This window comes from Arthrobacter sp. B3I9 (assembly GCF_030816935.1).
GTDB lineage: Bacteria > Actinomycetota > Actinomycetes > Actinomycetales > Micrococcaceae > Arthrobacter.
Genome location: NZ_JAUSYO010000001.1, coordinates 1993147 through 2049962 on the forward strand (window position 1 = coordinate 1993147; position 56816 = coordinate 2049962).

The window sequence follows — 56816 nt, forward strand, 5'->3', positions numbered from 1 at the left end:
TACCTTGGCAGGTGGCCAAGGTGGCCTTTCTTTTTGTGGGGACGGCAGTCTTCGGCATCTGGGCTACTCGCTTTTCGTTGTGGCAGCGCGATGAATACTGGCGGGAACGCGGCAGAGACCCAAGCATCCCGAACGACTGTCGGGCACCCCCGCTGATTGAACCGGAACATCGGCCGATGCCCTCCGCTTCAGCTGTGCGTGCGGCGGCCAGGGGCAACAGAGCGTGAATTCGCCACCGACAACAAGTCCGTCGACTTCGTCCGGGCCCAGTCCGCCTTCGTCAAGAACGGCGCGAGCAACCTCTCCGTGACGCTCGACGGCCGATCACCGCAACCGAACACGATCCGCTTCGAGCAATCCTCCGTCTTCAGCTTGAACCTGCCTGCCGACAACCTCTTTGCTGCGCCGGCAGGATTCCTGAACCCCTGCGCGGACTCCGGATACTTTGCGCTCGTCAAGAACCTGCTCCCCGGCTCCCACGTTCTGAAATTCAGTGGCACCCTGACGCAGCCCGGCCAAGCGCCGTCAACCATCACGGCAACGTACTACCTCACGGTCACCAAGTAGCTACCTGCGCCCGACGGGTGGTCGCAATGCACTTCCGCTCGTACAACAGCAGCCAGCCCAAAGCCAGAGGAGTTCAAGCCTTTTCTGATGATTCAGGGAGGGCAGACGTCTCTGCCGAAAGCCGGCACCTTCCCCGCTTCCTTCCGGTGCGCCAGCCCGGCACAGCTTCCTGAACAGCGGTCTTCCTGGCTTCCACGCGGCGGTGCCTGCCTCTACCGCAGGGGCTCAGGTAGTGTCAGTCAGCCAGGGGGATACCCGGTGCCGACACCGGAACTGTCGAGATCTCCGACCCGGCTAGTGTGCCGTTCCCGGACGCAGAAAACCCCGCCCGCGGCAGCGGGTGCCGAGGGCGGGGCTTTGGTCGGTCCTAGCCTTTGCGGCCGGGCAAAACGAGGAGTGCGTCCCCCACCGGGCGTTCAGCGGTCGCGTCGGACGGTGAATTCACGACCTGGCCGCCCTGGACCATGGTCGTTGATCCTCCGCCGTCGAGGTTGATCGCGTTGACCATACCCAGTGAGCGGGCCACGTCCGCAGCTTCTTTGATGCTCAGTCCGAGCGACGTCGTCTGGCGCCCGTCGGCTGTGACCAGGAGGGTGCGGCCCTGGGCGTCAACGCCTGCAAAGGTGCGGGGGTTGCGCTTGTGCACCCACCCGTAGAAGAAGGAGTTGCTGTCGCCGGCGCGGACCATGCCGTCGCGCTTGGCCGTCACGTTGAGTTCCCCGTTTTGGACGAGGGTCGGTCCGCCGTTGACGACGTCCGTGGTGGCGCTGGTCTTGAGGGGTTTTCCGCCCTCGTTGAGGAGGTCTGTGTCGATCTTCAGCTTGGAGCCGGGTTTCGCCAGGGCCGCGAGCTTGTCGACGTCGGTTCCGATTGCCTGCAGGGTGTGGCCGCCGGCCGGGACGGCGGTGCCCCGGGTGCTGTTGACGGCGGTGACCGTGCCGTGGGCGTCGAGGACGGCTTCGAGTCCGGGACCTGACGGTGTCGAGGCGCCGAACTCGGGGGTGAAGGTGACGATCTCGTTCGCGTCGGTGCAGGTGAAGTCGTGCAGCGGCAGGTTCGTCGGGGTGTCGTCGGTGCCGCCGCAGTTGCGGATGAGGCCGGGCACGCGGTTCAAGCCGTCCAGAGGGAGCGCTGCTGTGTTGCCGGGGGCGGTGACCGTGCCGTGCCAGTGCAGGCGCTGGATGGAGGTCTCGTTCTTGGCTCCGATGACGAGGGAGGGCCGGTCCCCAACGGGCTCGCTGAGGACCTTGCCGTCGTGCACTGCCGCGCCGGCGGGATCGCCCTCGGCCCCGGCGCCGGGGTCCATAACGAAGTAGCCGCCGTTGGTGGCAGCGAGGGCGCCCGAGCCCGCCGCAAGCTGGCTGGTCTTTTCCCGGTCCTCAAGGTTGGGGCCGAAGGAGGAGGTTAGGTCACCGCGGAATTCTTTGGGGTCGATCGTGAGGACTTCCAGCTTCCACGGGCCGTGATCGTTCTCGCTGGAGCCTTCGTCACCGTCCCATCCCGTGTAGATCACCGAGGATTTGTAACCGGCCGCCTGGATTTGGGCGACGGTCGTTCCCCCATCGGCTTTGGCCGTGAAGTGTCCGGCACGCACGCGGTAGCCGAGATCCCCTCCGGCGTCGGCCAGCTGCGGCGACTGGACATGTTCGACGCGGGCAACAACGCCTGCGGCGTTGAGCTTGTCGGCGACCTTCTGTGCCTGTGCCTGGGGGGACAGGGCTGACGCCGGCGCGTCCGGATCGGGCGATGTGGACGGAACGGCAACCTCAGCGGTCCAGAAGAAGTCCTGGTTGGGGGTTCCCCGGGTGATGGATGTCCGGGTCAGGCCGGGGGCCAACGTGGTGACGGTGCGGGACTCCGGGAGGTCGGGAGAGCCCAGGTCGAGTTTGGCTGACGGGTCCGGGGTGACGGCAGCAGCCTGGAGTGCAGTGTCCGGTGCCGCCGAGGCGCCGGCGGGGGCAAGGAAGGCAACAGGCAGGGCAACGGCCAGGGCGGTGATGGAAGCCCTGGGGAAACGATGATTGGGTGTGATCATGACCGCGACGCTACGGCGCCCGGGGAAGCGGGTCCCAACCCACACGCCGCAGTTCACAGTGTCTTCGCTATATGTTCACCGCAGGTCCACGCTTGCTCCTGTGTCGTTCGTGCACCCGCACCATCGGTGCCTCACAGACTCTAGCTTGATAAGGAACTTCCCCGAGGGCCTGTTTTGCAAAGGCCGCGTCCTCGAGGAACTCTCACCGTAGCAATACAAGACAGACCACAAGAAGGGCAGTTGCACGGACAGATTCAAAGTCGGTGCAACTGCCCTATGTAGGTTGGTGACACGCTGGGACCGGCACCCATCGCCTGTCTGGCCACACCGCGCTCATGTGGTTCGACCACGCCCATAGAATCACGGCGATCTCTGCCCAGTCATCTCCCGCCGATCTTGAACAGTGCGTAGTCCACGACATGACGAGAACTGGACGGGCACCAAGCCGCATTGATCAGGGTCGCCGTATCCAGGTATTCCGCATAGGCGCTCGAAGGCCAGCGTCCGGACACGGGTGGCCAGCCCAGTGCTTTGGCCACCCCGGCGTCAAGAATAAGCGGAGGGCACCGGTCGTACTGTTCCGGGTCGTCGTAGGCGGCGAAGTAGAGCCACTTGGTGAAAAAGGCGGGCCCGAGGCCCTTCATGCACCCACGATGCGCGGCTCACGTTGCAGGTTCAGTCCTGCACGATTTCCGTCGGGCGGTCCACAGGTCCGACGGCGGCATGCGGCCATCATTATCTGTTATCAGGCACCCGCAAGGTGCCTGAAGGAAGAAGGCCTGTAAGCGAGCGTTGTTGGGCTGGCGGCGCCAGTTATGAGCGGGTCTGGAGGTAGTGCAGAATCTCCCGGGCGGTTTCCTCCGGGGCGCTGACGTGGGGGCAGTGTCCGGTGGCCCGAAGCTGCACCAGGGTGCTGTGTTCCAGATTCTTGTGCAGGTAGGCGCCCACTACCGGCGGGGCAAGCCGATCGTCGGAACACTGCAGAATCAGGCAGCTGGTGCGCACCTTTTTCAGTTCAGGGCGGGTGTCGGAAAAGAAAGTTACCCCGGCGAAGTGCCGCGCGATGGACGGATTTGTCCGGCAGAAGCTGAGGCGCAGGTCCTCCGCCAATTCCGGCTCCTGCGGGTTGCCCATAACCACGGGCGCCAAGGCCGCGGCCCAGGCGAAATAGTTGCTGTCCAGAGATACCAGCAGGGCCTCGATGTCTTCCCGCGAAAACCCGCCCACATAGCCGTCGTACGGGTCATCCGTATGACGGGGTGTAGGAGCAAGCAGGACCAGGTGGGAGAAACGGTCGGGGTCCCGCACTGCCGCGATCACGGCGATCATCGTGCTGACACTGTGGCCCACCAGGATGACGTCCTCAAGTTCAAGGGCGGCACAAATCTCCAGCAGGTCGGACGCATACCCATCCAGGGACCCGTACTTGTCCCAATCGTAGGCGCTGATATCGGAGAGTCCTGCACCAACATGATCAAAAAGCACCAGCCGGTAGTCATCAACGAAATAGGGCAGCAGCTTCCGCCACATGGCCTGGTCGCAGCCAAAACCGTGGGCAAACATCACCACCTGTCCATCATCCCGGCCAGAGATGGTGACATTGTTCCGACGGATAACCGCCGCAACTGCCTCACTTGATGCTTTGACCATACCCTCACTGTTCCCCTTGACGTAGGGTCGCGTCCCGTCCCAGATACTATTATCGCAAAATAGAGAATCCCAGACCGTCGGTGATCCTCAGAAACCTCCCCGCAGCCGCTTCAGCCGCACACTCCGTCGAGGCGAAGAACTTCAGGACGGCTTTGGCATCGCGTCGCAGTTCCAGCGGTACGCCCAACGTGCTCCGGCAGCCTGCGGCGGCAAGGCTGCCGCTGTACTGTGGCGCCGCAGGGGGTGCGTGACCGACTACGCGACCCGCCGCAGCGCGACGACCGTGATGTCATCGTCCTGTTCACCCGTCTGCGCCAGGGCCCGGAAGGCGCTCGTCAGTGCCGAGGGTGCGGGATGTCGGCTGACCAGTTCCGCTACCTCATCGAGTGCTTTCAAGGTGCCGTCGTAGAGGTCGAGGACCCCGTCGGTGAAGGAAACCAGCACGTCTCCCTGGTTGAGGGTGGTCGCGCCTGTCTGCCAGCTGCCCGGTCCGCCCAGACCGAGGGGCAGGCCTTTTGCCCGCAACTGGCGGTAGCTGCCGTCGGGTGCCACCACCAAGGTCAGGCCGTGTCCAGCGTCGGCGTAGAGCAACTCTCCGGTTTGTAGGTCCAGTTGCGCCTGGAAGGCCGTGGCGAAGATTCCCGTGACATTCAAGTCGTGCTCCAGGTCCCGGGCCACCTGATCGAAGGCTGCAGCCGGCTCCCTGCTGCCCGCGGAATGAACCGCTGCCCGGACAGTGGCGGCCATCAGTGCCGCTGCTGTCCCTTTGCCCATGACGTCGGCCAGGGTCAAGTCAAGGGTCCCGCTGCTTTCTTTCCAGGTGTAGAAGTCGCCGCCCACCCTCCGGGCCGGAAGGCAGAGACCTGCGACTTCATACGAGGGAGCTCCGGGGCTGGATGCCGGCAGGAGGGCCTGCTGGACGTCATGGGCGCGGTCCAGATCCATGGAATCGCGAAGCTCCCCCTCCGCCCAGGCCCCGAGCTCATCAAGCATCCGCCGGTCGTCGAGGCTAAGCTCGCGTGTCTTCGTGTCGAAGAGACAAAGAGTCCCCACGAGGTGCCCGCCACTGATACTCAAGGGGCGCCCGGCGTAGAAGCGCACGCCTTTGCCGCCGCTGACATCCGGTTTGGACGCGAAGCGGGGGTCAGCGGCGGCGTCCTCGACGACGAGCAGGTCCGGGCTGGATATTGCGACGTCGCAGAACGTGTCGGACCGCTTCATGGTCCTCGAGCCGGGGCCGGTACGCGACTTGATGAACAGCTCTTCCTCGTCAAGAAGGTTAACTGCAGCGACCGGGACGTCGAACAGTTCGCGCGCGATCCGGGTAATCCTGTCGAACCGCTCTTCCGGAGCGGTACCCATCAGCTCCAGGGAGTGCAGTGCACGAACTCGAGCCCGCTCCCCGTCGGCTTCTGCTGTCGATACGTCCTTCATGTTCCTGGTCCTCGTCTAATAGACCCTGCTGCTGCGATGCCCCGTACCGGGGTCACCGTGTTCAACGGGCACACGGGTCTGTTGCCCCACCAATAGGAAGTTGCCTGATCATCGTATGTGCGCGAGACCGCAACCGCTGAAGACGCAGTCGAAGTGAGGAGCTGGGGAAGAATAGCAGGGGGCGTCAGGTACGGTGTTCGGGCTGGTTGTGGCGGCGGTCTTCTCGTCTGTGGCGTGGGCGAGGGGGCCCTGTTTCGTGGGGATGGTGGCCGGCTGTCGCAAGTGCTCTCCAAAATGAAGCGTTGCCGGGGCCCTATCTACGACACTCTTCCCGGCCGAAGGGGAGCCGGTTATCAGGTCCGCCCGCTGGTGGTAGTCAGTTGCCGGGTGCGCAGGCCTGGGATGGCCCGTAGTGCAGCCAGTTTGGCATGGCACTTTTGAAGGCCTCACGGACGGCTGGCGTGTTGGTGACCGTCCAGTCCACCCTTCCCTTAACCTCCGCTTCGTTTTTGTCCCACTCGAACCAGTTGATCATCTTGAGTTGTGGAAACCGTGTGGCCGTTGCGGGGTCGAAGAGTTGGCTCCACCAGACCTGCTTCATCGCCAGTTCACTTTCACCACCGGCGTCGGGGGCGAAAAGAGCGGCGGTTTCCGGGATTGCAACGGGTTTGTTGTGTGTCTCACCGTAGATTTGATAGAAGTCCGGGAGCAGGCTGTCGTTCCCATTGGCGCCGACGTAGTTGCCCGTGAGTTGATTGGCGAACTTGCCCTGCTCGGGCAGTTCGTTGTCGCCCCAGGGGTATTTTGAGCCCCAGTGGTAGAGGGACATTCCTACCCAGTCCACCGCGTCATCTCTTGGGTAGTAAGGAGCGTAAGGGTCATCGTTCATGGTCAGGGCGCCGTCCGCGTCCGTGTCTAAAAGGGTGAACTCGGGGGAGCCGGGTTTAGCTTCGTACTGGCCGCCCGCAAATGGGTATCCGCCCCCGTAGTTTGGCGCCCACATCGTTGCCGAGCCGGGCGCTCGGGTGTGTATTGCATCGGCTATGGTCCGGAAGGAACTGATGTAAAGCTCTGGTTGCTGCGACCAGGGGTACCAGGAGCCGTTCATTTCGTGTGCGAACCGGACTATTACGGGGACGCCGTCGGCGTTGAACTTTGAAAGATCTGTTGCAAGGTCGGCGGCGGATTGGGCAGTAACGGATGTCAGGCCGTTGGTCGGCTCCAAGGTCAGCAGCATGATCAGTCCGCTGGTCCGGATCTGCTCTACGGCCCTTTGGAGGTCGGTTTTTTCTTGGTCCGTGTAGGGGAAACTGGTGAAAGAAACGGTGACCGCGGGTTTGTGTCCCAGATCCGCAGCGTAGGCAGCAAGGGGTTTATTGTGCCAGTCAAGGTTCACCCCGAACAAGGCACCGCTTGCTGGCACGAGTTCACTCCTGTCGGGCAGGTGGCAGGCAGGAGCAGGCGATGCGGTTTGGGCTGCTGCGCTCTTTTGATCTCGCGCGCGCTTCGAGAGGTCCGAGTAAATTCCGCCGCCGCCAATCCCGGCCGCAACTAAAGCGGCAACTGCCGCAAGAACGATAGCGTTACGGGCCTCCGGATCAATTTTCCGCTGAATGTTGCTGCTCCCCATACGTTTTTCCCCTGACATACGCCCACTGACTTATTTGATCTATTGCTGCAGCAATCCTAATTCTCAAATCGGTGCCGCATTTCATCCTCTGACGGCGCCTCCCTCCTGAAGGGGTTGGTCTATGGGCAGCAATCATCAACGACGGACATCGGCAGACCGCCGTTGTGTATCGAAGGTGTGATGCTGTCCAGCTGCCAGCCCTGCGCGGCTGCCTTGAAGGTCGCGGTCTGCGGCAACGAGTAGCTCTCCGGGACGTCGCTGGGTCCATGCGCGGCCGATGCTTGGTATAGCGCCGTCATCTCCTTGAAGTGGACCGACGCTGCCGGGCCGTCCACGTGGACAGACTCCACGGTCACGGTCGTCGAAAAGGATGTGTACCAGAAACCGTGTGACTTGAATCCGGCCTTCGACCGTGCGACCACCGGTAGGTCCCGCACGTGCTTGGCCCGGTAGGCCGGCGTCGTCTGCCCATCGGGCAAGCGCGGGGCCGGTGGAGTATCGAGGACAGTTCCGTTGCGGTCCTCGACTGCCGCCTGGATGACGGCACCGAACTCAGATGAGGACGGAGTGCCCGCCGCTGCGCTGGCCGCCGGCGCCGGCGATTCGGTGGGAAGCTGCCCCGGGTTCGGCTGGCATCCTGAAAGGGCGATCCCGAGAAGCGACACAAGAACGATGACCGACATACGCAGGCGTTTCATTGACCCCCATTAGGTGTTGCCTCAAAAGCCTGCGGTGCGGGACCGAGATCGTCAATAAGTACGTTCGGCCCAGGTGAGCGGACCTGCAGGGCCATCTGTTCTCAGCCAGCCGGCACCGGCACGGGTTTGAACCGGAACGGTCCGCCGCATCCGGGCCCGTCCGGGTGCTCCCCGGTTGGCTCCGTCTCGATGGGCAAGACGCGTGCCATGCGGGCACCGGAAGCGCCAACCGCCTCCACGTAGATTGACGTGACACTTACGGGCGGCACCAGGTACGGCGCGGACTGCGGCACCAGCCATCGACCGTCTGGGCTCTTGGTCACGGCGGCCGGCGTGCAGCCCTCTCCGAAGCAGGCAGCAACCAACTGGGGCTCGTGGGCAAACACCAGTTCCACATCGCCCGTGTAGCCGTACCCGACCGCAGGGCAGACAGTGCTGCTGGATCCGCAGCTCGCCAGGGCGACGCTGACCACGACGATCAGCATCCCAAGCATGGACAGAAACAGGCCCTTGCGCTGCATGCTGCGATCCTAGCCCAGCAGCACTGCTTCAGACAGGAACGCCTGACGCCAACCTGACACTCCAGTTGTCAGCCGCGTCCCGGGGTGACACTGCCAGGGCCCGCGGCATCGGCTGGCCGGTCAGTGCGAAGCCTGGTTGGCCCAGCCTGCCGGCTCGAGCGCGGCTGCGGCAGCCCGTTCCGGCGCCAGGGAACTGTCCCAGCGCGCAGCATCCAGGCGGGTGCCGGTGATGTCCGCGGAGGCCTCCGAGGCCAGCCAGAGCAGCGGCTCGACCATCACTTCCGGCCGCAGCAATTGGCGGCGCACCGCCTCGGATACGCCGTCGGGGATCATGCCGGTATCGGTGGCGCCGCCGGGCAGCAGGCCGTTGACGGTGACGCCGGATCCGGCCAGGTCCTGGGCCCAGATCACGGTTTCGGACTCGAGCGCGGCCTTGGATGGGCCGTATGGCGAAAAGCCGGCGCGGCGCATGGTGTCATGGTTCATCGTGATATTGATGATGCGGCCCCAGCGCTGGCGCAACATGGGCGGCACGGCCGCCCTGGCCATCAGGAACGGACCGTTGACGTTGGTATCGACGATCGTCCGCCAGGTGTCGGTGTCGACCTCCCAGAACCGCGTCGGTTCGGTCAGGAAGGCCGGGCTCACATATTTCATGCCGCGACCGGCGTTGTTAACCAGGATGTGAAGCCCGCCGAAGGCAGCGATTGCTTCATCGACCAGGCGCCGGCAATCGGCTTCCTGGGTTACGTCCGCCTGCAGCGCCAGCACGCGGCGCTCGCCGAGCATCGCGTTGATGTCATCAGCAACCTTGCCGATCTCGTCCGCCTGGCGCGCGGCCGAGATGACGACGCTGGCGCCGGCGCGGGTCAGGCCGAGTGTCATCGCATGCCCGAGTCCGCGTCCGCCGCCGGTGACGATGGCGACCTTGCCCTTCAACGATGCCGTTTTCATTCCTGCCTCCTTGGATTCACTGTCGCGCCTGGCCAGCGGGGCTTATCGTACATCCCGGACGGACCGCCTTCCACGGATCTAGGGGCCCGTGCAGCTGCCTGAAGCAGTACGATCGGGCCACACGCGGGTTACCCGTGCTACCCCCTGTTGCCTCATTACTAAGCTTGTTTAGAATGTAGGTGCTTGGCATCCCTGGTTGTAATAGCGATCCGCCGGGGTGCTCCCGATGTCGACGCTCACGTATGCCGCCGGCAGCAAACACCGGCCCATGTAGGCGTACGCGCGCATGCCGCGGGCCGGCATCATCGCCGGAATCCCGTGGCTGGTGGCCACCCGTCTTCGGGTAGACAATTCCGCGGCGCGGCAGGCCCACCTTGGGGACGCCTCGGAGCCGCTTTGATGGCCCGGGCAGAGGAGCTGTTCACTCAGCCGCCCGACGTCGAACCCGTGGATGTGATCGCCCACCAACTCCCCTAAGGGGGATCCCTTGAACGCTTACGTGAACAGAGACTGCAAGAAGACGACCGGAAGAGGTAAGTCATGACTGATCAGATGCAGGAGCTCCCCGCTGAGCAGCCTCTGGGCCAGCTGGAGGAGGTTGCTCACTTCCATGGGGCGATGCCAACCGGCGTCACGGTATCGCACGAGGGCCGAATCTTTGTGAACTATCCCAAATGGGGCGACGACGTGGAGTACAGCGTTGCCGAGGTTGTCGACGGCGAGACGGTTGCCTACCCGAACCTGGAGATCAACCGGAGCGATCCGGATAATCTGGCGGGCACCTTGGTCTCCGTGCAAAGCGTGGTGGTGGATCCGGCAAACCGGCTATGGATCCTGGACACCGGCAGGCCGTTGTTCCAACCGGCGGAGCATGGCGGTCCCAAGTTGGTCTGCGTCGACCTGGCAACGGACACAGTGGTGAAGACCATTGTGTTTCCCGAGGACGTGGCCTCGTCGACCAGCTACCTCAACGATGTCCGCTTCGATCTCAGGCGCGGACAGGAGGGTATCGCGTACATGACCGATTCCTCGGACCAGGGGCCGAACGGAATCGTGGTCGCCGATCTGGCCACTGGCGAAAGTTGGCGGAGGCTGCACGACCATCCCTCGACGAAACCGGAAGAATTGCCTGGTTTCGTGCCCGTGGTTGAGGGGCGGCCCGTGCTGAATCGTCAACCGGACGGCTCTGTCGCGCCCGCGATAGCGATGGGCTCCGATGGCATCGCCATCAGCAGCGACGGCGGACGGCTGTACTACTGTCCACTCGCCAGCCGTCGGCTTTACAGTGTGGCAACTGATGCACTCGTGGACCGTTTACTCGACGATGATGCCGTCGCGGCCACCGTCACAGAGGAGGGGGACAAAGGCGGCGCGGGTGATGGGCTCGAATCGGATGCGGCAGGCTACGTTTACGCGACGAACTACGAGCACAACGCCGTCCTCCGCTGGGCGTCCAGTTCCGACGGAGCCTGGGAGACGGTGGCACACGATCCCCGCTTGTTGTGGCCGGACACCCTCTCGCTGGCCCGCAACGGCTATCTCTATGTGACCGCGAACCAACTGCATCGGCAGTCGGATTATCAGAATGGCGAAGACCTGCGGGTTAAGCCCTACACGCTGTTCCGGATTCGGGTTGATGGCGAGCCGGTGCTGCTGCGCTGACCGGAAGTACGGGAACCGGCATTTCTGACGGGAGTTACGATGCGCGAGATACTTCTTCCGTCCGGTGAGGCTGTCCCGGTGCTCGGGATCGGAACGTGGGGGATGGGTGAGTACCCCGGCAACGCCGCGCGCGAGACGGCGGCGATCCAGATGGCCTTGGACCTAGGGATGTCCGTGGTCGATACCGCCGAAATGTATGGCAACGGCGCCGCCGAGGAACTGGTCGGCAGGGCGCTGGCAGCACGCCGCAACGAAGCGTTCCTGGTCACCAAGGTCCTGCCGCATCACGCCACGCTGCGCGGAACCGTCGCAGCTTGCGAGGACAGCCTGCGTCGCCTCGGCACGGACAGCATCGACCTATATCTGCTGCATTGGCGCGGCGTCGCTCCCTTGGCGGAAACGCTCGAAGCCTTCGAAGACCTGCAGCGCGCCGGAAAGATCCGGCACTGGGGCGTCAGCAACCTCGACGTGGCGGACATGGAAGACCTCATATGCCTGCCCGGCGGACAGAAGGTGGCGACCGACCAGGTGCTGTACAACCTGACCCGCCGGGGCATCGAGTTCGATCTGCTGCCCCGCTGCGTCGGGAGGGGCATCCCGGTGATGGCGTACTCGCCCCTGGAGCAGGGCCGGATGCTGGACGATCCCGTGCTGCTCCGCATCGCAACGGAACACGGTGCCAGCCCCGCGCAGATCGGCCTCGCCTGGGTGCTCAGGCAGCCGCTCGTCATGGCGATTCCGAAAGCCTCAAGCCCGCACCATGTCCGGGAATGCCACCGTGCCCTCGACGTTCAACTCACGCCCCGCGACCTGGCTGACCTGGATCGCGCGCACCCCCCGCCCACCCGCAAACACATGCTCGAGGTGCTCTAGGCGAGCCCTTCGGAACTCAATTCCGGACCCGCGCCGCTTTAACCTTCGTTGGCCGCAGCGGCGTAATTTCAGGACGCATTTGTTGTCTGAGAGACAACAGTCACTTAGGGTGCTAAGCACGCTTAGTTTCGGTTGCGGAGCCATAGGAGCGCCGCCGCCGGGGCAAAGTTTGGCCTAACCCGGAGGAGTCGTCCCATGCCAGCAGAGCCAACCATCCACATTCCCGGCGCGCCGTCGGTGGAACCGCCCACATTGGAAGAACCCACCACGCCGCGGGAGCCGCTTCCGCCCAAGCCCGACCAGCAGGGTCCTGTTGCCGTGTCGCCGACCGGCAGTCCCACCGGTGCGCCGGCGAACTCCCGAGCGCAGTCCGGCGCCTACCTCACCACTGCCCAGGGGCTTCGGCTCCCGGACACGGACCATTCGCTGAAGGCCGGTCGGCGCGGCCCCGTGCTGCTCCAGGACCACCACCTGCGCGAGAAAATCACCCACTTCGACCACGAACGTATTCCGGAGCGCGTCGTCCACGCCCGCGGCGCCGGCGCGCACGGCGTGTTCCGTTCATACGGGACGGCCGCCAACATCACGCGGGCGGGTTTCCTGGCCAAGGACGTCGAGACCCCCGTCTTCGTCCGCTTCTCCACGGTGCTGGGCTCCCGGGGTTCGGCCGACACGGTCAGGGACACGCGCGGGTTTGCCACAAAGTTCTACACCGACGAAGGAACCTTCGACCTCGTCGGCAACAACATCCCGGTGTTCTTCATCCAGGACGGCATCAAGTTCCCGGACGTCGTCCACGCCGCGAAGCCCCACCCGGACCGGGAAATTCCGCAGGCCCAGAGCGCCCACGACACCTTCTGGGACTTCGTCTCGCTGCACACCGAAGCCCAGGCCCACACCATGTGGAACATGTCCGACCGCGCCCTGCCGCGCTCCTACCGGACCATGGAGGGCTTCGGCGTCCACACGTTCCGGCTGGCCAATGCCGAGGGTAAGACCAGCCTGGTGAAGTTCCACTGGAAGCCCAAGCAGGGCGTGCACTCGCTGCTCTGGGAGGAAGCACAGCTCATCAACGGCATGGATCCCGATTTCCACCGGCGGGACCTTGCGGACGCGATCGAGGCCGGCGCGTTCCCGGAATGGGAACTGGGCGTGCAGGTCTTTCCGGACACCGAAGAGGAGTTCTTCGAGGGCATCGACCTGCTGGATCCGACGAAGTTCGTTCCGGAAGAGCTCGCCCCGGTGCAGCCGGTCGGCGTCATGACACTTAATGCCAACCCGGTGAACTTCTTCGCCGAGACCGAGCAGGTCGCCTTCCACCCCGGCCACCTGGTTCCGGGCATCGACGTCACCAACGATCCGCTGCTGCAGGTGCGGCTGTTCTCCTACATCGACACCCAGATCAGCCGGCTTGGCGGACCTAACTTCAGCCAGATTCCCATCAACCGGCCGCACGCGCCGGTCAACGACATGTTCCGCGAGGGGATGCACCAGACCGCGGTCCACGGCGGGGTTGCGCCGTACCACCCGAATTCGCTGGACGGCGGGTGCCCGTTCCTGGCCGGGGCCGACCTCGGCGCTTTCATCGAAGTGCCGGAGCACATCGCCGAAGCGGTCAAGGAGCGCAAGTCACCGGCATCCTTCGATGACCACTACAGCCAGGCGCGGCTGTTCTTCCGCAGCCTGAGGCCTGTGGAGCAGGACCATGTGATTCAGGCGTACACCTTCGAGCTGGGCAAGTGCTACGAGGAAACGGTCCGGCAACGCCAGTTGCTGGCGCTGGCCAACATCGACCCCGCCCTGTGTGCCGCCGTCGCTGCCGGGCTCGGCATGCCGGCCCCGGAGGCCACCGAACAGGTTGAGGATGCGGCACCGAGCCCGGCGGTCTCGCAGATAGGCGGCTCCTGGCCGGTCGTCGGCCGCGTCGTGGGCATCCTGGCCGACGAGGACAGCGACCTGGACGCTGTCCGCGCTGCCCAAACTGCCCTGGACGCTGCCGGCATTGTCCCGCTTGTGATCGCACCGTCCGGTGGATTCCTTGGCGGGCCCGAAAGCGGCATCACGGTCCAGCGGACCTATCTCACCGCTCGTTCGATCGAGTTCGACGCCGTCATCGTCGCCGCCTCCGGCGCACCGGCACAGGACGCCGCACAGGGACGGGACGCCAAAGCCGGGGAACCGGGGGCATCGCTGGACCCGCGCGTTGTTCTGTTGCTCTCGGAGATGTACCGGCATGCCAAGGCAATCGGTGGCATGGGACCGGCCGCTGCCTGCCTCGACTCGGCCGGCATCCCGCAAGGCGCTGCAGGTATCGTCCTGGGCGATGACGCTGACGACGTCGTGGCACAGCTCACGGACCTGCTCGCGGCCCACCGGGCCTGGGACCGCTTCCCGGCAACCGGGGCCTAGCAACAAAGGCAGTCGCTAGAGCACGCAAAGTCGACGGAGCACACAAAAGGGAGGAGCCCGCCGGGCGCCTCCCTTTTGTATCGACTGGAAACCTCCTGGGCCAAGGTACCGTCAGGTACCCTTCGCGGAGTTAGCGCCGCGCTGCCTTCCTTGCGGCGTTCTTCAGCGCCTTGCGGGACACCGGCTTCAGGGCCTTTCGGGCGGCCTCTTCGGCGAGGGCGCGGTGGCGGCGGGCATCGATCACATCATTCCAGAGTGCCGTGGCGAATGCCCCGCCGTCCTGGGCGTACACGTGATAGGGGTAGCCCGAAAAGGCATCAGGCGGTGTTCCCGTGGGGAGTCCAGTGCCGGATGTCCGGGCTACGGCGTCGGCGATGGCCCAGGTCTCGGTCAGGTGGGGCGTGAGGTTGTCCTGCACAAAGACATTGGCGTCGGGAGACTGCGCAGCCCGTTCCAGCAGGGACTCAAGCCGATCCGCCAGCAACGCAGAGACTACATCCTGGAGCGGCGTTCCTTCAGCTGTGGCGGCGTCGAGACGGGCCTCCTGCTCCGCGACGGCATCCGCCCAGTCGCTGGTCAGGCGGAACTTCTGCCAAGTGGGAAACCACACGATCGCCCCAGTGGCGTGGTTGTGGATGTGCTGCAGGCCGCTGTTCTCCTCCGTGGCTGCGTGGTCATGTCCAGCGGCGTCGGCGCCGGCCAGCAGTTCAGACAAGGTGTTCGTGGGTGAAGGGCTCATGGTGGCGACTGGATGCTTCCTGTAGGGCGGCGAACGGGTCCGTTCATCGACACAACCCGCGCTGGGGACCGACTATTCCGCTCGGGGCCGTGCCGCAGCTATTGCCTGAATGCCGCGCGCAACGGCAACGGAGTAGGCAGCTGAACGCCAGTCATCGCTGGCATGAGAGTTGTACGGCGAGGTCGTCGATACTCGTGGCGAGGATGTCCCACGAGCCGGTCGGTGCGAGGTCACTCACCTGAGCCGGCCCGTGCTCGGTCGGCCGGCAGACGAAGGCGGTGGCCAGGCCCGCATGCTGCGCGGCATCAAGGTCGGTGTTGTGAGCGGCGGCCAGCATCAGTTCGCCGGCGGCCACCCCGAGGATCTCAGCGGTGCGTAGATAAGCAGCAGGAGCCGGCTTATAGGCCCGGGTCAGGTCCGAGCCGATAATCACGTCCCACGGCAGGCCTGCACGTTTGGCCATGTCCAGCAGCAGCGAGGTGTTGCCGTTGGAGAGGGGGCCGACGATGTAGGTCCTACGGATGGCCGTTAGGCCGCTGACACTGTCCGGCCATGCCGGCAGCCGATGCCAAGCGCGGTTCAGGCGTTCGACGTCGTCCCCGGTCAGCGCCTGCGTGTCAACGCCGTGGTCCTCCAGCACCCGTACCAGGTTCTCCCGGTGCAGCACGTCGAGGTACGTGTACCCGCGGCTGCCCGAGCGTACCGTCTCCATCGCCGGCTGGTAGAGGCCCCGCCAGTCGTCCGCGAATTGTTCCTCGTTGAGGTTTAGCCCGTGGGCAGCGGTGAAGGTGCCTACGTCCTTGATGATTCCGGTCCTCCAGTCCACCACGGTCCCGAAGACGTCGAAAAGGACGGCCCGGATCTGGGTACCGGTCGACGGGGAAACGTAGGGGCGGGTGCTCATGCCGGCGTTCTCCTGCGTCCGTGTCGCTGTTGTATCGGCGTCGCTGTGCTCGGCGTCTCCTGCTCCCAAGCTACACCGCTGGCAGTTTTTAGAAGTTCCCAAGTTCCCCAGCCAAATCAAGGCGATCTGGCGCAGCGCGAAAAGGTTACCGAGCCTGAACTCGTTGGCGAGGGCAGCATCTATCATCTCTGCTGGATAGATGCCTCCGGCAGACAACCGTTCCAGGAGAAGTTCCGGGGCAATGTCCACGAGTTCAATCTGATCCGCCCGGCGGACAATCTCTGGGCGCAGCCCCGTCAGTGTTCGGCACCGCGACCGGGTACCCGCTCACGCCGGACGAAGAGGAGATGCTGCACGAGTTTGCCCGGCAGGCCGCCGGTAAGGGCGCAATAGTGCTGGTGACGCTGGAACGACGCCCAGCGCTTGCCTCCCTGACCAGCACCGATGCGGACACTTTCGCGAAGGTGCTTCAGGACTTGAACGTCTCCTTGGACACGCGGTTCGTGGTCCGGTTCGCCCCGGAAATGAACGGAACTTGGACGGGATGGGGTCAGCAGCCTGCCGCCTACGTGAATGCCTTCCGCACTGGTATCCGATCCGCCAAATGCCAGACTTGATGTTGTCGCTAACGACGGCGCGCACCAGCGCTGGGGGGCAAGAGGGCTGGTTAAAGTGCGGCCGAAGAACTGTCGACTGAGATACGAGACTGCAACAGCATCTCCATGCGAAGATCACGCTCCGCGCGAGCGGCACTATTGGCGGGTCGCGGCAGTGGGGAGGACGATGGGCCTCAGTCGGTGCTAAAAAGAAAGTGCCGCGTGCTCCCCGTCGTTTGGGACACGGCCGCTCTACCAGCGCAGAGCTGCGACGCTGGGCCCCGTCCAATGAGGCGAGATCGTTTCTCGCCGCTCGTCAGCCCCTTAGCCAGGGGATCACCGGACCGATCCGAGCGGGTACCGTCCTCGCCTTGGCTGCCGGACTGAATGCAACCTGTCCGGCTCGGTCGTCGGGAAAGCGCCGGCTCAGTCAGCGCTGCCCCTGGTCGGTAACCGGCGTCTTCAGCACCCGCGTTCGCCAGCGGCGACCTTCCCGACTCACGGGCGGCACGGCACTATCCATCTCCATGGACGCTGAAGGTTCCAACCTAAAGGAGATCCGTCCGGAGGGCTGATGCGTTTTCTGCCGGGTTGCCCTGAGTCAAAGCCTATTAGTCCGGCTGGTTTTATTCGGAGCGTCATAAGGAGAACTAAATGTCATCCGTGATTACGTCTAGGCGCGGTTCCACCACCTTTCCACTCAAACTTGCAGCAATCGCAGGCATACTTGCGGCTGTAATCCTCTTCGTCAATGCCGGCAAGCGTGCCGGATTCATACCCCTCAGTCCTCTCACCCAGTTGATAGCGCCGTTGGCGCAGGCCTTCGCGATTGTCCTGATTATCGGGATCGCTCAGGCCGCGCTGCGGAGGACTGGATGGTTTTCGGCGATCGCCGTCGCCGTGAACCTGATTGGACTGGTAGCGGTCACGGGAACCGAATGGGTGATCAACTTGGTATTCGCACGACTCGACGCTTCAACCATCACTGCCTTGCGTTCGGGTCCACTGGGGAGCGCGTTCCTGGTTGCTTCGGTAGTGTTCCTAGTCGGTTCGTTGCTGTTTTGCATCGCGCTTTTCAATGATGAAACAGCCCTGAGGATTCCTACCGTTGCCTATGCACTCGCCACGATTCCCATCGGGTTACGCAATCTGGTACCCGAGATTGCCCTCGACGTGGCACTTGCTGTGCTGGCAGCGTCGGTGCTCTGGCTTGCGCTTTGGCTGCTCACGTTGCCCGTTGCCGGCCCTCGTGCACCCCTTGCGTCCTCCACGACACCTGACCCTGTGCCGCTCCCGGCGCCCAACTGACGGCCGACGAGGAGGAGACATAACCAAGCGATACGTTTGGCTGCGCTGCGCCACAGCGGAAGAGGACAGGTGGCGGAAACCGCAACCGACCACTGAAGGTCCTGGTGAAGAGCAGGCAGAGACAAGGATCTTGCAGAAACTCCACGGCCACGGGCCTGACGCCCAAGAACGCCGTGCCAAGCTGTCGCGGCCACCACGGTCGTGGGAGCGCAACTTCGATAACCGACACTGATCTCGGGCGGCTTGTTCGGGCCGGTGTCGGCGTCGGCTGTTCAGTTGGCCCGGTGGCCGCATCCCTTGGCACGGCACTCGGCTCAACCGTCCGGGGCCGCTTGGCTTCGGTTTCGTCGCGGGAGTGTGCTTCCTGGCGGCGCGGAATCACGGCCGCGCTCCGGCCCTGCCAGGTTGGCCATGACCGCCTATCGTGATCCTGACACAGCCCGAGGGAAAGGAACGACCATGCTCATAGTGCAGATCAGTTATCCGGTCCGGGATTACTAAGCTTTCAAGAAGGTCTTCGACGGCGATCGTGCCGGTCGTGCCGCCTCGGGCGCCCCGCGAGATGGCGAAGGTACCGATGCTCGCGGCAAACCGGGAGCTGTTGTGGCATTTCCTGCCACTTTGCCGTGACGCTCTATGTGGTCACGCTGATGCGCGACGCGGGGGAGCGCGCCGGCGGAACTTACGAAGTCGCCGGGAAAGATTCAGGCCGCTATTTCTCGGTGCCTATCGAAGATAGGGCGGCCGTGGTAATTTCTGCTTGGATCAGGAGTTCCTAATGCGATTGCCTTCCAATCCGCTCCTGATACCGCCTTCGAAAGCAGAGGCAACGATGGCAACTCTATTGATCTTCCATGAGGTCGACGACGTTGACCACTGGCTCGGCTCGCCGCGACGCCAGGAACTCTTCGGACCTATGGGCATGACTGTTCGAACATTTGTCGACCCGGGGAAAACCCACCGCGTCGGACTGATCGTCGAAGTCCCGAACCTGGACGCGTTCCAGCGGATGATGGAGTCCGAGGCAGCGGCCGACGCCATGAAATTCGACGGCGTACGCCCGGACACGATCTTGACGCTGGTCGAACCCGAGCCCAGCACCTGACCCGGGGACGCAGTGTTGGCATGTCGTTTGAGGCGTGCGGCCCCTCATGACTGCAATCCGCCGCCCCAGGGCGGCGCGTTCGGCTAGGCCATCCGCCGGGCACACGCCGTCCAGCCGGTTTCGGCCTGGATCGCGCCCCAAGACGACTGCACGTCCCGGGCAACGGACGGACTGAATGCACCGCACATTAGTACGACGTCAGCGAGCGTCACCGCGGCACGGCACGCCACGGCGGTGGCGTTCGTGGGTAGCGGTGTGTTGTTCGCGAGTTGGGTGACCGGCATTCCGCAAATTCGCGGTGAGTTGCAGTTGACCGCCGAACTGGGTGCCGTCTTGCTGTCATTGGCGGTAGGTCGCTTTTGGCGTTGCCCGCCGTTGCGGCGTTGATCCGCTGGTTCGGTACCGGCGCGGTGTTGGCGGCGGTGACGGTAGTGGCCGCCATCGCTTTGCGATGATTGGGGTGGGGTCGCGGTCGTATTCTTCGCGACCACCACACCTCGGCCGCAGTCGCCTCCCTCGGCTACGCAGCTTTTCTGACGGCCATGACCATCGGTCGATGGGCCGGCGGAGGAATAATTCCTATTGACCGGGGGCCCGATACGACGGCGTCCTTTTGGCCGCTGCGTCAAGGTCTTCGGGGCTCATCAGTGGTTTTAGCCTTAGGCTTACAGCACCTGTTGAATTGATCATGAGCGATAGTGCCGCGGCGCTGGAAGGCTCCGGAATGTCGAAGATGCCCAAGACGTCGGTGTCTCCGAAGGCGTAGTAAAAACAATCCAGCGAGCCGTCCACGGATTTGAGAGCCTCGACCACTGCATCACGGCGTTTAGTGCCACCCTCGCGCATGAGGCCTTTGATCCCCTCGCCCACGTAGTTCGCTTCGAACAAATACTTGGTCATGGTGTTTTCCCGTCCTTGATGTCCGGGGCGCGAGCATCCAAGAGCTGTCCGATAGCGGATGAGGAGGGGTCCCGGAAATGGTCCCTGGCGTGGGGCTGTGGGCACATCGTAGGCCTCACCGACTCCCTTGGCAACGGCGGTGGCGGACCCCCCGGCCTCGCTGCTGTTCTTCCCATTGACGTTGTGAATGCCGTCGATGGGTGAGTTGCCGTCGATGCTGGTAGGGAGTCTGTGGACTCTTCTATCTCCTCCAGCAAGGGTGCAGCCTCGCGGACCTTACTAGCTCGTCCGGCTGCTTCTCATTGGCCGCCAGCTGCTGGTCCAGTTCGAGGATGTGTACAGCCACGCGAATGGCCTCGGTCCTGGCGACGGACAGGGACAGCCCTTCCTCCGTCCAGGGCGTCGCTCTTCCCACGCTGCGGCGTCTCTTGGCATCCATGCATGGCCCCACGTTCACGGTCCGGAGTTCACAGAGGTCGATAGTCGTAGAAGTTCCGGCGCCTCCTGTTGTTGCCGAGCCCCTAGGCTCGCCTGGCGGATGGATTGTTGGCGGTCAGATGCGTGGGTTTTGAGCGAGGCGTGCGACGGGTGAGTCACTCGGCAAGGAAGTCCGAAACTAGGCGGTTGAAGTCGTCGGGGCGCTCGATCGGCACCACGTGCGAGGACCCGTCTCCTCGGATGACCTCGAACCGCGCGCCGGGGATTCCGTCGGCGACCTCCTGCGCTATCCAGGGAGGTGTCAGCAGGTCCTGCTCACCCGCGATGACGAGGGTTGGGGCTGTGATTGCGCCCAGGCGACCTAGGGCATCGAACTGCAGGTAGGCTTTCGCCTGCCGCCCGTACGCCCCGGGACTCATCGGGTACGGATTGCTTGCGAGGAGCGCGGCGGTGTCCCTTACCGCTTCGTGGTTCCGAAGGAAGGCCGTGGAGAACAGCGCCGTGAGCTGTTGGCCGCCAAACACCTTTCCGGTCGCGTCGTTCGCCTTGACCCAGCTCCAGATCTGGATTGGATCTACGGCGCTCCGTGCCGGCGCTGCTCCCGTCCCGGTGAGGACCAGCCGATCCAGCCGGTCCTCGTGTCGCAGGGCGAACTCCAGGGCAATCATCCCGCCCATGGAGAGCCCCAGCAGATGGGTCCGCTGAATCCCCAGTGCGTCGAGCAGGCCGGCGAGATCATCTGCCATGTCTGCAATGCTGTAGGGGCGGCTGGCTTCCGAGCTGCGGCCGGCGTCGCGGTTGTCGACCAAGACCACCCGGAACTGCGTGGACAGGGCCGGGACCTGTGCCAAAGTCCAGAGCGACGAATCGTACCCGATCCCCATCACCATAACGAGGGCAGGCCCTTCACCGTGGACCTCGTAATACAGCACCTGCCCGTTCGTCTGCACTGCACCTGATTGAGGCAGCTTCGTCACGTTCGTGTTCATGGGGATTCTCCTGGTGATTGGCCTGTCTCCCAGCTCGCGGCGTATTCCGCTGCCAGGGATCAGGCTTGGTAAACCTCTATGCGTGAGGAAGACTGTTACCCGGGTAACCCCTGGTGTTACGCCAGGACCCGGTCGGAGCGGGCATGCCTGAGGATCGGTGAGCGATGTACGACGCAGCCGAAGCGGCGCTGGTGGAGCAAGCGCGCGGGGCCGCCTCGAGCGGTGAATGGCCGCAGGCGTACGACCTGCTCGTCGGCGCGGACTCCCGAGTCCGGCTTTCAGTGGAGGACCTGGGTCTTTTGGCCGAGGCCGCGTACGCGGCCGGTCATATCGACGCGACGATCGAGGCGTGGGAACGTGCGCATGCTGAGGCTATGCGCCTCGGCGATCCCATTGCGGCGGCCGGCGCGGCGGCGCGCGTCGCCCTGCACCTGCTGATGGACACCGCGCTGATGGCACCGATCCGCGGGTGGGTCAAGCGGGCCGAGCGGCTCCTCGTGGGGTACGACGAGACGTCGGTCCACGCATGGCTGGCGGTCATCAAGAGCTACGAGCGCCTGATGATAGGCGACATCCGCGCCGCCAATGAGTGGGCCGGCAGGGCAGTGGCGGTGGGCTCTGCCTGCAACCCGGCCGCAGCCGCCCTCGGCAGGGTGGCAGAGGCGCATGCCGTGATCCTGGAGGGCGACGTCCGCCGGGGCCTCGAACTCGTCGACGAAGCAGCGGTGGCCACCGTCTCCGGTGAACTCGATGCCATATCGACGGGAATGGTCTATTGCGAGCTGGTGTGCATGCTCCAGGGGCTGGCTCAGTATGACCTCGCCGAGGAGTGGACGGACGCCATGGAGCGGTGGCGTCACGGAAACGGTATCGGCAGCATCCACGGGCGCTGCCGCGTCCACCGTGCCGAGATCCTGCGGCTGCGTGGTTCGTCAGCCGAGGCGGAGCGGGTGGCGCTGGCGGCGTGTGCGGAGCTCCGACCCTACCTCCGACGCGAGTTCGGGTGGCCGCTCACCGAATTGGGCCGTGTCCGGTTCCAGATGGGCGATCTGCGGGGTGCGGAGGAGGCCTTCCTCGCAGCTCGCGAGGCCGGTTGGGATCCGGAGCCGGGACTGGCCTTGGTGCGGCTGGCTCAGGGTGAAGTGGCTTTGGCATCAGCATCCATCCGGGACGCGCTCGAACATCCGCTGACCGTCCCTTCCAGGGAGCTGCCGCCGAACACCGACCTGCGCCGGGCTCCGCTTCTTGCCGCGCGGGTCGAGATCGAGGTGGCGGCCGGAGACCTCGTCGGTGCCCGCGACGCGGCGGACGAACTTGCGCGGGTAGCCGCACGGTTCGAGAGCAGAGCACTAGCGGCCGGTGCGGCCATGGCAGACGGACGAGTGCGGCTGGCAGCTGGCGAGGTGGCGGGTGCCCGGCAGGCGTTCCAGACTGCCGTCCGGCTGTGGAGCCTCGTGGGGGCTCCCTACGAGGTCGCGCTGGCGCGCACCGGGCTTGCACATGCACATCGCGCGGCGGGGGATGAGGCCGGTGCGCACCTGGAGCTGGGAGCAGCAAGCGCGGCCGTCGAAAACCCGGGAGCAGGACGTCAAACTGACCGCACCGTGTCCACCGCAGGGGCTATGCCCCGGAAGATTCTGGCCGGCAGCCCTACCGGGCCGGTACCGTCGTCGCCAGCGGGGGAGAGGCACGCCGGCGACCGCAAGTCAGACCTCAACACCTTTCGCAGGGAGGGCGACTACTGGTCCATCTCGTTCGAGGATCACTTTATTGCGCTGCGTGATCTTAAGGGCCTGCACTATCTCGCGCGGCTCCTCGCGCATCCCGGTCGGGAGTTCCACGTGCTCGACCTCGCGTCGAGCGGGGTGGATCCAGCCGCGACCCGTCCTGGTACGCATGATCCGGAGCTGTCGCCTTCCGGATGGGGTGACGCTGGTGCTCTGCTCGACGCCCAGGCCAAGAGCGCCTACCGTCGCCGGCTTGCGGAGATCGATGAGGACCTTGAGGAGGCCCGCCTCATGAGCGACACCGGACGCGTTGTCCAGGCGGAGGCGGAACGTGACTTCCTCATCCGCGAGATGTCGCGCGCTGTCGGGCTTAGCGGGCGTGGCCGGCGCGCCGGTTCCGCGTCGGAACGCGCCCGCGTCAGCGTGACCCGGGCGGTGCGCCATGCCATGGTCCGGATCGGTAAGTACGACCCGACATTGGGTGAGCACCTCGAGCGGGCCATCCGGACGGGGACTTACTGCGTCTACCTCCCTGACTCACGCATCACAAATTCCTGGATAACCTGAAAGCCCCGCGTCGTTTGCTTTCCCATTAGTCGCCGCCGCTACATCCTCTGGGCGCCGGATGACGTCTTCGCTGAGGGCCACCCACCACCATCTCGCGCCGCCGTCCTCGGGAGACTCCGGGCCGGCCGCATCTGCAGCCGGCCCGGAGGCGCCGGTCAGTTGAGGTCGAAGCGGTCGAGTTCCATGACCTTGGCCCAGGCCGCTACGAAGTCGTTGACGAATTTTTCCCGGCCGTCGTCGCTCGCGTAGACCTCTGCCAGTGCCCGGAGCTGGGAGTTGGAGCCGAAGACCAGGTCTACCGGTGTGGCGGTCCACTTCAGCTCGCCGGTGGTGGCGTCGGTGATTTCGTAGACGTTCTCCTCCGCCTCGGAGGCCTTCCATTTGGTGCCGGGGGAGAGCAGGTTGATGAAGAAGTCGTTCGTCAGGACCTGGGGCTTGTCGGTGAGGACGCCGTGGGCGGTTCCGCCGACGTTCGTGCCGAGGGCGCGCATGCCGCCGATGAGTGCTGTCATTTCCGGTGCGGAGAGGTCCAGCAGGTATGCCTTGTCGAGCAGGAGGGTCTCGGGCTGGAGCTTCCCGCCGGGGCGCACGTAGTTGCGGAATCCGTCCGCCCGCGGCTGCAGGTATCCGAAGGACTCGGTGTCGGTCTGGTCCTGGGTGGCGTCGGTGCGGCCGGGCCGGAACGGCACGGTGACCGGGAAGCCGGCGTCGCTTGCGGCTTTCTCCACCGCCGCGGAGCCGCCGAGGACGATCAGGTCCGCCAGGGAGATCTTCTTGCCGTTGCTTTGGGCGGAGTTGAACTGCTGCTGGACCGTTTCGATTGCCTGCAGCGCCGTGGTGAGCTGTTCGGGTTCGTTGGCCTCCCAGCCGCGCTGGGGTTCCAGTCTGATCCGGGCCCCGTTGGCGCCGCCGCGCCGGTCGGTTTTGCGGTAGGTGGACGCGGCGGCCCATGCGGTGCCGGCGAGCTGGGAGACGGACAGGCCGGAGTCCAGCAGCGCGGCCTTCAGTGAGGCGATGTCCTGTTCGCCGATCAGTTCGTGGTCTGCTGCCGGGAGGGGGTCCTGCCAGAGCTGGGCCTCGGGGACCCAGGGTCCGAGCAGGTGGGGGCCGACGGGGCCCATGTCGCGGTGCAGCAGCTTGTACCAGGCCTTCGCGAACGCGGCCGCGAACTCGTCCGGGTTTTCCAGGAAGCGCCGGGAGATCTGCCCGTAGGCGGGGTCCACGCGCAGCGCGAGATCGGTGGTGAGCATGGTCGGCCGGTGCTTCTTTTCCGGGTCGTGGGCGTCCGGGATGATCCTCTCGGCGTCCTTGGCGACCCACTGGTGGGCGCCGGCGGGGCTCTTGATGAGCTCCCACTCGTGTTCGAACAGGATCTCGAAGAAGCGGTTGCTCCACTGGGTGGGCCGGTCGGTCCAGGTGACCTCCAGGCCGGAGGTGATGGTGTCCGGGCCCTTGCCGGAGCCGTGGGTGCTGAGCCAGCCCAGGCCCTGCGTTTCGAGGTTGGCGGCCTCCGGCTCGGGGCCGACGTGCGCGTCGGCGTCCCCGGCGCCGTGGGTCTTGCCGAAGGTGTGGCCGCCGGCGATCAGCGCGACGGTCTCCTCGTCGTTCATGGCCATGCGTTTGAAGGTCTCGCGGATGAATGCCGCGGCCGCCAGCGGGTCCGGGTTGCCCATGGGCCCCTCGGGATTGACGTAGATCAGGCCCATTTCCGTGGAGCCGACCTCCTCGGACATCTGGCCTTCGCCGATGTAGCGTTCATCGCCGAGCCAGGTGTCCTCCGGTCCCCAGAAGATTTCCTGGGGCTCCCAGACGTCCTCGCGGCCGAAGGCGAAGCCAAAGGTCTCGAAGCCCATCGATTCGAGGGCGACGTTGCCCGCGAGGACGAGCAGGTCGGCCCAGGAGAGCTTCTGGCCGTATTTCTGCTTCACCGGCCACAGCAGGCGCCGGGCCTTGTCGAGGTTGGCGTTGTCCGGCCAGCTGTTGAGCGGCGCGAACCGCTGGCTGCCGTCTCCTGCACCGCCGCGGCCGTCGTGGACCCGGTAGGTGCCGGCGGCGTGCCAGCTCAGCCGGATCATCAGGCCGCCGTAGTGGCCGAAGTCCGCCGGCCACCAGTCCTGGGAAGTGGTCAGGACCTCGATGATGTCCTGCTTGAGCGCCTCGACGTCGAGCTTCCCGAACTCATCCCGGTAGCTGAACGAGGTGCCCAGCGGGTTGCCCGCCGGGTGATCGGTGTGGAGCACGGAGAGGTCCAGCTGGTTGGGCCACCAGTCCGTGACGGTGCGGGGCCGGTGCGCCTTGGGCTGGGGCGAGTCGATCGCCGGGTTCTCACTCTCACTGCCATGCGAGGTCACGCTGCCATGCGCCACCGGGCAACCGCCCTGGACCTTGCTGTCCAGGCCCTGGGCGCTTCCGGGGGTGGGGATCGGGGGATGTTCCTGGGGAACGGTCATGCGCTTCCTTCCATATGGCCGAGGCCCCGGAGGGACTCGGGCAGCCGGTGCAACCCTCCTATTTGACCATGAGCGGGTGTGCGGGGGCACCCGGCCAGCCGTGCGCTGCCCGGTGCTTGGCTGTTGTGACCTCGGAGGTAAGTAGCCGCCGTATCTGGCGGAATCCGCGGCGGAGTTCATTCGATCAATCGTTGCCTACGGTAATCGGGTGCGCTAAAGACCGGACACCGGTCCCGGGCTGCAGCGCATGCTAGTCCAGAGGCAGTGTTATCGTCACACAGGATCCAGCGGCGGCGGAGGAAACGATGATCATCTCACCGCCAGCAAGGACTACGGCAACCTGCAGGAGGCGCAGTCCCATGCCTGTATGCCGGCCAGCCATAGCTGCCGGCACGTCAAAACCACTGCCGTCGTCGGACACCTTGAGCTGGATGCCATGGTCCATTCCATGGGTGACGCAACCCAGCCGGACCGTCACAGCTGATGCCTGAGCGAACTTGTAGACATTGCTGAGGAGCTCCTGTGCCGCGCGGTACAGAAGAGTTGCGGATTGCCGGTTTACTTCCATCCCGTGGTGCGGAGTCTCCAGATGCACCGCGGTTCCGCGTTTGCGGAGGGGAAGCGTCAAACGGTCAATTGCACCGCTGACCCCTAGAGCATGGAAGTCGACCGGGTGTGTATCGGTGAGGACGCCACGTACGGCGACGACTTCGTCGCTTAGTAGTGATTTCATACCCTTACTGTGCGCCTGCGTTCTTGGCATTTTCTTATAGCCGGGCCGTTCCGGAGGGCCGCGGGAACAGGGCTAAACGCCTGCAGGTGGAAACTCTGTGCCGTATTCCAAAAATCGCAGCGTACTGACCGCCATCGAAACCGCCGGCTGCTTGACGGCTCCAACGGAGCCCGGACCGGTGTTTAGGTGGCCAGGGGGCCTGCATATCGTGCGAGAACTCCAGTCACGGAAACGCTTCAGTCGGCAATCTCCCGGGTGTCCTCCAGATCAGCATGCGCCTTTATCGGCGCAAAAGCGAACTGCCCCCTGCAGAGGCCGCGGCCATCCACGCCGGGCTGCTGCATCACGGGTTCAGGGTCATTTTCAACTCCGACAGTCGCCGATGGATCAGATCCCTTGGCGGGCCTGAATCCAATGCTGACCACGTCGCCGCCTACGGTTACTGTGCGCCAGGTGTCCCACCAGGCATCCCCGTCCAGACCAGTGTCGGGAGGCCGTGTCCGTATGGCCAAACCAGATGTGCCCGTCGTGCCAGATGGCGAGGGGATGCCGACCCATTTTCAAGCAAGGGCCGGACGTGGCGGCTCGGGAGAGGGCCAGCCCTTCCGTCAGGCGTGCAGCGCCTTTCAGATTAAAGACAGTTCGTTATGTCGACGGGCGGTCCTTTTGACCCGGGAACACGTAGGGTTTGTTGTGAGGAGCGGACAATGATGGGGCTTCCCATCCGCCGTCGACGTAAATAGCTCACCAGCAGATCCAGGCGCTTCCCACGTCCCCAAATGTTGCTGGCCCCGGTCCTGCCGCACCCTTGGACTGAAATCCGGGGGGACAGGCATTGACGCTCCATGACCGGACAGCCGGTCGCGCCGCAAGCAATCCCCTTTTCAGCAAAAGGCTGAGGGGTTAATCCGTCGAACCAATGCCCGAAAGGCAGCAGTGACTGCAGATGCACATCAAGGAGCAATGGAACCGGCTCGATCCAACCACCCAGCAGTGGCTGATGGACAACCCGGGATGCATGGTCCTGCCGCGCACCCTGACAGCCATTTTCAACAGGGCAACCGGCGAAAACGCCGACATGGACGCCCATGGCGAAACCGTGCTGACCGGCGAGGACAGGGATTTCATCCAGGCCAAGGCACGCGAAGCTTCTGGCGCAGCCCCTGGTTCGGATTATCGCTTCTTTGATGCCTCGCAGCCCTAGGGCGTGGGCAGACCCGGAGCTGCAGACTGGGGGCTGAGACGTTTGGAGGCCCGGGAGGAGATCATTGGTTCCGTGGGGATTGGACGCAGTTGCTGGCCAGTATCTCGCTGGCGCTCATCCCTGCCCCGAGGGCAGTCGCTCGGCTCGTCGGCAGATCAGCCAGACCGTCTAGGCAAAGCGTACGGCGCTCCACTCCAGTATGCGTGGAATGGCTAGCCCCTCGAGAACGAATGGGTCTGCAGCGATAAAGCGTTCAGCAGCCTCGCGGGATGTGAAGATGCCCATCGAGGCACCGGCCGGATCGGTTGTTTGGAAAGGGCCGAGCGCGATGAGCCCTCCGCCGGCGGCGTGGAACGTTTCGTAGTAGGCCTTGTGGCGGGGGAACGTTTCAAGAACGCGTGAGCGATCGGCGTCCTCGCTGAGGGTGTACATCACGACGTATTCCATGTGGCAGATCCTACCCGCGGCTCCGGCAGCGTGGTGGGCGGCAAGCTCGTTGGAAAGGTTCCCATAGACGCAAAACGCCCCCGTGCCGAAGCGACGGGGGCGTTAGCTGGTGGGCCTAGTTGTAAGTGACCCAGGATGCGGCCGGAGTCCAGTGGATCACGCCGCCCTGGTAGTTCTGCGCGACGGCTCCTCCGGAGCCAGCCACGTACTCGTTGCTGGTGGGGTATCCGAGGCGTCCGCCCTCGAAGCCGGTGGCGGCCCAGAGTGAGCGTGTCCCGCCACGGGAGACGAAGCCGCCGGTGGCCGGGGACCAGATGATCGCGCCGCCCTGATAGTTCTGGTACACGCCGCCATCCCGGAGGCCCGCCACCTCGTCGGTGACCGGGTAGCCGAGGACGCCGTTTTCGAACCCTGTGCGAGCCCACACACTGCGGATGCCGCCGACGGAAACGTGCGCGCCGGATGCAGGAGACCAAAGGATGGATCCGCCCTGATAGTTCTGGTAGACGCCGCCATTCCGAAGTCCGGACACCTCGTCCGACGTCGGGTAGCCCAGCGCTCCGTTCTCGAATCCGGTAGCAGCCCATTTGCCGCGGATAGCACCCTTGGTCAGGTGCGCGCCCGATGCCGGGGAGTAGAGGATGCAGCCGAGTGAATAGCACTGGTAGGAGCCGCCGCTCTTGAGCCCGGAGATCTCACGGCTGGTAGGTGCCCCGATGGAGCCGTTATACGTAGCAGCTTTGGCGGCAATAGGACTCAGGGCCGCCTTGGTAGGGGCGGGTACGGCGGCCGACCCGGCAGGTTGGATGGTCGTCGCGTAGGCGGCAAGATTTGAGACCACCAGGTGCCAGCCGGCGTACGGTCCGGAAGTGGGGACGACGTAGCCGATTCCGATGTCGGTGGCCACTGGATGCAGCATGGCGTCCTTGTGGCTGGGGGAGTTCATCCACCAGTTGACAATTTGTTGCGGCGTGAAGTTGAAGCCGACGATCTCCCGGTACATGGTGGCATTGGCGGGGATGAGCGAGCCGCCCGCGTCCGGCCGGTGGATGGTGGCGAAGTCAAAGTTCGGGTCCATCGTGGTGACGCCGAGACGCTTCGCCCAGTCCTGCGAGACGTCAGCGATCCGCTGGTTCCAGACCAGGGGCCGGGCTCCGACCTTGGCGCGCTCGGCGTTTATCAGGTCCAGGGTCTTTTTGGCGAAAGTGTCCGAGTAGGCGCTGGCCGGCACGGTGACGGGGGCCGGTGCGGCCGCTGATGCAGTGGCGCCGATAAGGCCGGAGGTCAGTGACAGAAGAAGGCCGAGGGCAGCCGCGGACATGCGGGAAGAACGTGATCTCATGGGTCCTTACATTGAGTGCCGGAGCGCCGGGAATGCCGGGAGTGCCGGGAGTGCCGGGGGACGGAACAAGTCTGCCCGACCCGCAAGGCCGAATCGGCGATTAACGGTGATGCTGGGGCAACTCTTGGTAAATACTGCGAAACGGGTGGGCGCAGTTCCAGGGCAGAACACTTGAAGGGCGTGGCCGCGTCGGTTCCGCTTGTCGGGAAATGGCGCCTGTTGTCCGGGCCGACGTGGTCGGGAGCTAACGGTCCCCCTGGACTTCCGGGGCTTGAGTCGGACTCTGAGTCAGCCCTCCCTGACGGGCGTGTGATCAGCTGCCGACGGAGGGGCGGGGATCCGGACGGCCGTGCCGCTGACCGCTATGCCGCCGGCAGGAGGAATGTCCACTGTGAGTAAGCCGGGCCGGCCGACGTGTCGTCCCTGGCGGATGAGGATTCTCGCTGGAGGCTCGACCAGGCCGAGGATACGCAGGTAGGCGCCCACCGCAGCCGCGGCGGCCCCTGTTGCAGGGTCCTCCGTGATGGCGCCCACCGGGAAGAGATTCCTGGCTTCGAATTCGCCATCTGCAGTACGGTGCAGGACCGTCACCGTTGCCGTCCAGCCTTGGACGTCCATGAGGCGTCGCACCGCATCAGGATCGAAACTCAAGGAATCGAAAAGGGTAGGGTCGGCGAGGACCAGCACCGGATGCCAGTTGCCCGAATACGAGATCCGCGGCGGGTAGGCGGGGTCGAGATCGCCCTGGCCGACGCCCAGCAATCCGAGGAGTTCAGCCAGGACGGCGTCATCGAATCCGGCCAGACGCGGCTCAACGGCGGTGAACGATGCCGCGATGTCTGCGCCTTCGCCTGATGTCTGGATGACGACGGGGCCCACGGGGGTATCGAAGGTGAAGGCCCCAGCCCCGACGCGCTCGCTCAACGCAACGGCCAAGGCAATCGTCGCATGGCCGCAGAATGGAACTTCGGCGATCGGCGAGAAGTACCGGACCCGACTCCGACGCGGGTCGCCGTCGACGCCCTGCTCCGTCACGAAGGCCGTTTCGGCATACCCGACGGCGGCCGCCACCGCCAGCATTCCGGCGTCATCCAGGTGCCGGGCATCCAGGACCAGCCCGGCAGGGTTGCCGCCGTCCGGCGTCGTGGCGAAGGCCGCATAACGGAGGACCTCGGGGAAGTTTTCCATACCCCCGATCCTCCCATGGCGGGTCATGCCGCGACCGTTTACCGGAAGCGTTCCCGAGAGTGGCTCGACCGGCTGCTGTCCGCGGCGCTACCGTTGAAGTGGTGTCTGGGATGGACAAGGTTGACGGGTTGCTGGCGACCGCGCGGACGGCGTACGCCCGCGGCGACTGGCACGCCGCCTACCAGCAGCTCAGCCAGGCCCGAGCATTGTCGGAACTGGAGACAGGGGACTTGAGTCTCCTGGGCAGAGCCGCGTGGTGGCTCGGACACGTCAAGGAATCGCTGGAGCTTTCCGAGGACGTCTACCACCGGATCCAGGACGACGGCGATGCATCTGATGCGGCCATGAAGGCCCTGCATTTGGGGCTGCTGTGGTTCATCCGCGGAGATGTGGTCATCGCTTCGGGCTGGGTGAGCCGAGCCCGGCGACTTTTGCAGGGTCTTCCGGATGGTCCGGAGCACGGCTATCTGATCTACCTGGAGGCCAGCCTCGCGCTCAGTCTCACGGACCTGGACCCGGCGAGGGAGACCGCGGCCAGGTTGCAGGACATGGGCCGGAGCCTGCGCGTCCCCGCACTCACATCCTTCGGCCTGGTGCTCGCCGGTCTGGCGGACCTGCGCATGGGCAGCACCGCCGCCGGCTTTGCCCAGCTGGATGAGGCAATGCTCCCGGTACTCGCCGGCCGACTCCCGCCGGAATGGGCGGGAGAAATATACTGCACGGTGATCCACGCGTGCCACGAGCTCGGCGACCTGCACCGGATGCGTGCCTGGACCGACGCCACCGAGCAATGGGGCGAGCAGTTCGTGGGAGACGTGGTGTATGCCGGCATCTGCCGGATCCACCGGCTGCAGCTGCTGAGCAACGAAGGTGGCTGGGAGGCGGCGGAACAAGCGATCGAGCAGAGCGGGGCGGAGCTCGTGGGCCGGAACAACTGGGTGGCGGGCGAGGCCTACTACCAGCTGGGCGAAATACGCCGGCTTCGCGGCAACAGGAGCGGCGCTGAGAAAGCATACGCCCGGGCCAGGGAGTTGGGGACCGAACCCCAGCCGGGCGAGTCGCTGCTCCAGCATGCCGCCGGAAAGGACGAGGCGGCATGGGCAGGCCTGTGTGCCGCCTTGGCCGCAGGGGACCGGCTGGCAGGCGCACGGCTGCTGGTGTCCGGCGTCGAAATCGCCTTATCCCTCGGGCACCTGGATGAGGCTGAGCGGCTGTGCGCCCGGCTGGAGCAAACCGCCGTCGAATATTCCACCGCCGGCTTCCGGGCCTGGGCCGGGCAGGCCCGGGGCGCCATGCTGATAGCACAGTCACAGCACGCCGCGGCGTTGCCCGTGCTGCAGGCCGTCGTCCACCAGTACCGCAGCCTGCATGCACGCTACGACACCGCCAGAGCTTACGAACAGCTCGCCAAGGCCCACCGGGGGCTGGGACAATCCAGCGTCGCGGCCGCGGATACGGCAACCGCGTTGGCGATTTACCGTGAACTCGGTGCCCTGCCGGATGTCCAGCGGCTCGACGGCGGCAGGCTCCCCGGCGGGCTGACCGAGCGCGAGGCTGACGTGCTGGCGTTCATCGCCGCGGGAGCCAGCAACAAGCAAACGGCCGAGGCATTGTTCATCAGCCAGAAGACGGTCGGCAGGCACCTGGCGAACATCTTTGCCAAGATCGGCGTCTCCTCGCGCACCGCTGCCGCAGCCTGGGCCCACGAACACGGCCTGCCGCCGCGCCGCTAGATCCGGCCGCCTTCCGGCCGACGCCGGGGGAGCGCCCGCCTGACCGGCGTCTACATGATTCGCCCCATGGGCTCCGGAACAGAACGCATGGTTCGCCCGATGCCGCCCGCACCCGGAAATTCCTACGCTGGAGCCAATCAGGCAAAAGAAGCCTGTACCAGGAAAAGGAACAATAATGACCATCGACCAAGAAACATCACAGGCGGAGTTCGACGCCGAGGCCACCAAGGCTTTTGCCGGTCGCTACGTGGGCATCCTGAACGATGCCGCGGTCGCCCTGCTGACCAGCGTTGGGCACCAGACCGGCCTGTTCGAGGCGCTGGCAGGCTTGCCTGCCGCCACCAGCGAGCAGATAGCCGACGCCGGCGACCTCAACGAGCGCTATGTACGCGAATGGCTGGGCGGAATGACCGCGGCGCGCGTGGTCCACTACGACCCGGCGGCAGGGACGTACTGGCTGCCCCGCGAGCATGCTGCCGTCCTGACCAGCGCCGCGGGACCGGACAACATGGCTATTCTGATGCAGCACATTTCGATGATGGGCGAAGTCGAACAGAAGATCATCGAGCGTTTCCGGCACGGCAGCGGGCTGTCCTACGAGGACTACCCCCACTTCCACCGGAACATGGCCCAAACCAGCGCGGCAGTGCACGACGCGGCACTGCTGGACGTGATCCTGCCGCTGGTGCCCGGTCTGCCTGAACGGCTGAAGGCCGGGATCGACGTCGCGGACGTCGGCTGCGGGAGCGGCCACGCGATCAATCTGATGGCCCAGGCTTTCCCCGCCAGCAGGTTCACCGGCTACGACTTCTCCGAGGGTGCCATCCGTGACGCCCGCGGCGAGGCCGAACGGTTGGGGTTGGCGAACGCCAGTTTCGAGGTCGTTGACGTGGCCTCCCTGGACGTCGAGGCCCGCTTCGACACGGTGACTGCTTTCGACGCCATCCACGACCAGGCGCATCCGGCCGCGGTGCTGCGGAACATCCACCGGGCGCTGCGGCCGGACGGGACCTTCCTGATGGTGGACATCAAGGCATCCAGCAAGGTGGAGGACAACATTGAGCTCCCCTGGGGCAGCTACCTGTACGCGATCTCGACCTTCCACTGCATGAGCGTTTCGCTCGGACTCGACGGCGACGGGCTGGGCACCGTCTGGGGCGAGCAGCTAGCGCTGGCGATGCTCGCCGACGCCGGCTTCGCGAACGTGGAGTCCCAGGACATCGAATCGGATCCGTTCAACGCCTACGTCATTGCCAGAAAGTAGCCAGCGGCGGCCAGGCTTGGGGCCTAACACCGGTGGTGTCGGGGATCCGGCGGGAGTGATCAAGCCAACTCCGTGCTTCCCCGAACGATCAGATCGCAGTCGAAGCTGACTCGACGAGGTGAAAGTTCCGGTGAGTGGAGTCTTTCCAGCAGGAGTCGGGCCCCCGCCCGGGCCATTTCACGGCTTGGCTGGCGAACTGTCGTCAGACTGAATGAGTCCCAGGCTGCCATCTCGACGTCGTCATATCCGATGATCCAGCACTCCTGAGCCGGGACACGCCTGGCGCGCAGAGCATCCAGTGCCCCGAAAGCCATGTGATCGTTGGCGCAAAATACCGCCTGCGGACGGTCAGCGCGGCCGAGCAAGTCGGTCATGATCTGTGCGCTCGTGTCGTGTGAGAAACCGCCACGGAAGCGCAGGTGCTCAGGTACGGCGTGGCCCTGCTCGGCCATTCTGCCGAGGAAGCCGCGCCCACGGTCGCGGGACGTGCTTGCATTTTCGGTGCCCCCGATGAAAGCCACGCGCTTTTTGCCGTTGGCGAGGAGGTAATCCGCTACAGCGGAGCCGCCGGCCATATTGGTGCTGGTGACCTGGTCACAGTCCAGCCCTTCAACCACACGGTTGATCAGGACTATGGGGCTGTTCTTTTCGACCGCCGCCTGAAGCTCCAGGGAGTCTTCCGTTGCCGTCGTGAAGATGACGCCATCGACGGCGTGTTCCCCGATTGCTTTGAGGGCGTCGTCGTGGCTGCCGCCGCCGGCATTCCAGATGACGACCCTGAATCCGGCAAGGTCCAGTTCACCGGTCAGTTCATCAAGAACCTCAGCGTAAAAGGGATTGGCGAGGTCGGCCACGACTACACCGATGGTGTTGGTTCGCCTGGTTTTCATGGCCTGGGCGCCGGCGTGGGGCACGTATCCCAGAGTTTCCATCGCGGCCTGCACACGCGCCTTCGTCGCCGGGGCGAGCTTGGTGGAGGATGACATCACACGGGAAACGGTGGCCTGTGAGACGCCGGCTAACTCTGCCACGTCGCGGCTTGTGACCATCTCGGTATGCTCCTTTGCGGTACACGCATGTCTGACAGTCCGTTATTCCAGCCTAGCCGAACGAACTGTATACGTATGCATCACGCTCGGCAAGCGCCTTGTTTCACGCGCGGAAATACGTCTACGCTCGTGAATTACCAGACCGGCGGCTACGACCGTGCGCCCGAGCGGCTGGCAACGGAGACTTGAAGGGATTCTGATGACGGTTCCAGAAGCAATCAGCCGGGCCGTGTACTTCACCATGTTGAAGGAACCAGCCCGGTGACGGCTGTGCTGAATTTCCGCCTGGACGGTAAGAAAGCGTTGGTCACCGGTGCGGCCCGCGGACTGGGCAAGGCCATCGCTGACGGCCTTGCCCAGTCCGGCGCGACCGTCTATGGAACCGGCCGTGATTCCGCTAGCGCCACGCTTATCAGCGAACGGTACGGCACGCCGCCCCTTCTGCTCGATGTGACCGATATCGAGGCCACGCGCAGGGTGGTTGACTCGCTGATGCAGGCGAGTGGAGGAATCGACATGCTCGTCAACAACGCCGGCGTCAACGTGCCAAGGCCGGCCGTGCAACTGACGGAGGAAGACTGGGACACCGTCTTCAACACGAACCTCAAGGGCACCTTCTTCCTGACCACGGCTCTCGCCCGGCACTGGACGGAGGCCGGACTTTCCGGGGCTGTCGTAAACATTGCGTCGCAGGCAGGAATTGTCGGGATCGAAGAACGGGCAGCGTACGGCACCAGCAAGGCCGGACTGATTCATCTCACCAAAATCCTCGCCTTGGAATGGGCCGCCGCTGGAATCCGCGTGAACGCCGTTGCGCCGACTTTCGTGCGCACCGAATTGACTGCATCAACCCTCAGCAGGCCGGAGTGGGCAGCCGAGTTGCTGTCCAGGATCCCCATCGGCCGGTTCGGTGAACCTGAAGACATAGCAGGGGCAGTCGTATTCCTGCTAAGCGATGCCGCCTCACTCATAACCGGCCACACCCTGGCGATCGACGGCGGATATACAATCCGCTGAGTCGCCGTCCTCAAGGTTCTCGTTTACCGCCTCGGACGTCATTTTGGGAAGAAAAGATCAGCGAAGCCCGTTGGTACGGGCTCCGCTGATCGGGTGCTGCGGGGAGGTTTTTTCAGACTTTGGATCTGGTGGGAGCCTGAGTTTTACCGATGTCCGCCAGATCAAGGTCTTTGGTTTCGTTTGCGAAAGATACCGAGACCATGGCGACGATCGTTGAGGCGATAATGATGAGGACCACTGACCAGGTGCCACCGCTCCAAAGAACCAGGGCACTTGCCAGGGCCGGCATGAAACCGGCGAGCAGGATGGATGCCATTTGGTAGCCGATGGAGATGCCGGAGTACCTTACTGCGGTGGGGAACAACTCGCAGTACAGGGCCGGGAGCGGGGCGTAGACCAGCGCGTGGCCAAGGGCCAGGAACAGAGCAACGCCGAGGATGATGGCCAGTTGCTGGCCAGTCCCGATCAGGGCGAAGATCGGCCACGCCGTCAGCACGATCGCGGTTCCGCCGAGCAGGAAGGTGCGCTTCCTGCCGATGCGGTCCGAAAGGCGGCCGAAGACCGGAATCATGATGATGTTCAGCGCAGACCCGATCATGACTGCCGTCAACCCATAATATTGCGGCACCTTCAGCGTGGTCGTGACATAGGACAGGACAAAGACGGTGAACAGGTAGTAGTTTCCGGCTTCGGCGAAGCGGGCAAAGATGGCAATCAGAAGGGGCTTACGGTGGTGGGCGAGCAGTTCGGTGATGGGCGCCTTCCGGTGTTGCACCTCCTTGGCCATTTTTTCCTTCTCGGCCAGGAACTCCGGGCTTTCCGATGCGTTCAGACGGATGTATAGGCCGACCGCAGCCAGCACGATGCTAAGGAGGAACGGTATGCGCCAGCCCCAGGTGGTGAAGGCATCCCCGGTCAGAGCCCCCGCCAGCGCCACCGCGGCGGTACCCAACAGCAGACCGCAGGACACACCGATCTGTGGCCACGAACCGTAGAACCCGCGTTTTCCTTTAGGTGCGTTTTCGACGGCGATGATGGCTGCTCCGCCCCATTCCCCGCCCACGGCAAAGCCTTGGGCCAGCCGCAGCACGCAGAGCAGGATCGGAGCCAGTGCCCCGACCGCCTCGTAGGTGGGGAGAAGGCCGATCATGGCTGTGGCAGCTGTCATGATGGCGAACGTCAGGATCAGGGTCGACTTCCGCCCTATCCGGTCACCGAGGTGGCCGGCGACGAAGGCGCCCACAGGTCGTGCTATGAATCCCACTCCGAACGTGGCCAAGGCCGCAATTTGGGCGATGCTCGGATCCATCGCGGGGAAGAACAGCGTTCCGAAGACGAGTGCCGCGGCGGTTGCATACACGGTGTACTCGTACCATTCGACGACGGCGCCAATGGTGCCCGAAAACAGCGTGCGTCGACGGACTTGTTCGGTTGTCATGGACTTTATGGCTGGCATGGCAAGAACTCGATTCTCAAGGAGAGGCCGGTCAGGGGAGCCACGTCAGTTTCCGAAGGTATGGTCGGACCAGGGCAGCTGGGTTCCGCGGTACTTCGCTGCACGCACATCGCCGGAGCGTGCGTGTCCTTCGAAGCGTTCGACCCGGGATGCCCGGCCGCACAGTTCGCCGAAGAAAGCACTCGATTCGGTGTTCGTCACTTCCTGGTAGGTGACGGTGCGCAGGTACTTACCCACCCAGAGTCCACCGGTGTAGCGGGCGGCGCCGCGGGTGGGCAGTACGTGGTTGGTGCCGATGACCTTGTCCCCGTAGGACACGCAGGTCCCCTCACCGAGGAAGAGCGCTCCGTAGTTGTGCATCTTCTCCAGGGCCTCGCGGGGGTTCTGGGTAAGGATCTGGACGTGCTCGTAGGCGTACTCGTCGCCCAGGACATATGCGTCGTCGACAGTCTCAACCACGTGGACTGCGCCCCAGTCGCGCCAGGCGGCCCCGGCGTAGTCGCGCGTTGGCATGTCCACGAGGATCGTATCGATGTGCTCGATGACCCTGCGGCCGAGCTCATCGCTGGTAGTGATCAGGACGGCAGGCGAATCGGGGCCGTGCTCCGCCTGGGAGAGCAGGTCGACGGCGACGATAAACGGGTCAGCGTGTTCGTCGGCGATGATGAGGACTTCGGTGGGTCCGGCAAAGAGGTCGATGCCGACCTCGCCGAAGAGCTGGCGCTTGGCTTCGGCTACGAATGCGTTGCCGGGACCGGCCAGCATGTTGACCGGCTTGATCGTCTCGGTGCCGATAGCCATTGCGGCCACGGCCTGAATCCCGCCGAGCAGGTAGATCTCGTCGGCCCCGGCCAGATACATGGCCGCGACGGTGGCATCCGGGACCTCGCCCTGGATGAGCGGTGTACAGGCTGCCACACGTTCGACGCCGGCGACCTTGGCCGTAATGATCGTCATGTGCGCGCTGGCCAGGAGCGGGTACTTCCCCCCGGGGATGTAGGCGCCCGCAGCCTGAATCGGAACATTCTTCTGCCCCAGCAACACACCGGGCATCGTTTCAATTTCGAAGTCGGCCAGCGATTCCAGCTGCTTCTGCGCCATAACCCGGACCTGCTCCTGGACGAACTTGATGTCCTCGATGGTCTGCTCCGGAACCCGGGCGACAATTTCTTCCAGTTGCTCCCGGGTGAGCCGGAAGGACTCGGGTGCGTACTTGTCGAACTTCTCGGAGTACTCACGGACTGCCGCGTCGCCCCGATCGCGGATGTCGGAAATGACGGCTTCGACGGTTGCCCGGACCTCCGGCGTGCTGCCCCGGGTAACGCTGCTCTGGGCCGGCTCCTTCAGCATCGTCGAGTTCACGGCCGAGCTGATTGCATTTGTAATGGTCATCAGAATTTACCTTCCATCATCATTGATGGGCGATCCCCGAGCGCCCGAGCCAGATTAGCTGGCCTGCATAGTCACCGAGTGTATACGTATACATCGAGGGAGACAAGGTCTTGTCTGCACGAATGTATACGTATACAATCCCTCAGCAAAGTCGCCCTTGATTCGAGAATCCAGCGTCTTATCGGGAGGGAAGGGCGCGCGGAGGGGGACGGGCGGGAGGGGCCGAATTGGGCCGGGCGTAGGGTGGAAGCTAGTCGAAAGGAGCACTTCATGAAGAAAATCCTCATGGTACTGACCAGCGTTTCCGAGATCGGTGATACGGGCGAGAAGACCGGTTACAACGTGGCCGAAGCTGCGCATCCCTGGAAGGTCTTCAAGGATTCCGGGCATTTCGTGGACTTCGCGTCCATCCAGGGCGGCCAGCCTCCACGCGACGAGGTGGACACAGGAGATCCCATCCAGGTTGCCTTCACGGAGGACGAGACCACGCGCGCCGGTCTCTACAACACTGCCCGCGTGGACGTCGTTGATCCGGAACAGTACGACGCCGTCTATCTCGTGGGGGGCCACGGCACCATGTGGGACTTCCCGGACAGCGAAGGCCTGCAGAACCTCGTAGCCAGCGTCTACAACGCCGGCGGCCTGGTGGGCGCGGTCTGCCACGGCCCGGCCGGCCTGCTGAACGTGGAGCTGGAGAACGGGTTCCGCCTGGTCGAGGGCCGGAAGGTTGCCGCCTTCACCAACGACGAGGAGGTAGCCGCAGGAAAGGACAAGGTCATTCCGTTCTTTTTGGCCGACCGACTCGAGGAACAGGGCGCCACCCACGTCTCCGCTGGTGTCTTTGAGGAGCAGGTCGTGGTCGACGACCGGCTGGTGACGGGCCAGAACCCCGCCTCAGCCGCCGGCGTGGCCAAGGAGATGGAAAAGCTCTTCGCAGAGGTGATCCACCAGGAAAAAGCCGAGGAACAGCATGCGACGGAGGCTCTGCGCGCCGAGAAGGACGCGGAGAAGGCTGCTGCGGCAGGCGACGAGGACGAACGCTAGCCGGGCGTCGCGTCGCGCGCGCTTCTCACAACTGCGTTGCTTTGGCAGAACACGCTCTCGTGGATCAGCACTCTCTCCGCGACCTGCCTCAGCACGGGGCTCCTTCCGCTTACGGCCTGCAACTGCTTGTCGAGACCGTAGTACCGGCCGGCAGTGGAGGCAAGCAATATGGGCGACGCGTATGGGCCGCGGTCGAAGCAAAAAACGAACCAACTACGAAGCCTGCTTACTATTTTTAGTAATCATGCTTACTATTGTCCTAAGGGGTTGTACTAGGGAGCAGTCAGTCCAGGAAGAGAGCCGAAAGCCTCGACGCCCCGGTAACGCCATCCGCCTTCCTCTTGCATCAAGGCAACACCGTAAGACACGACCAGTTTAAGGAGCTTCACCATGATCGGTTTCATCATCGCCGGACTCGTTATCGGCGCCCTTGCCCGCCTGATCAAACCCGGCAAGCAGAACCTGGGCATCGTCGCCACCTTGCTCCTCGGGCTGGCGGGCTCGGTCATCGGAGGCGTCGTCGCCAGCCTGCTGGGCACGGGGCGCATCTTCGAACTGAACTTTCTGGGCTTCATCGTTGCTGTCATCGCGGCCGTTTTGCTCATCGGCGTTGCCGAAAGCATGGCAGGACGCCGAAAAGTCGGCCGCTGAGGACGGCAGGCAACTTCTTCAATTTGTAAGGTAGGCAGGGATGGGCCACGAACGGAACCCAACGTATGACGTTCTGATTGTCGGCGGGGGAGCAGCCGGGCTAAGCGCCGCCCTGATGCTTTGCAGATCCTTGCGGTCCGTGCTGGTGGTGGACGCCGGCGCTCCGCGGAACGGCCGGTCGGTAGGGGTTCATGGCTTCCTGTCACGCGACGGCATGGCACCTGCGGACCTCCTTGCCGCCGGCCGAGAGGAGGTCCGTGCGCATGGCGGTGACATCACGACAGGAAAGGCGATCTCGGCAAGCACTGGCCCGGGTGGCTTTACCGTACTTTTGCAAGACGGCCGGAAGATGGATTCGCGGCGGTTGTTGATCGCTTCCGGTTTCGAGGATGAACTTCCCGAGGTCCCCGGAATTGAGGAGCGATGGGGCCGAGACGTGGTGCATTGCCCCTACTGTCACGGCTGGGAAATCCGGCATCAGGCCATAGGGGTGCTTGCGACCGAACCGACTGCTGTCCAGGAGGCGCTGCTGCTTCGGCAGTGGAGCGACAACGTGACCCTTTTCCAGCACGTCATGCACACCCCCACTGCCGAGGAACGCGAACAGCTCCGCGCACGGGCGGTCACAATCGTTGAAGGCGAGGTGCAATCACTGCAGATTGCGGAGGACGCCCTGACAGGAGTGGTCCTGGCCTCCGGGAAGGTTGTTCCCTGCGCGGCTCTCCACGTCACCCCCCGGCCAAGGACCCGGTCAACCCTGATCCAGTCGTTGGGACTGCAAGATGCGACACCCGATGGCGCCCCCGCCCAGCACCTAAAAGTAGACGAAGACGGCCAAACGGCCGCCTCCGGGGTATGGGCCGCGGGCAACGTCACTGATCCGTCAGCCCAGGTGGCAACGGCGGCGGCAGCCGGAATCAAAGCGGCATCAGCCATCAACGCGGACCTGGTGGCGGAAGACATCAGCCAGGCAGTCGCGGCTGCGAAGCAGTACGGAATGTCCCAATAACGCCAGGCCATTCAGCCTGGTGGGACTGTATGCTGCACCGTCGACAAGCCCACCATGCGGAAGATTTTCGTCGCTTGAGCTGTTTATTTGTATGGGGCAAATAAGCGTACTGGGAAGGAGTTCCGTCATGATTCGCATAGCAATCGTGCTGGGGAGCAGCCGACCCGGGCGGCTCGGAAAGGCTGTGGCCGACTGGGTGCACGCACGGGCAGCGGAGCGCGGCGACGCGGTATTTGAGCTTTTGGACGTCGCCGACTTTAACCTGCCGCTGCTGGATGAACCACTGCCCCCGTCGACAGGCAGGTACAGCCAGGAGCACACGAAGGCCTGGTCTGAAGCTGTCGCAGCCTTCGATGGCTACGTCTTCGTTACCGGTGAATATAACCATTCCATTCCGGGTGCGCTGAAAAACGCGCTGGACTACCTCTACAAGGAGTGGAATAACAAGGCCGCCGGATTCGTCAGTTATGGTAGCGCCGGTGGTACCAGGGCAGTGGAACACTTGCGGGCGGTGGCCGGGGAACTGCAAATGGCAGACGTTCGCGCCCAGGTGGCCCTGCCGCTGTCTAGCGAGTTTGAAAACTACCGCAAATTCCGGCCGTCGGAGATGGCCGAAAAGAATCTGCAGACCGTCTTTGACCAAGTGATCGCCTGGGCTGGTGCCCTGAAGGTCCTTCGCCCCGGCGAGGACGAAGGTAAGAAGTTCTATGCGTTATCCGGCCCTGGGACGGAGTGAATCCAGAGCGGGAACATCTGCCAGGCTCCCGGGAACATCACGTCGGCACGGGAAGTTATTCAGGTAGGAACGAATTTTCACAGGAGGAGGTTGAAAAGTGAGCGCGGTGAGGCCCGGCATGACGGGCCGTCGTGTTCCGGCCGCTGTCCTGGCCGACAGTGACCAATTGCGTGAGGAAGACCGGCATCCTTGGAACCGCTACGTGGCCTTGGGGGATTCGTTCACCGAAGGAGTGGGGGACCCGGAACAACGGAGCCCCGGCGGGCTGCGCGGCTGGGCCGACCGGGTTGCCGAGGAACTGGCCCGTGGCCGCCAAGACTTTTCCTACGCAAATCTGGCCGTACGCGGCCGGCTGCTAAAACAGATCTTCAACCAGCAGATTGGCCCGGCGCTGGCCCTGAAGCCGGATCTGATCACATTGTCGGCCGGAGGAAATGACATGGTTTTCCACGGCAGCGATCCCGACAAGCTGGCGAGCCAACTAGAGGCCGGTGTAGGCCTGCTGAGTCAGACGGGTGCGGATCTGGTCCTGTTTACGGGACCGGACTGGGGATCCACTCCGGTGCTGGGCCGGAACCGGGCAAAGGTCGCGATCTTTAACGAGAACGTCCGTGCAATTGCCTCCCGTTATGACGCCGTTGTTGCCGATCTTTGGGGACTTAGGCAACTAAAAGACCCGCGGATGTGGGATCCCGACCGGCTGCACCTGTCCCCGCTGGGGCATCACACGGTGGCCCTGATGGTGCTCGACACGCTCCAAGTCCCGCACACGCTCCAGCCGATGGAACCCAAGGACCTCCCGGAAAGCAGCTGGCGTCAGGCCAGGACAGGAGACCTCCGCTGGGCCAGGAACTACCTATTTCCCTGGGCGCTCAGGCGATTCCGGCCCCACCCAACCGAAGGGGAACTTCGGGCGAAGCGGCCTGACGCCGCCCCGCTATCCTCCGACGGAACGCCGTCGCTGGATTGTTTGTCCGCGTCCGGCGAAGGATAAGCCCAGCAGGGCCGGTTGTCATGGCACTCACGTGCCTGAGCGAGCCATATGATCGGCCAGGTATTCTGCGTCCGCACGCACGCCTGAGAACAGGCCCATTGACCTCTTCGACACCGGGGAGGGTCCGCTCTTCCGGCTCGTCCGGGTCGAGCCGCTCCTCCATCCCGTGGCTGCTGATGAACTGCCGTGCTGCCGTCAGGAAGCCGGCGTAGGCCTGGTCGGCCTCATCGAGCACTTGATTCGCGTTGGCTTGGACAGCGAGGTCTGGTCCAGCCGCGCCGATGATCCTGGAACCGTCCGCCACGGACACTTCAAAGCCCTCGTCCCCGCCGCGGCCTGCGAGGGCGAGAGCTTCGGTGTACTCACGCACCGGTGCACCGCTGCTCACCGCGTAGTCCTCCACTACACGAAGGATTTCACTGTAGTGTGCGAAACGGTCGGGATCATCGCCCCCGTACGCGTAGCCCGGCAGTTGGAGCGTCCAGTTCGCTGCAGGACGGTGCTCATCGCAAGCCCGGCCTGGCCGCCCCCGACAACAACGACATCGTGTTGCTCGCGCATGCTCAGCTCCCCGCAAACCGGTTATACGCAGAGCGTACCAACGACGATGCGCGGGGGGGGGGGGGGGGGGGGAGAGACTTCAGTCCTTAACCTGCAGTACCGTGCGGGCACCTTGGGCCGAAGAAAGCCCTTGGTAGGGTGATCTGGGACATTTCGACCCACCGCAATCCAATCGCCAGAAGGGGTCTCACCACATAATGGGCGCGCTTACATATCTCGCCGCTTCTGTTCCACTGAGAATGGCGAGTGCCGGGGCTGCTGTAGCGCTTCCCATACTGGCCGTCCAGCAGTTGGGTGACGTCGCCGTCGGAGGGTTATTGGTGGCGGCATCCCTTGGTCCGTCCGTCCTCGCGGCTCCACTTGTCGGCATAGCCCTTGACCGGGCGCGCCGGCCGGGCCTGTTGGTGGGCGCATCCGGAATGCTTACCGCACTTGCCTTTGCCGCTGCGGCATTCATCGGCCAGATACCGCTGCCCGTCGCGTTCGGCTTCCTGGTGGTCGCCGGCGCGGTGTCGCCGTTTTACATGGGTGGGCTGTCCAGCTTCGTGGCCGGCGCGATTCCGGACGGCCGCCGCGCCTTCGCGTATGACGCCCTGTCCTACAATGTCTCTGCCGTTGCCGGTCCCGCGCTCGTGGCCATCATCGCCGCGTTCCTGCCCGCGCAAGCTGCCCTCTGGGTGCTGGGAGCCGCCGCGGCGGCGGGCTCCGTGGCTGTTCGCGCCGTCGGCCTTTCGCCTCACTTACAAGCTTCTGGTTCGCCGTGGCAGGCAATAAAGTCGGGCCTGCACAGGGTTTTCCGCCATCGACCCCTGGCCGTCGTTACTGCCTCATCCACGCTGACGCAGCTCGGCCAGGGTGGTCTCGCCATCGCCGCGGTCGCCCTGTCCATCGAGCGGATCGGATCACCCAGCCAAGGCGCAGCTGTGGTGACGGCCTTCGCCGTCGGCAGCCTCCTGGGGGCGTTGTACGAAACCGCCCGGCCGACGCGCCGGCGGCCACAGTCCGTCATGATGGCGGGCTTCCTCGCCACAGGGTTGCTGACCGTCGCAGCCGCGTTCGAACTGGGTACGGCGTGGACCATCGTCACCATTGCCTTGTCCGGGGTCTTCACTGCACCCACTGCGGCGGCGATGCTTTTCCTGCGCAACCGGCACAGTCCGCCTCAGCTGAAGTCCCAGATCTTCACCGTCACCGCGGGCTTCCGTGCCAGTGCCTCAGCCGGCGGGGCGGCGCTGGCCGCGTCTGCTGCGGGGTTCGGCGGCGCGGCGACCATAGGCGCCGTGGGCGCGATCTGGATAGTTTCGGCGCTGCTGATGACGGCCTACCCCAGCCCCGCGTCAGGTTTGCCAGCTTCCGGTTAGACGCCGACGCCGGCCGGCCGCTCCCGTGCGATCCGCGCCTCTCCAGCCCCGAGAGCTAGTCGGCGGCAGCCAGCTGGCCGCAGGCGCCGTCGATTTCCTTGCCGCGCGTGTCGCGCAGGGTGCAGGGCACTCCGGCGGCGCGGAGACGCTCGATGAATTCCTGTGCCACCGGCTTCTCGGAGGCGGTCCAGATGGAGCCCGGGGTCGGGTTCAGCGGGATCGGGTTCACGTGGACCCAGCCGCGGCCGCGCTGGTTGAGCTTCTTCGCCAGCAGGTCGGCACGCCACGGGTGGTCGTTCATGTCTTTGATCAGCGCGTACTCGATGCTGACCCGGCGGCCCGTCTTGCGGTAGTAGTCGTAGGCCGCATCGAGCGCCTCGTCCACCTTCCAGCGGTTGTTGACCGGGATCAGCTCGTCGCGGAGTTCGTCGTCGGGAGCGTGCAGGGACAGCGCGAAGGTGACCGGCAGTTCCTCGTCCGCAAGCTTGCGGATCGCGGGAACGAGGCCCACCGTGGAGACCGTGATGTTCCGGGCGGACATGCCCAGGCCCTCGGGCGAGGGGTCCACGAAGCGGTGAAGGGCGGCCATCACGCGCTTGTAGTTGGCCAGCGGCTCGCCCATGCCCATGAAGACGATGTTGGTGACCCGCTCGTCGTCGTGCTCCTTCGGGCCGAGCTCGCCGGCCGCAATCGCCCGGTTCGCAGCGACCACCTGGTCAACGATCTCCGCGGTGGACATGTTGCGGGTCAGCCCGGCCTGGCCGGTGGCACAGAACGGGCAGTTCATTCCGCAGCCGGCCTGCGAGGAGACGCAGAGAGTGATGCGGCCGGGGTAGCGCATCAGCACGGACTCGACCAGCGCACCGTCGAACAGCCGCCAGAGGAACTTGATGGTGTCACCCTTGTCGGTGCGGAGGCGGCGGACCTCGGTGAGCAGCGGCGGGAACATCTGGGAGACGAGCTCATCACGGCCGGCCTTGGGCAGGTCGCTCATGGCTTGCGGGTCCGTGGTCCAGTGCTGGAAGTAATGCGTGGAGAGCTGCTTGGCCCGGAAGGCAGGGACGCCAAGCTCCTTCAGCTTCTCGGCACGCTCGGCCAGGGTCATGTCTACCAGATGCGTCGGCGGCTGCTTGACCCGCGGGGAGGCGAACTGGAGCAGCGGCCGGCCCTCGACAGTGCGCGCCTGTTCCCAGCCCTCGGCAGTCGGGCGGACCTGCGGACGGGTGCTCTCGGCGTCGTCGTCGCTCTTTCGGCGGGGGCGGACGGGAGTCTCGGAGAAAGGAGTGGGGGAAGTCATCCTTTCCATCATCCCATGCCGGTTTTCACTTTGGGAATCGGGGGCACTATGATTCCGCTCTCGCCCGGGCTTCCGCTCTCGCCCGGGCTCCGCCGGAGTTGCGCGTGCCCGGCCGCCGCTCAGTATCCGGCGACCGCGTGCGGGACGTAGGGGCTTTCCAGCTCCGCCGTTTCCTCGGGGGTCAGGGTGATTTCCAAAGAGGCGACGGCGTCCTCGAGATGGGCCTGCTTGCTCGCCCCGACAATTGGCGCGCTGACCACGCTGTTGGAGCGCACCCAGGCCAGCGCGACCTGGGCGCGGGGCACGCCGCGGCGTTCGGCAATGACGCGTACTGCTTCAGCCACTGCCTGGTCGCTTTCCTCGGTGGTGTAGAGCGTTTTGCCGAACTCGTCCTTCTCCGAGCGGTTGGTCTTCTCGTCCCAGTCCCGCGTGAGCTTCCCGCGGGCGAGCGGGCTCCAAGGCAGCACCCCGATCTTTTGGTCCGTGCAGAGGGGAAACATCTCGCGTTCCTCCTCCCGATAGATCAGGTTGTAGTGGTCCTGCATGGTGACGAAGCGTGTCCATCCGTTCAGCTGCTGCAGGTACAGCGCCTTGCTGAACTGCCAGGCGGCCATCGAGGACGCACCGATGTAGCGGACCTTGCCGGCTTTGACGACGTCGTGAAGGGCTTCCAGCGTCTCCTCGACCGGCGTGGCGGGGTCCCACCGGTGGATCTGGTAGAGGTCCACGTAGTCGGTTGCCAGCCGGGTCAGGCTGGCGTCGAGTTCGGCGAAAATGGCCTTACGTGACAGGCCCCGCCCGTTCGGGCCCTGCCGCATCGCGCCGTGCACCTTCGTGGCGATGACGGTTTCATCCCGGCGGGTGAAGTCGGCCAGGGCGCGGCCCATGATTTCCTCGCTCGAGCCGTTGGAGTACACGTTGGCGGTGTCGAAGAAATTGATGCCCGCCTCCACGGCCTGGCGGATCAGCGGCCGGCTCTGGTCCTCGGGGAGCGTCCAGGGATGCGGACCCCGTTCCGGCTCCCCGTACGTCATGCATCCCAGTGCCAGCGGCGAGATGTCGAGGCCGGTGTTGCCGAGTTTGATGTATTCCACGTTCGTCCTCCGTCAGGCAAATCCGGTTCCGGGGCAGGCTGCGGCCCTTCGCCCCCACGCTACGTGAAGAACGGGGTGTAGTAGCGCAGGCAAGCTCGACATCGGCCAGTGGGGTCCGGCGGTTCAAGAGTTCCGCGGTTCGAGAGTCCGGCGGTTCAGGAGCCCGGCTCCTCGTCGGACGAGCGGCCCCTTCGGCCCCAGGGGCCGAAGGGTGCGGGGCGGGCTGGACCGCTGGGTGAGCGTACCCGGCGGACGGCCACCATGCCCCACGCCCCAATCAGCACACCCATGAACACGAGGAAAAGACCGGCGACGAACCAGCCGCCATGCCCGAAGACCATCATCACAACGCCCACCAGGGACAGGCCTTTCGCCGCGACGTCCAGATACAAAGGGCCCCTCAGGTGCTCCATGCAACTAGGTTAAACCCGTGACACCCACCCCGCGCCGGTCGGCTGTCGAAGCTTTGGAACGTGTGGTGCGAGGGCATTCCCGGCGGCTCCCGGGCTCACGGCCCCGGCCCTAGGACTGTTCGTTTTCGTCCCAGCCGGTCTGGGGAGTGGCACAGGTTCCGCGGAAGACATACTGCGACGCCCGCTTGCGTTCGCGGCTGGACCAGTCGATGGCCGGGCGGGCGTGGGTTTTGGGCAGATAGCCAACCCGGTACACCGCCATCAGCTCAAGGTCTTCAGGGACCTCCAGCAGTTCCTCGATACGCTTCCAGTTCTCCGGAGCCTCCATGGGAAAGGAGACGAACTGGATGCCCATGCCCAGCTCCACCGTGGCCAGCCACAGGTTCTCCATCGCGGCGCCCATGCTGAACACCGAATAGAAGGCGGAGAGCTGCCCCGGCCGGTATTCGGCGCGGTCCAGCAACACCCCTACCAGCAGGGGCGACCCGGCCACCAGTTTGCGGTTCTCCTCGCCAAGGGTCCGGGGAACGCGAAGGGTGTTCATCAGCGACTGTCCGGAAGGGGTGAACACCCTTTTGGTGAATGGCCGCAGGAGTGGCGGCAGCTGATCGAACAGCATTCCGCTCCGCTGTTCGTCCATTTCCTGGCGGCTGAAGCGGAAGTACTTTTTGTAGCGCTCGAAGAATGTCCCCTCGGCCATCACCTTGGTCATGCTGGCTCCGCTGATTTCGGCGATCCGGTCAATCGTTTCGCGCTCCTCGATCAGCACGAACCGCCAGGGCTGGCTATTGAACTGCGACGGCGCCGCTGCGGCAACTTTCATCAGCAGCTGCTGATGTTCCTCGCTGACCTTGTCCGGCAGGAACGGGCCATTTGTGGTTTTCCGGTTGAACACGACATCGAGGAATTCCATGCACTACCTCCAGGCGACGAGGACGCTGACGAGAAAGAAGGGGGCGGCGGCCGAGGCCAGCGTCGCATGCCGGGCGACGCTCGACGAACCGACGGCGGGCAGTGCTGCCAGCGGGACTGCGGCTGGCAGCAGGAACCAGCCGGCTGGGCTTGTGGACCAGAGCAGGGAACTGGCGGCGACGGCGGCGAGGAGGCACGTAACGGCGAACATCGCGTGATGGACCCAACGGAAGCCGGCCGTGCTGAACCACCTCAGTGCCACCCCAAGGCCCAGCGCGCAGCTGGCCAGGAAACTGCCTCCTGCAAGCCCAAACCACAGCTGCGGCCAAGTCACACGTACCCCGCCAAACGCCGGGACAGGAACTCCTCCACCACTGCCGCGAACTCGTCGGGCCGTTCGATCTGCGGCATGTGTCCCGTCTCCGCGAAGACGTGCGACTCGGCCCGTGGCAACGCCGCGGCCGCCGCTTCCAGGTGGCTGAAGGGGAGAATGCGGTCGTGGTCGCCCCAAACCACGAGTGTTGGAATCTCCGACTCCGCCAGCGCCCCAATGAGGGACGTCCGCCATTCGGTCCGAACGCCGGCAACAGTTCCCAGATCACTGGCGACGTCGAGGAGCGTCCGCCGGTGCACCTCCCGTTGCGAAAGGGCGAAAGCATGGCCGACGCGGTCCTCGGTCACGAGCGTCTGGTCGTAGAAGAGCGACTGGACGGCCCGGCGTGACGCTTTCACGTCAGGGCGCATGAGTAGTGCCGCGAGCGGCCTGATGGCCAACAGGCGCAGGACAGGTGCAACCTCCTTGCCGAATCCGGCGCTGTTGGCCAGAACGAGCGCTGCGACGCGCTCCGGATGGTCCGCCGCGAGTTTCATGGCGACCGCGCCGCCGAGCGAGTTGCCCACCACCGGCAGCGGTTCGTGGACGCCGACGGCATTGAGGAGGGCGGGCATGACGCCAGCCAGGTTCGCCAAAGTCGCCGGTACGGAGAGCCGCTCGGAGTACGCGAAGCCGGGCAGGTCAACGCTGATGACGGTGTGGTTGGCCGAAAGCCGCTCGTGCTGCTCGTTCCAGTCATCCAGGCTCTGCCCGATGCCGTGCAGGAGAAGCACGGGATCCCCGCTGCCGGTCTTCCGGTAGCGTAAACGCGTGCCTGCGACGTCCACGTGTCCTGTTCCCGGGAGTTCGAGGGGATCCCTGCGCCCCTCCGGGGTCAGCCGTCCGGAGGCCCGCACCTGCTGCCCTCGCCGGCCAAAACGCACGTGGTCGGTCAGCCTTCCACCTCTGAGCAGGGCGAAGTCGCGCAGGTAGTTCTGGTGCAGCCGCCACGGCGAGCGTGCGCCCTGCCGGGGCAGGTCGCTGGCGCCGCGCAGGATGTAGCCGGACTTCAGATCGATCAGCGAATCCAGCTCGGCGTCCGCGACGTCGGCCGGTGCTTCGGGGGCCACCCACTGCAGGTTCCTACGGTCCAGGTATTTCAGCAGCCTACAGATGTAGCCGGCAACCAGGTCGGCTTTGAGGGTCCAGGACGCGTTGGTGTAGCCGATGGTGAGGGCAAAGTTCGGAACACCTTCCAGCATCATGCCCTTGTAGGTCAGGGTCTTGCCGAGGTCCACGGGCTCGCCGTCGACGGTGAGGGTCATGCCGCCAATCACCAGCAGGTTCAGTCCGGTCGCGGTGACAATGACGTCGGCCGGGACCGTCGTGCCCGAGACCAGATCAATGCCGTCCGGGGTGATCCGCGAGATCCTGTCGGTCACGATGTCGGCAGTACCGGCGCTGATCGCACGGTAGAGATCGCCATCGGGGATAGCGCAGAGGCGCTGGTCCCACGGCTGATACGACGGCGCCAGGTGCGTGTCGACAGGGAAGCCCGCCGGCAGCTTGGCGGTTGCCGCCCTGCGGAGGATTGCCTTCATCGTTTCCGGCCGCCGTCGGCTGAGCTGGAAGGTCAACATCGAAAAGAGAATGTTCTTCGCCCGGACGACGTCGTGCGCCAGTTGCGCGGGCATCTTGCCCCGGAGGCGGTCGGCCAGGCGGTCCCGGGACGGCACCGGGGCGATGTAGGTGGGGGAGCGCTGCAGCATCGTCACCTTTGCGGCTGACTTCGCCATCGCCGGCACAAGCGTCACTGCGGTGGCCCCGCTGCCGATGATCACTACCTGCTTCCCCTGGTAATCGAGGTCAGCAGGCCAGTGCTGCGGGTGGACGATGGTTCCCGCAAAGGTGTCGGCGCCCTCGATGGCCGGGGTGAACCCCTGGTCATAGCGGTAATAGCCGGAACACACGGAGAGAAACGAGCAGGTGAAGGTGACGGCGTCGTCGGACGCGGACTCCGCACGGCCCTGGTGATACTCGCCGTCGGCAGTGCCCACAGCCGTAACCGTCCACTGCGCGGTGTCACTTGACCACTCGGCCGAAACGACCCGGTGGTTGAGCCGTATCCGCGGGGCGAGGCCCTCGTCGGCAACCGTCGCCTCAATGTACTCGCGGATCGAATCGCCGTCGGCGATCGCCTTGGCGCCCGCCCAGGGCCGGAAGGAGTAGCCCAGCGTGTACATGTCGCTGTCGGAGCGGATACCCGGGTATCGGAAGAGGTCCCAGGTGCCTCCGACAGCGCCCCTCGATTCCAGGATCATGAAGGTCTTTCCGGGTACGTCGCGTTGCAGGCGGCCGGCAAAACCGATGCCACTCAGCCCGGCCCCGACAATCAAGACATCAACGTGCTCGCTCATGAACCAAAGCTACCGACTCACGGTTGAGGACGCGATCCGGGAGTGTGCCCAGCAACTGTCGAACCTCAGAATGAGTAGCGGATGCGGCAGTAGGGCGCGATTTCCTCAATAAGCGCGGTCAGCTGCCGTACGTAGCCTGCCTTGGTTCCGGAACGGTACCGGACATTGGTGAAGCCGTTGGACGAGACCTTCGATTCCTGGAGGTCCGGACGCCACAGCACGTTCTCGGCCTGCGGATGCCACCCCAGGTTGACCTCATGGAGCCGCTCGTTGTGGGTCAGGAAGATGACTTCTGCCGCGAGCTGGGCCTTGGATGCGGCTGTCAGGGTGGCATCAAGCTGGCGCAGCAGCTCCTCCCAGTCGCTGAGCCAGGTGTCGGTGATGATGACGGGGGAGAAGTTCACATGTACCTCGTACCCGGCCTCGACGAAGTCGTTGATCGCCGCCATACGTTCGGCCACGGGGGAGGTCCGGACGTCAATCGATTTCGCCAGGTCCGCGGGCATAAGGGAGAAGCGGATCCTGGTATGGCCGCCATGGTCCCAGCCGAGCATTTTCCGGTTCACGTACTTGGTGGCAAAGGACAGCTTGGCGGTGGGCAGGTCGCCGAAGAGCGTGACCAGATCCTCCACGTTATTGCTGATGAGCGCGTCGACGGAGCAGTCGCTGTTTTCGCCGATGTCGTAGACCCAGAGTTCCGGATCGCATTGGTTAGGCTCAAGCTTCAGCCCCTGGCGTGTGACGTGCCGCTCCAGTGCTCGGGCGATCTGGTCGATGTTCGCGAAGACGGTAACCGGGTTGCTGTACCCCTTGTGCCGGGGCACGTAGCAGTAGGCGCATGCCATGGCGCAGCCGTTCGCGGTTGAGGGCGCGATGAAGTCCGCGGACCGGCCGTTCGGCTTGACGGTCAGCGCTTTCTTGACGCCGAGGACAAGCGACTCTGTCTTGATCCGCGACCAGCGCGGCACGTTCGTTTCATCACCGTGCACCTCGGGGATGTTCCAGTGGTTGTCAACAAGCACGACGTCGGCGTCCGGCCAGCGTCCGACAATTTCCTGGCCCCTGGGCAGTTCCAGTGCAGCGGGTTGCGCGTAGATGCGCCGGATCTGCAGCAGCCGGTTGAATTCCATGGGTCCATTCTCCCCGGACGCCGAAGGTCCCGCGGGCCGTTAAGCCCTCGGCATCTTGTGCTCGCAGCCACTTAAGCCTCCCGCCGTTGCTCCTACTTGCCGGGCTCCCGAGTAATGCGCACCTCAGGTCGTCAATAAAAGCAGGTATCTACCACCCGTGTCTCGCAATAGTGGCAAGCCTTAGGTTGATCATGGCCACCGGCCGCAGTTGTTGGACACTACTGCACCGGTGGTTCTCCTAGTACAAACCGGTCTCAATTCGTTTGCGGAACTCCCTGCTGATTTTGCAGGCCGGAGATACAACACACCTCAATGACTAAATCAACACCGCAGATGGGACATTATGCGTGCTTTAGTAACTGGCGGAGCCGGGTTTCTTGGCTCTCACTTGTGTGAAGATTTGTTGGACCGTGGGGATTCGGTGGTTTGCGTCGATGACCTTTCCACTGGTCGCATGAACAATATCGCGGCCTTCGCGAATCATCCGCGGTTTAGCTTCCAGCACGCGGACGTCAGTGATTCACTGCGGATCCGGGGGCGACTGGACCTTGTGGCGCACTTGGCGAGCCCGGCGTCGCCGCCCGATTATCATCGTCTTCCACTCGAGACCCTTGCCGTAGGCAGCAGGGGCACCGAAAACGCGCTAAAACTTGCTGCGGCTAAAGGGGCCCGCTTCGTCCTCGCTTCCACCAGCGAGGTATACGGCGATCCGACAGTCCATCCGCAGAAAGAAAGCTATTGGGGCAACGTGAATTCGATTGGCCCTCGCAGTGTTTATGACGAAGCGAAGCGCTTCGCTGAAGCCATCTCCATGGCATACGCCCGGAGTCTTGGCGTTAACGTTGGCATAATACGCATCTTCAATACCTTCGGGCCCCGGATGCGAGCAGAGGACGGACGGGTAGTATCCAGCTTCATAGCCCAGGCGCTGAATGGTGACCCGCTGACAATTTACGGGGACGGACAGCAGACGCGCAGCTTCTGCTACGTCGACGACCTCGTCCGCGGGATCGTCGCCATGGCCGACAGCTCGGAAACCGGACCGATCAACATTGGCAATCCGGTGGAACGGACAGTTCTTGAACTGGCTGAGCTTGTCCTGGAATTAACCGGTTCGGCATCCCCGATCGAGTTCCATCAGCTCCCCGTGGACGATCCGACGCGGCGGCGCCCGGACATCACCCTGGCGGAAGACCTGCTCGGGTGGCACCCGCGGGTTTCGACCGAAGAGGGTTTGCATCACACCGTCGCGTACTTCCGGGCCCACGCGCGGGAGGTCGCCTCGGCGGCCATGAGCATAGCCGGGTCCCAGTTCGAGGGCGTTCACACGAGCGCGTCCAGGCAGGGCGCCCCTGCCATGGCCCGGCTGGCCTGACAGCCCCGTCCGTTTCCCTGGCTGCAAGGCTCCTCCGGGCCGCAGCCGCACTTAGTAGGAGGCCCAGCATGCGCATTACCGTAATCGGAACAGGTTATCTGGGGGCTGTCCATGCCGCCGGCATGGCACAACTCGGACATGACGTCCTCGGAGTGGACGTCGACGAGGGCAAGATCGAGCAGCTGGCCAACGGCCATGCTCCGTTCTTCGAACCAGGCTTCCCCGAGCTTCTGCGGAACAACATTTCCGCTGGTCGGCTGAATTTTTCCACCTCCCTGAAGCAGGCAGCCGAGTTTGGCGAGGTCCACTTCATTTGCGTAGGAACCCCCCAGCGCCCCGGCTCCACAGCGGCAGATATGAAGTACGTGGACGCCGTCATAGAGGGTCTGGTGCCGCACCTCCAGCGCCCCTGCTTGATCGTCGGCAAATCAACAGTTCCGGTCGGGACAGCCGCTCGGCTTACAACCAAGGTGGCCGAGCTCGCGCCACTCGCCAAAGTCGAGGTGGCCTGGAACCCTGAATTCCTGCGTGAAGGCTTCGCCGTGAACGACACACTGCATCCGGACCGCCTAGTGGTGGGAGTGGCTTCCCCCGAGGCCGACGCCAAGCTTCGCGAGGTCTACAAGACCATCCTCGACGCCGACACTCCCTACATCTCAACCGATGTGGCGACGGCAGAACTCGTGAAGGTCTCCGCCAACGCGTTCCTGGCTACCAAGATCTCATTCATAAACGCCATTTCCGAAATCTGTGAGGCTGTCGGGGCGGACATTATGCCGCTGGCTGCAGCCCTGGGTCACGACGCGCGCATCGGAAACCGCTTTCTGTCACCCGGATTGGGCTTCGGTGGCGGGTGCCTTCCCAAGGACATCCGCGCGTTCCTTGCCCGTGCGGAGGAACTCGGGATCGAGGAGTCACTCGCCTTCCTGAAGAACGTGGACTCCATCAACGTTAACCGCCGACGGAGCGCCGTCAACCTCGCCAAAGGCATGCTGGGCGGTTCCCTCCAGAACAGGCGGATCACCGTTCTGGGGGCATCCTTCAAACCCAACAGCGACGATGTGCGGGATTCGCCGGCGCTGAGCGTAGCCAATGCGTTACAGCGCCAGGGCGCCCACGTCCGTGTCCATGACCCCGAAGCCGTGGAGAACGCCCGCGCGGTCTGTCAAGCACTGGACTACACCACGGAGGTGGAAAAGGCCTTTGAAGGGGCCGAGCTCACGCTGCATCTGACGGAGTGGCAGGAGTACAGGCAACTTGACCCCAACCGCCTGTCGGCTCTCGTGACCAGTCCCCGCATCCTGGACGCCAGGAACACATTGGACGTCGACCGCTGGCGCGCCGGTGGCTGGACCGTTCGCGCCATGGGTCGGCCCAGCCGGTGATGGCACACAGGAAGGAGAATCTGTCATGACTGGACCTACCGCGTTAGTGACCGGTGGTGCCGGTTTCATCGGAAGTCACTGCTGTTTAGATCTGCTCCTCAACGGCTTCGAGGTGATTGTGGTTGACAACCTCGTCAACAGCTCGGCGGCTGCTGTCGAACGCGTACAGCGGATCAGCGACAAACGAGTGGCGTTCTACCAGATGGACCTAGCCGATCAGTCCTCCCTGGACACTGTGTTCGAGAACCACAAAATCGACGTCGTGCTTCATTTCGCGGCATACAAAGCGGTTGGCGATTCTATGAACCGTCCGCTGGAGTACTACAGCAACAACCTCGCCGGCCTGCTGTCACTACTCACGGCCATGAGGAAAGCCGGCATAAAGCACCTGATCTTCTCCTCGTCATGCTCCATCTATGGCGACGCGGAGGGGCTCCCCATCACGGAGTCGTCGCCGGCACGGCCAACCAATCCCTACGCCCGGAGTAAGTTGATGGCGGAACAGATTCTCGCAGACCTTTGCGGCCGGTACTGTGACTGGTCCGTGACTGCACTGCGCTACTTCAATCCCGCCGGCGCCCACGAGAGCGGGGAGATCGGCGAAGACCCCAGCGGTGTACCAGGCAACGTCGTCCCCTACCTCACCCAGCTTGCGGCAGGACGCCTGGATGAGCTTACGGTCTTTGGATCCGACTACCCGACCCCGGACGGCACCGCAGTACGCGACTACATCCATGTGATGGACGTGGTGGAGGGTCACCGCCTGGCGCTCGAAGCCGGTCCGGTTCCCGGTTTCCGAAAGTACAACCTGGGTACGGGCGTCGGTACGTCAGTATTGGAACTCGTCCGGGAATTCTCTGAGGTGAGCGGGCGCCAAATCCCCTACCGGCTGGCTGCGCGGAGGCCGGGCGACGTTGCGGAACTCGTTGCCTGCCCGGACCTGGCCCACGCCGAACTTGGCTGGACCGCGCACCGCACCCTCCGGGACATGTGCGAGGACGCCTGGAGGTTCCAGAAATTGCATCCCCTCGGATACGGGGACCCTACCAACATGATCGGGAGCCGACGATGAGCAATGACCTGATAGACAGCCAGAGCCGGGTCTCTCAACGGTTTGTGACCTCCACGGAAACGTCGAAGGCA

Annotated in this window: 49 protein-coding genes; 21 read left to right on the forward strand and 28 right to left on the reverse strand. The window is 64.4% G+C overall.

What is annotated here, in order from left to right; genetic code table 11:
* The first annotated feature begins 198 nt into the window (after window positions 1–198).
* Window positions 199–567: a hypothetical protein gene (locus QFZ65_RS09345; protein ID WP_306909840.1), complete on the forward strand. Its 369-nt coding sequence runs from the start codon at window positions 199–201 to the stop codon at window positions 565–567.
* 367 nt (window positions 568–934) lie between these two features.
* Here the strand turns inward: QFZ65_RS09345 and QFZ65_RS09350 are convergent, their stop codons facing one another.
* From QFZ65_RS09350 to QFZ65_RS09385, 8 genes are all read right to left on the reverse strand, one after another.
* Window positions 935–2602, reverse strand: a complete 1668-nt coding sequence (locus QFZ65_RS09350) for a phosphodiester glycosidase family protein (RefSeq protein ID WP_306909841.1) — start codon at window positions 2600–2602, stop codon at window positions 935–937.
* Between the two features lie 380 nt (window positions 2603–2982).
* Window positions 2983–3246, reverse strand: a complete 264-nt coding sequence (locus tag QFZ65_RS09355; protein WP_306909842.1) for a hypothetical protein — start codon at window positions 3244–3246, stop codon at window positions 2983–2985.
* 169 nt (window positions 3247–3415) lie between these two features.
* Window positions 3416–4252 carry an alpha/beta fold hydrolase gene (locus tag QFZ65_RS09360; RefSeq protein WP_306909843.1) on the reverse strand — a complete coding sequence of 279 codons (837 nt, stop codon included), beginning with the start codon at window positions 4250–4252 and terminating at the stop codon, window positions 3416–3418.
* Window positions 4253–4507: 255 nt separating this feature from the next.
* A complete protein-coding gene (locus QFZ65_RS09365; RefSeq protein ID WP_306909844.1) occupies window positions 4508–5686 on the reverse strand; it encodes a PP2C family protein-serine/threonine phosphatase in 1179 nt (392 codons plus the stop codon).
* A 376-nt stretch (window positions 5687–6062) separates the two neighbouring features.
* On the reverse strand, window positions 6063–7316 hold the full coding sequence (locus QFZ65_RS09370; RefSeq protein WP_306909845.1) for a glycoside hydrolase family 26 protein: 1254 nt from the start codon (window positions 7314–7316) through the stop codon (window positions 6063–6065).
* A 119-nt stretch (window positions 7317–7435) separates the two neighbouring features.
* Entirely contained in the window at window positions 7436–7999 is a 564-nt protein-coding gene (locus QFZ65_RS09375) for a hypothetical protein (RefSeq protein WP_306909846.1), read from the reverse strand.
* Window positions 8000–8115: 116 nt separating this feature from the next.
* Complete coding sequence (locus tag QFZ65_RS09380; protein ID WP_306909847.1) at window positions 8116–8535, reverse strand: hypothetical protein; 420 nt, start codon at window positions 8533–8535, stop codon at window positions 8116–8118.
* 120 nt (window positions 8536–8655) lie between these two features.
* Window positions 8656–9489: an SDR family NAD(P)-dependent oxidoreductase gene (locus QFZ65_RS09385; protein WP_306909848.1), complete on the reverse strand. Its 834-nt coding sequence runs from the start codon at window positions 9487–9489 to the stop codon at window positions 8656–8658.
* 540 nt (window positions 9490–10029) lie between these two features.
* On the opposite strand from QFZ65_RS09385, the gene QFZ65_RS09390 reads away from it, so the two are divergent.
* The 3 genes from QFZ65_RS09390 to QFZ65_RS09400 all read left to right on the forward strand — a co-directional run bounded on the left by QFZ65_RS09390 (window position 10030) and on the right by QFZ65_RS09400 (window position 14433).
* Entirely contained in the window at window positions 10030–11151 is a 1122-nt protein-coding gene (locus QFZ65_RS09390) for an L-dopachrome tautomerase-related protein (protein ID WP_306909849.1), read from the forward strand.
* A 39-nt stretch (window positions 11152–11190) separates the two neighbouring features.
* A complete protein-coding gene (locus QFZ65_RS09395; protein ID WP_306909850.1) occupies window positions 11191–12024 on the forward strand; it encodes an aldo/keto reductase in 834 nt (277 codons plus the stop codon).
* A gap of 195 nt (window positions 12025–12219) precedes the next feature.
* A complete protein-coding gene (locus tag QFZ65_RS09400) occupies window positions 12220–14433 on the forward strand; it encodes a catalase (protein ID WP_306909851.1) in 2214 nt (737 codons plus the stop codon).
* Between the two features lie 130 nt (window positions 14434–14563).
* On the opposite strand, the gene QFZ65_RS09405 is transcribed toward QFZ65_RS09400, so the two are convergent.
* Entirely contained in the window at window positions 14564–15172 is a 609-nt protein-coding gene (locus QFZ65_RS09405) for a hypothetical protein (protein WP_306909852.1), read from the reverse strand.
* A gap of 151 nt (window positions 15173–15323) precedes the next feature.
* Window positions 15324–16376: a haloacid dehalogenase type II gene (locus tag QFZ65_RS09410; protein ID WP_373427639.1), complete on the reverse strand. Its 1053-nt coding sequence runs from the start codon at window positions 16374–16376 to the stop codon at window positions 15324–15326.
* Here QFZ65_RS09410 and QFZ65_RS09420 point away from each other — a divergent pair.
* From QFZ65_RS09420 to QFZ65_RS09430, 3 genes are all read left to right on the forward strand, one after another.
* Window positions 16376–16693, forward strand: a complete 318-nt coding sequence (locus QFZ65_RS09420; RefSeq protein ID WP_306909853.1) for a hypothetical protein — start codon at window positions 16376–16378, stop codon at window positions 16691–16693. The two genes, QFZ65_RS09410 and QFZ65_RS09420, sit on opposite strands and share 1 nt — an antisense overlap.
* Window positions 16694–17326: 633 nt before the next feature.
* A complete protein-coding gene (locus QFZ65_RS09425; protein WP_306909854.1) occupies window positions 17327–17980 on the forward strand; it encodes a hypothetical protein in 654 nt (217 codons plus the stop codon).
* Between the two features lie 832 nt (window positions 17981–18812).
* A complete protein-coding gene (locus QFZ65_RS09430) occupies window positions 18813–19085 on the forward strand; it encodes a hypothetical protein (protein ID WP_306909855.1) in 273 nt (90 codons plus the stop codon).
* 83 nt (window positions 19086–19168) lie between these two features.
* Here QFZ65_RS09430 and QFZ65_RS09435 read toward each other — a convergent pair whose 3' ends face one another.
* The 3 genes from QFZ65_RS09435 to QFZ65_RS09445 form a co-directional block, all read right to left on the reverse strand.
* Window positions 19169–19369: a hypothetical protein gene (locus tag QFZ65_RS09435; protein ID WP_306909856.1), complete on the reverse strand. Its 201-nt coding sequence runs from the start codon at window positions 19367–19369 to the stop codon at window positions 19169–19171.
* A 295-nt stretch (window positions 19370–19664) separates the two neighbouring features.
* A complete protein-coding gene (locus QFZ65_RS09440; protein WP_306909857.1) occupies window positions 19665–19985 on the reverse strand; it encodes a GYD domain-containing protein in 321 nt (106 codons plus the stop codon).
* 593 nt (window positions 19986–20578) lie between these two features.
* Complete coding sequence (locus QFZ65_RS09445) at window positions 20579–21412, reverse strand: alpha/beta fold hydrolase (protein ID WP_306909858.1); 834 nt, start codon at window positions 21410–21412, stop codon at window positions 20579–20581.
* Window positions 21413–21576: 164 nt separating this feature from the next.
* Between QFZ65_RS09445 and QFZ65_RS09450 the strand changes: the two genes are divergently transcribed.
* Window positions 21577–23706, forward strand: coding sequence for a hypothetical protein (locus QFZ65_RS09450; protein WP_306909860.1), 2130 nt, complete (start codon window positions 21577–21579; stop codon window positions 23704–23706).
* 155 nt (window positions 23707–23861) lie between these two features.
* Here the strand turns inward: QFZ65_RS09450 and katG are convergent, their stop codons facing one another.
* Both katG and QFZ65_RS09460 read right to left on the reverse strand, forming a co-directional pair.
* Window positions 23862–26156, reverse strand: a complete 2295-nt coding sequence (gene katG / locus QFZ65_RS09455; RefSeq protein WP_306909862.1) for a catalase/peroxidase HPI — start codon at window positions 26154–26156, stop codon at window positions 23862–23864.
* Between the two features lie 250 nt (window positions 26157–26406).
* Window positions 26407–26889 (reverse strand): sensor histidine kinase, encoded by a 483-nt coding sequence (locus QFZ65_RS09460; protein ID WP_306909865.1) that lies wholly within the window; start codon window positions 26887–26889, stop codon window positions 26407–26409.
* A 946-nt stretch (window positions 26890–27835) separates the two neighbouring features.
* Here QFZ65_RS09460 and QFZ65_RS09465 point away from each other — a divergent pair.
* Complete coding sequence (locus QFZ65_RS09465) at window positions 27836–28093, forward strand: hypothetical protein (RefSeq protein WP_306909867.1); 258 nt, start codon at window positions 27836–27838, stop codon at window positions 28091–28093.
* 168 nt (window positions 28094–28261) lie between these two features.
* Here QFZ65_RS09465 and QFZ65_RS09470 read toward each other — a convergent pair whose 3' ends face one another.
* The 3 genes from QFZ65_RS09470 to QFZ65_RS09480 all read right to left on the reverse strand — a co-directional run bounded on the left by QFZ65_RS09470 (window position 28262) and on the right by QFZ65_RS09480 (window position 31070).
* On the reverse strand, window positions 28262–28540 hold the full coding sequence (locus tag QFZ65_RS09470) for a YciI family protein (RefSeq protein ID WP_306909869.1): 279 nt from the start codon (window positions 28538–28540) through the stop codon (window positions 28262–28264).
* Window positions 28541–28655: 115 nt separating this feature from the next.
* Window positions 28656–29882 (reverse strand): CAP domain-containing protein, encoded by a 1227-nt coding sequence (locus QFZ65_RS09475; RefSeq protein ID WP_306909870.1) that lies wholly within the window; start codon window positions 29880–29882, stop codon window positions 28656–28658.
* Window positions 29883–30170: 288 nt separating this feature from the next.
* The gene (locus QFZ65_RS09480) at window positions 30171–31070 is read right to left on the reverse strand and encodes a PhzF family phenazine biosynthesis protein (protein ID WP_306909873.1); all 900 of its coding nucleotides are present in this window, start codon (window positions 31068–31070) and stop codon (window positions 30171–30173) included.
* 110 nt (window positions 31071–31180) lie between these two features.
* On the opposite strand from QFZ65_RS09480, the gene QFZ65_RS09485 reads away from it, so the two are divergent.
* Complete coding sequence (locus QFZ65_RS09485) at window positions 31181–32803, forward strand: helix-turn-helix transcriptional regulator (protein ID WP_306909875.1); 1623 nt, start codon at window positions 31181–31183, stop codon at window positions 32801–32803.
* A 175-nt stretch (window positions 32804–32978) separates the two neighbouring features.
* Complete coding sequence (locus tag QFZ65_RS09490) at window positions 32979–34067, forward strand: class I SAM-dependent methyltransferase (protein WP_306909877.1); 1089 nt, start codon at window positions 32979–32981, stop codon at window positions 34065–34067.
* A 59-nt stretch (window positions 34068–34126) separates the two neighbouring features.
* Here the strand turns inward: QFZ65_RS09490 and QFZ65_RS09495 are convergent, their stop codons facing one another.
* Window positions 34127–35116, reverse strand: a complete 990-nt coding sequence (locus QFZ65_RS09495) for a LacI family DNA-binding transcriptional regulator (RefSeq protein ID WP_306909879.1) — start codon at window positions 35114–35116, stop codon at window positions 34127–34129.
* A 261-nt stretch (window positions 35117–35377) separates the two neighbouring features.
* Here QFZ65_RS09495 and QFZ65_RS09500 point away from each other — a divergent pair, with 261 nt between their 5' ends.
* Complete coding sequence (locus tag QFZ65_RS09500) at window positions 35378–36133, forward strand: SDR family NAD(P)-dependent oxidoreductase (protein ID WP_306909881.1); 756 nt, start codon at window positions 35378–35380, stop codon at window positions 36131–36133.
* A 112-nt stretch (window positions 36134–36245) separates the two neighbouring features.
* Here QFZ65_RS09500 and QFZ65_RS09505 read toward each other — a convergent pair whose 3' ends face one another.
* Both QFZ65_RS09505 and hisD read right to left on the reverse strand, forming a co-directional pair.
* The gene (locus QFZ65_RS09505) at window positions 36246–37571 is read right to left on the reverse strand and encodes an MFS transporter (protein ID WP_306909883.1); all 1326 of its coding nucleotides are present in this window, start codon (window positions 37569–37571) and stop codon (window positions 36246–36248) included.
* 63 nt (window positions 37572–37634) lie between these two features.
* Window positions 37635–38981: a histidinol dehydrogenase gene (gene hisD / locus QFZ65_RS09510; RefSeq protein ID WP_306909885.1), complete on the reverse strand. Its 1347-nt coding sequence runs from the start codon at window positions 38979–38981 to the stop codon at window positions 37635–37637.
* 270 nt (window positions 38982–39251) lie between these two features.
* Here hisD and QFZ65_RS09515 point away from each other — a divergent pair, with 270 nt between their 5' ends.
* The 6 genes from QFZ65_RS09515 to QFZ65_RS09540 all read left to right on the forward strand — a co-directional run bounded on the left by QFZ65_RS09515 (window position 39252) and on the right by QFZ65_RS09540 (window position 45337).
* Window positions 39252–40025, forward strand: coding sequence for a type 1 glutamine amidotransferase domain-containing protein (locus tag QFZ65_RS09515; RefSeq protein ID WP_306909886.1), 774 nt, complete (start codon window positions 39252–39254; stop codon window positions 40023–40025).
* 390 nt (window positions 40026–40415) lie between these two features.
* Window positions 40416–40676, forward strand: coding sequence for a GlsB/YeaQ/YmgE family stress response membrane protein (locus QFZ65_RS09520; protein WP_306909887.1), 261 nt, complete (start codon window positions 40416–40418; stop codon window positions 40674–40676).
* 40 nt (window positions 40677–40716) lie between these two features.
* Window positions 40717–41685 (forward strand): NAD(P)/FAD-dependent oxidoreductase, encoded by a 969-nt coding sequence (locus tag QFZ65_RS09525; protein ID WP_306909889.1) that lies wholly within the window; start codon window positions 40717–40719, stop codon window positions 41683–41685.
* Window positions 41686–41812: 127 nt separating this feature from the next.
* Entirely contained in the window at window positions 41813–42421 is a 609-nt protein-coding gene (locus tag QFZ65_RS09530; protein WP_306909890.1) for an NADPH-dependent FMN reductase, read from the forward strand.
* A 97-nt stretch (window positions 42422–42518) separates the two neighbouring features.
* Window positions 42519–43415: an SGNH/GDSL hydrolase family protein gene (locus QFZ65_RS09535; RefSeq protein ID WP_306909892.1), complete on the forward strand. Its 897-nt coding sequence runs from the start codon at window positions 42519–42521 to the stop codon at window positions 43413–43415.
* Between the two features lie 758 nt (window positions 43416–44173).
* Window positions 44174–45337, forward strand: coding sequence for an MFS transporter (locus tag QFZ65_RS09540; RefSeq protein ID WP_306909894.1), 1164 nt, complete (start codon window positions 44174–44176; stop codon window positions 45335–45337).
* A 55-nt stretch (window positions 45338–45392) separates the two neighbouring features.
* On the opposite strand, the gene rlmN is transcribed toward QFZ65_RS09540, so the two are convergent.
* From rlmN to QFZ65_RS09575, 7 genes are all read right to left on the reverse strand, one after another.
* Entirely contained in the window at window positions 45393–46634 is a 1242-nt protein-coding gene (gene rlmN, locus QFZ65_RS09545) for a 23S rRNA (adenine(2503)-C(2))-methyltransferase RlmN (RefSeq protein ID WP_306909896.1), read from the reverse strand.
* Window positions 46635–46753: 119 nt separating this feature from the next.
* Complete coding sequence (locus QFZ65_RS09550; RefSeq protein ID WP_306909898.1) at window positions 46754–47728, reverse strand: aldo/keto reductase; 975 nt, start codon at window positions 47726–47728, stop codon at window positions 46754–46756.
* 155 nt (window positions 47729–47883) lie between these two features.
* Window positions 47884–48141: a hypothetical protein gene (locus QFZ65_RS09555; RefSeq protein ID WP_306909900.1), complete on the reverse strand. Its 258-nt coding sequence runs from the start codon at window positions 48139–48141 to the stop codon at window positions 47884–47886.
* 109 nt (window positions 48142–48250) lie between these two features.
* Complete coding sequence (locus tag QFZ65_RS09560; protein ID WP_306909902.1) at window positions 48251–49054, reverse strand: nitroreductase family protein; 804 nt, start codon at window positions 49052–49054, stop codon at window positions 48251–48253.
* Between the two features lie 3 nt (window positions 49055–49057).
* Entirely contained in the window at window positions 49058–49387 is a 330-nt protein-coding gene (locus QFZ65_RS09565; protein ID WP_306909904.1) for a hypothetical protein, read from the reverse strand.
* Window positions 49384–51783, reverse strand: a complete 2400-nt coding sequence (locus tag QFZ65_RS09570) for an alpha/beta fold hydrolase (protein WP_306909906.1) — start codon at window positions 51781–51783, stop codon at window positions 49384–49386. The genes QFZ65_RS09565 and QFZ65_RS09570 overlap by 4 nt, the downstream gene beginning before the upstream one ends.
* 65 nt (window positions 51784–51848) lie before the next feature.
* A complete protein-coding gene (locus QFZ65_RS09575) occupies window positions 51849–52913 on the reverse strand; it encodes a spore photoproduct lyase family protein (RefSeq protein WP_306909908.1) in 1065 nt (354 codons plus the stop codon).
* A gap of 343 nt (window positions 52914–53256) precedes the next feature.
* Between QFZ65_RS09575 and QFZ65_RS09580 the strand changes: the two genes are divergently transcribed.
* The 3 genes from QFZ65_RS09580 (at window position 53257) to galE (ending at window position 56745) form a co-directional block, all read left to right on the forward strand.
* A complete protein-coding gene (locus QFZ65_RS09580; RefSeq protein ID WP_306909910.1) occupies window positions 53257–54288 on the forward strand; it encodes an NAD-dependent epimerase/dehydratase family protein in 1032 nt (343 codons plus the stop codon).
* 68 nt (window positions 54289–54356) lie between these two features.
* Window positions 54357–55673, forward strand: a complete 1317-nt coding sequence (locus QFZ65_RS09585; protein ID WP_306909912.1) for a UDP-glucose/GDP-mannose dehydrogenase family protein — start codon at window positions 54357–54359, stop codon at window positions 55671–55673.
* Window positions 55674–55698: 25 nt separating this feature from the next.
* Entirely contained in the window at window positions 55699–56745 is a 1047-nt protein-coding gene (gene galE, locus QFZ65_RS09590) for a UDP-glucose 4-epimerase GalE (protein WP_306909914.1), read from the forward strand.
* The last annotated feature ends 71 nt before the right edge of the window (window positions 56746–56816 follow it).

Excerpts from the sequence above, each read along its gene's own strand:
- QFZ65_RS09350 (WP_306909841.1), bottom strand. The coding sequence starts at position 2,602 with ATGATCACACCCAATCATCGTTTCCCCAGGGCTTCCATCACCGCCCTG.
- QFZ65_RS09355 (WP_306909842.1), bottom strand. The coding sequence starts at position 3,246 with ATGAAGGGCCTCGGGCCCGCCTTTTTCACCAAGTGGCTCTACTTCGCC.
- QFZ65_RS09360 (WP_306909843.1), bottom strand. The coding sequence starts at position 4,252 with ATGGTCAAAGCATCAAGTGAGGCAGTTGCGGCGGTTATCCGTCGGAAC.
- QFZ65_RS09365 (WP_306909844.1), bottom strand. The coding sequence starts at position 5,686 with ATGAAGGACGTATCGACAGCAGAAGCCGACGGGGAGCGGGCTCGAGTT.
- QFZ65_RS09370 (WP_306909845.1), bottom strand. The coding sequence starts at position 7,316 with ATGGGGAGCAGCAACATTCAGCGGAAAATTGATCCGGAGGCCCGTAAC.
- QFZ65_RS09375 (WP_306909846.1), bottom strand. The coding sequence starts at position 7,999 with ATGTCGGTCATCGTTCTTGTGTCGCTTCTCGGGATCGCCCTTTCAGGA.
- QFZ65_RS09380 (WP_306909847.1), bottom strand. The coding sequence starts at position 8,535 with ATGCAGCGCAAGGGCCTGTTTCTGTCCATGCTTGGGATGCTGATCGTC.
- QFZ65_RS09385 (WP_306909848.1), bottom strand. The coding sequence starts at position 9,489 with ATGAAAACGGCATCGTTGAAGGGCAAGGTCGCCATCGTCACCGGCGGC.
- QFZ65_RS09390 (WP_306909849.1), top strand. The coding sequence starts at position 10,030 with ATGACTGATCAGATGCAGGAGCTCCCCGCTGAGCAGCCTCTGGGCCAG.
- QFZ65_RS09395 (WP_306909850.1), top strand. The coding sequence starts at position 11,191 with ATGCGCGAGATACTTCTTCCGTCCGGTGAGGCTGTCCCGGTGCTCGGG.
- QFZ65_RS09400 (WP_306909851.1), top strand. The coding sequence starts at position 12,220 with ATGCCAGCAGAGCCAACCATCCACATTCCCGGCGCGCCGTCGGTGGAA.
- QFZ65_RS09405 (WP_306909852.1), bottom strand. The coding sequence starts at position 15,172 with ATGAGCCCTTCACCCACGAACACCTTGTCTGAACTGCTGGCCGGCGCC.
- QFZ65_RS09425 (WP_306909854.1), top strand. The coding sequence starts at position 17,327 with ATGTCATCCGTGATTACGTCTAGGCGCGGTTCCACCACCTTTCCACTC.
- QFZ65_RS09430 (WP_306909855.1), top strand. The coding sequence starts at position 18,813 with ATGGCAACTCTATTGATCTTCCATGAGGTCGACGACGTTGACCACTGG.
- QFZ65_RS09435 (WP_306909856.1), bottom strand. The coding sequence starts at position 19,369 with ATGCCGGTCACCCAACTCGCGAACAACACACCGCTACCCACGAACGCC.
- QFZ65_RS09440 (WP_306909857.1), bottom strand. The coding sequence starts at position 19,985 with ATGACCAAGTATTTGTTCGAAGCGAACTACGTGGGCGAGGGGATCAAA.
- QFZ65_RS09445 (WP_306909858.1), bottom strand. The coding sequence starts at position 21,412 with ATGAACACGAACGTGACGAAGCTGCCTCAATCAGGTGCAGTGCAGACG.
- QFZ65_RS09450 (WP_306909860.1), top strand. The coding sequence starts at position 21,577 with ATGTACGACGCAGCCGAAGCGGCGCTGGTGGAGCAAGCGCGCGGGGCC.
- katG (WP_306909862.1), bottom strand. The coding sequence starts at position 26,156 with ATGACCGTTCCCCAGGAACATCCCCCGATCCCCACCCCCGGAAGCGCC.
- QFZ65_RS09460 (WP_306909865.1), bottom strand. The coding sequence starts at position 26,889 with ATGAAATCACTACTAAGCGACGAAGTCGTCGCCGTACGTGGCGTCCTC.
- QFZ65_RS09465 (WP_306909867.1), top strand. The coding sequence starts at position 27,836 with ATGCACATCAAGGAGCAATGGAACCGGCTCGATCCAACCACCCAGCAG.
- QFZ65_RS09470 (WP_306909869.1), bottom strand. The coding sequence starts at position 28,540 with ATGGAATACGTCGTGATGTACACCCTCAGCGAGGACGCCGATCGCTCA.
- QFZ65_RS09475 (WP_306909870.1), bottom strand. The coding sequence starts at position 29,882 with ATGAGATCACGTTCTTCCCGCATGTCCGCGGCTGCCCTCGGCCTTCTT.
- QFZ65_RS09480 (WP_306909873.1), bottom strand. The coding sequence starts at position 31,070 with ATGGAAAACTTCCCCGAGGTCCTCCGTTATGCGGCCTTCGCCACGACG.
- QFZ65_RS09485 (WP_306909875.1), top strand. The coding sequence starts at position 31,181 with ATGGACAAGGTTGACGGGTTGCTGGCGACCGCGCGGACGGCGTACGCC.
- QFZ65_RS09490 (WP_306909877.1), top strand. The coding sequence starts at position 32,979 with ATGACCATCGACCAAGAAACATCACAGGCGGAGTTCGACGCCGAGGCC.
- QFZ65_RS09495 (WP_306909879.1), bottom strand. The coding sequence starts at position 35,116 with ATGGTCACAAGCCGCGACGTGGCAGAGTTAGCCGGCGTCTCACAGGCC.
- QFZ65_RS09505 (WP_306909883.1), bottom strand. The coding sequence starts at position 37,571 with ATGACAACCGAACAAGTCCGTCGACGCACGCTGTTTTCGGGCACCATT.
- hisD (WP_306909885.1), bottom strand. The coding sequence starts at position 38,981 with ATGACCATTACAAATGCAATCAGCTCGGCCGTGAACTCGACGATGCTG.
- QFZ65_RS09515 (WP_306909886.1), top strand. The coding sequence starts at position 39,252 with ATGAAGAAAATCCTCATGGTACTGACCAGCGTTTCCGAGATCGGTGAT.
- QFZ65_RS09520 (WP_306909887.1), top strand. The coding sequence starts at position 40,416 with ATGATCGGTTTCATCATCGCCGGACTCGTTATCGGCGCCCTTGCCCGC.
- QFZ65_RS09525 (WP_306909889.1), top strand. The coding sequence starts at position 40,717 with ATGGGCCACGAACGGAACCCAACGTATGACGTTCTGATTGTCGGCGGG.
- QFZ65_RS09530 (WP_306909890.1), top strand. The coding sequence starts at position 41,813 with ATGATTCGCATAGCAATCGTGCTGGGGAGCAGCCGACCCGGGCGGCTC.
- QFZ65_RS09540 (WP_306909894.1), top strand. The coding sequence starts at position 44,174 with ATGGGCGCGCTTACATATCTCGCCGCTTCTGTTCCACTGAGAATGGCG.
- rlmN (WP_306909896.1), bottom strand. The coding sequence starts at position 46,634 with ATGACTTCCCCCACTCCTTTCTCCGAGACTCCCGTCCGCCCCCGCCGA.
- QFZ65_RS09555 (WP_306909900.1), bottom strand. The coding sequence starts at position 48,141 with ATGGAGCACCTGAGGGGCCCTTTGTATCTGGACGTCGCGGCGAAAGGC.
- QFZ65_RS09560 (WP_306909902.1), bottom strand. The coding sequence starts at position 49,054 with ATGGAATTCCTCGATGTCGTGTTCAACCGGAAAACCACAAATGGCCCG.
- QFZ65_RS09570 (WP_306909906.1), bottom strand. The coding sequence starts at position 51,783 with ATGAGCGAGCACGTTGATGTCTTGATTGTCGGGGCCGGGCTGAGTGGC.
- QFZ65_RS09575 (WP_306909908.1), bottom strand. The coding sequence starts at position 52,913 with ATGGAATTCAACCGGCTGCTGCAGATCCGGCGCATCTACGCGCAACCC.
- QFZ65_RS09580 (WP_306909910.1), top strand. The coding sequence starts at position 53,257 with ATGCGTGCTTTAGTAACTGGCGGAGCCGGGTTTCTTGGCTCTCACTTG.
- QFZ65_RS09585 (WP_306909912.1), top strand. The coding sequence starts at position 54,357 with ATGCGCATTACCGTAATCGGAACAGGTTATCTGGGGGCTGTCCATGCC.
- galE (WP_306909914.1), top strand. The coding sequence starts at position 55,699 with ATGACTGGACCTACCGCGTTAGTGACCGGTGGTGCCGGTTTCATCGGA.